Genomic DNA, 57312 nt, shown 5'->3' on the forward strand with positions numbered 1-57312 from the left:
TCGTCCGAGGACGTTAAGAATCCATGTCACTTTGAGTGCCCACACAGATTGTCTGATAAATTGTTAAAGAGCAGTGCCGCTTCGTTTTCGCTGCGGCGCGGGGTGTGCATATTACGCTTTCCCGCTTCAGAGTCAAGCATTTATTTTCGCTATTCTCTGCTGACCCGGCGGCGTGTGTGCCGTTGTTCCGTGTCAGTGGAGGCGCATTATAGGGAGTTATTCTGAAGTGACAAGCACAAAATACAAAAAACTTTTCGTTCGCTCACTTTTCAAACTTAACGCTTATTTAAGTCGCGAATCGCCCGTTAAATGTGCGATTTCCCGCGCAAAACTGGCTACCTGCGACCAGTCGGTATAAACCACTTCTTTACGCGTATCGGTTTCTCCCCCCGTCATCTTCATAATTAGACGGATCATAAAGCGGTCATACCAGCGGTAGCGAGGGTAGCGCAGCGCGCCGGCAAAAACGGCGCACAGGTCTGGCTGCCACGGCGAGCTGAGTAAAAACTTGCGCGTGTAGCTGTTGGTCTGTGGCGTGCGCTTCTCCGCTTTACGCGCAACCAGATTGACCGAGTAAAACGCGCCTGGCATTTTGTTGAGTACTGCCGCGTGCTTTTTCACAAAGCGATCCAGCGCCGGATGGAAATGCCCGTAACGAATAGATGCACCAATCACCACGCGGTCGTAATCCTGCCAGGCAATCTGTTCCGCACGGTTCAGGTTCACCACATCCGAGTAAATACCCAACTCTTTTAATTCCGATGCAAGGTATGCGGCAATCTCACGCGTTTGTCCGTCTCGCGTAGAAAAAAGAATCAGTGTTTTCATCAACGGCTCCTTACTCGCGCCAGAATGTAGGGGTGAACAGCACCAGCAGCGTAAAGACCTCAAGACGACCAAACAGCATATTGGCGATGAGGATCCATTTCGCGACCGGGTTCATACTGGCAAAGTTATCCGCCACCACGCCCAGGCCAGGCCCGAGGTTATTCAATGTTGCGACGACGGACGCAAAGGCGGAGAAATCATCCACACCCGTCGCGATAATCGCCAGCATACTGACGATAAAGACCAGTGCATACGCCGAGAAGAATCCCCACACCGCTTCGAGGATACGTTCCGGCAGCGCGCGGTTCCCCAGCTTGATGCTGTAGACCGCATTGGGGTGGACGAGACGCTTCAGCTCACGGTTGCCCTGCTTGAACAGCAGCAGAATACGGATCACCTTCAGACCACCGCCCGTCGACCCCGCACAGCCGCCGATAAACGCGGAACAGAGCAGAAGCACCGGCAGGAACAGCGGCCAACGGGCGATGCTGTCCGTGGTAAACCCGGCGGTCGTCGCCATCGACACCACCTGGAAGAAGGCCTGGTTTAGCGTGGTCAACGCGGAGTTATAGACATCATGGAACCACAGCACCAGCGTACAGATGATCACCAGCGTCAGCTGGACCCCAATGAACATGCGGAACTCAGGGTCACGCCAGTACACCTTCAGGCTGCGCCCGCTCAGTAAAGAGAAGTGCAGGCCGTAGTTACAGCCGGAGATCAGCAGGAAAATGGCAATGATAGTGTTAATCGTTGGGCTGTCGAAATAGCCCACGCTGGCATCGTGGGTGGAGAACCCGCCGATGGCAATCGTCGCAAAACTGTGTCCGATAGCATCAAACGCAGGCATCCCGGCAAACCATAGCGCCAGCGCACAGGCTACCGTCAGCAAGACATAAATCAGCCACAGGGTTTTCGCCGTCTCGGCAATACGCGGCCGCATCTTGTTATCTTTCAGCGGTCCTGGCATTTCGGCGCGATAGAGCTGCATCCCCCCGACGCCCAGAATCGGCAGGATGGCCACCGCCAGGACGATGATCCCCATACCGCCAAACCACTGCAGCATCTGGCGATAAAAGAGAATCGCGTGCGGCAGCGAATCCAGCCCCACCAGCGTCGTGGCCCCGGTCGTCGTTAAGCCAGAGAAGGATTCAAAAAAGGCATCCGTGATGCTCAGGTTAGGCTGTTCAGAGAAGATAAAGGGCAGCGAACCGACGCTCCCCAACACCGTCCAGAACAGGACCACAATCAGAAAGCCTTCGCGAGATTTCAGCTCACCTTTCTGACGACGGTTCGGCCACCACAGCAGGGAGCCGATCGCCAGCGCGACAAAGAAGGTCTGGGTAAATGCCCGCCCCGCCCCGTCCCGGTAGATAAGCGCCACCAGTCCAGGGATAATCATCGTCCCGGAAAAGAGTATGACCAGCAGTCCAACGATTCGGGTTATGGCACGAAAATGCATCTCTGCCGCTTCCTTTGGTATTCAAAAGTGAGGTGGGGATTATTCTTCAATCGGCAGCAATTGCAACGAACCACGACTAAAATCAGCCAGTTTTGCTGAAAAAGCAGCCAGTTCCGTCTGAGGAAGCGCCACGCGTAATTGCACCATCGCCTGATATTCACTGTGTGCGATGACACCGTTAAACTGCCTCAGCAGCGCTTCAATACCCGAGAGCTGGGCGTAATCGCATAACAAAGTATATTCGGTGAGAGGCGTTTTGCGGGTGGTCTTCAGGATATTCAGTGCCTGCTGAACGCCGCCGCCATACGCTTTTACCAGCCCACCCGTACCTAACAGGATGCCGCCGTAGTAGCGCACCACCACGGCGGTAATTTCACCCACGCCGCTACCCATCAGCTGCGAGAGCATGGGTTTACCGGCCGTGCCCGCCGGTTCACCGTCATCGGAAAACCCCAGCTGCTGCGAATCGTCCGGCGGCCCTGCTACCCACGCCACGCAGTGGTGACGGGCGTCAGGATGCTCAGCCCGGACGGACTCGACAAACGCTTTTGCCGCCTCTACGCCGTCGGTATGCGCCAGCAGGGTAATAAAGCGGCTTTTCTTGATTTCCTCAACAAAGGTGACCGGTTCAGCCGGTATCAGCCAGCTTTCCATCAGGCCAGCTTCAGGTCTCGCGTCATATTCTCGATACCGTTTTCGTGAATCACCACGTTATCTTCGATACGAATGCCGCCAAACGGCTTCAGCGCGTCAATTTTTGCCCAGTTGAAGTGCTTGCTGAACTGGCCTTCACGCCACGGCGCCAGCAGGGATTCGATAAAGTAGATCCCCGGTTCAATCGTCAACACCATGCGCGGCTCCAGAATACGGGTACAGCGCAGGTAAGGATATTTAGACGGTGCCGCCAGGTGCGTACCGGTATCATCCTGCATAAAGCCCGCAACGTCGTGCACCTGCAGGCCCAGCGGGTGGCCGATACCGTGCGGCATAAATGGCCCAGTCAGATCGTTCTCGACCATCGCCTCTTCGCTCATGTCTTTCACAATCTGATGCTTACGCAGCAGTTTAGCAATGCGCTGATGGAACTGGATGTGGTAGTCCACATAGCTGGTTCCCGCCTTCATGGTGCCAATCAGCGCCAGCTGTTCATCGTTCACATCTTTGATCAGCTGTGCAAAATCGGTATCCGCATTTGCCGCCCAGGTACGGGTCAGATCGGCCGCGTAGCCGTTGTACTCTGCCCCTGCGTCCAGCAGGAAGCTGCGCATTTCTGAAGGAACCTGGTGATCCAGTTTGGTGTAGTGCAGGACGGACGCGTGCTCGTTGAGCGCGACAATGTTGCTGTACGGCACGTCGGTATCGCGATGACCGGTGGCGGTCAGGTACGCCTGGTTGATGTCGAACTCGCTCATGCCGGACTGGAAGGCTTCATGCGCCGCACGGTGACCGTTTACCGCGGTCTTTTGCGCTTCGCGCATGCAGTAAAGTTCGTAGTCGGTTTTATACGCGCGGTAATAGTGGAGGTAATCCAGCACCCCTTTCGGGTTGAGCTTGTCTGCCGCAATATCCAGGCTTAATGCACGCTCCGGAACAGGGCCAATATAAGCGATGTTGCCACGCGCGGCAGGCAGCTGGCCGCCAATGCCGTCCGCTTTTGGCAGCGCAATGACCTCAATTTCTTCCGTCCAGAAAGAGGTCGGCAGCGGCTCAACGTTGTGCCAGTAATCGACCGGCAGGTAGAACCACAGTTTCGGCTTGTTCACACCATCCACCAGCAGCCAGCAGTTGGGAACCTGCGTCACCGGCACCCAGGCCTTAAACTGTGGGTTCACCTTAAACGGATAAGCGTGGTCATCCAGAAAGGTATTCATCAGCTCGCCGGAGTGGATCAGCAGCGCATCCAGCTTAAAGCGGGCCAGTACATCGCGGGTACGTTCCTGTAGGGTAACGATATGATTTTTATAAAGCGAAGCCAGTGAGTCCATCATTATTCCTTTCGTTTTTTGACCTCAAGTCATCGCATCTTAGCACACCTCACTCCGCCTGCGTGATTTCCACCGACCGTGATCAATGCAGCAATTTCTTAATGAGTAATTTGCATTTTATTAACATAAATCCCACACTCCGACTCATCTGGTATGACCAGATCCACTTGCTGGATTCAGGAGACTGACATGCTCTACAAAGGCGACACCCTGTACCTCAACTGGCTGGAAGATGGCATTGCCGAACTCGTGTTCGATGCCCCCGGCTCAGTCAATAAGCTCGATACCGCGACGGTGGCCAGTCTTGGCCAGGCGCTGGATGTTCTGGAAAAACAAACTGAATTAAAAGGGCTGCTGCTGCGCTCGAACAAAGCGGCCTTTATCGTCGGTGCCGATATCACCGAATTCCTTTCGCTCTTCCTGGTGCCTGAAGAACAACTGAGCCAGTGGCTGCACTTTGCCAATAGCGTCTTTAATCGTCTGGAAGATCTGCCTGTCCCGACCATTTCCGCCGTTAACGGCTACGCGCTGGGCGGCGGCTGTGAGTGCGTGCTGGCGACCGACTACCGCCTGGCGACGCCGGATCTGCGCATCGGCCTGCCGGAAACCAAGCTGGGCATTATGCCGGGCTTTGGCGGCTCCGTCCGTATGCCGCGCATGCTGGGCGCCGACAGCGCGCTGGAGATCATTGCCGCGGGTAAAGACGTCGGCGCAGAACAGGCGCAGAAAATTGGCCTGGTCGACGGCGTTGTAAAACCGGAGAAGCTTATTGAAGGCGCACTCGCCATTCTGCGTCAGGCCATTAACGGCGAGCTCGACTGGAAGGCCAAACGCCAGCCGAAGCTGGAACCGTTAAAACTCAGCAAGATTGAAGCCACCATGAGCTTCACCATCGCCAAAGGCATGGTGATGCAGACGGCGGGTAAACACTACCCGGCGCCGATCGCGGCGGTGAAAACCATTGAAGCGGCTGCCCGTTTCGGGCGCGATGAAGCGCTGAAGCTCGAAAATCAGAGCTTTGTCCCGCTGGCGCACACCAATGAAGCGCGCGCGCTGGTCGGTATCTTCCTGAACGATCAGTTCGTAAAAGGGAAAGCCAAACAGCTGACCAAAAACGTTGAGACGCCAAAACATGCGGCGGTACTCGGCGCGGGCATTATGGGTGGCGGCATCGCCTACCAGTCTGCCTGGAAAGGCGTGCCGGTAGTGATGAAAGACATCAACGAGAAATCCCTGACGCTGGGCATGACCGAAGCGGCCAAGCTGCTGAATAAACAGCTTGAGCGCGGCAAAATTGACGGACTGAAGCTCGCAGGCGTGATCTCCACCATTCAGCCCGTGCTGGAATACAGCGGTTTCGATCGTGTCGACGTGGTGGTCGAAGCCGTTGTCGAGAATCCGAAAGTGAAAAAAGCGGTTCTGGCGGAAACGGAAGACAAGGTTCGCCCGGGTACCGTTCTGGCCTCTAACACCTCCACCATTCCAATCAGCGAACTGGCGAGCGTGCTGAAGCGTCCGGAAAACTTCTGCGGTATGCACTTCTTCAACCCGGTACACCGTATGCCGCTGGTCGAAGTGATCCGCGGGGAAAAAACCTCAGACGACACCATCGCCAAAGTGGTGGCATGGGCCAGCAAGATGGGCAAAACGCCGATCGTCGTTAACGACTGCCCGGGCTTCTTCGTCAACCGCGTGCTGTTCCCTTACTTCGCCGGTTTTAGCCAGCTGCTGCGCGACGGCGCGGACTTCCGCAAAATCGACAAAGTGATGGAAAAACAGTTCGGCTGGCCGATGGGCCCGGCGTATCTGCTGGACGTTGTGGGCATTGATACCGCCCACCACGCCCAGGCGGTGATGGCGGCAGGTTTCCCGCAGCGCATGCAGAAAGACTATCGCGACGCCATTGACGCGCTGTTCGACGCTAACCGCTTCGGTCAGAAAAACGGCCTGGGCTTCTGGCGCTATAAAGAAGACAGCAAAGGCAAACCGAAGAAAGAAGAAGATCCGGCGGTGGATGGCCTGCTGGCCGACGTCAGTCAGCCAAAACGCGACTTCACCGACGATGAAATCATCGCCCGGATGATGATCCCGATGATTAACGAAGTGGTGCGTTGCCTCGAAGAAGGCATTATCGCCAGCCCGGCAGAAGCCGACATGGCGCTGGTGTATGGCCTCGGCTTCCCTCCGTTCCACGGCGGCGCGTTCCGCTGGCTGGACACGCTCGGCAGCGCCCGCTATCTCGATATGGCCCAGCAGTATCAGCACCTCGGCCCGCTGTATGAGGTGCCGGAAGGGCTGCGTAACAAAGCGCGCCATAACGAACCCTACTATCCCGCAGTTGAGCCAGCCCGTCCGGTTGGCGAGCTGAAAACGGCTTAAGGAGTCACAATGGAAAAGGTTGTCATTGTTGATGCGATTCGCACCCCGATGGGCCGTTCAAAAGGCGGCGCGTTCCGTAACGTGCGTGCGGAAGACCTCTCCGCGCACCTGATGCGTAGCCTGCTGGCTCGTAACCCGGCGCTGGATCCGGCTGCGCTGGACGATATCAACTGGGGCTGCGTGCAGCAGACCCTGGAGCAGGGCTTCAACATCGCCCGCAACGCGTCGCTGCTGGCGGAGATCCCGCATTCGGTTCCGGCCGTCACCGTTAACCGCCTGTGCGGTTCGTCAATGCAGGCGCTGCATGACGCGGCCCGCATGATCATGACCGGCGATGCGCAGGCCTGCCTGGTGGGCGGCGTCGAGCACATGGGTCACGTCCCGATGAGCCACGGGGTCGATTTCCACCCGGGGATGAGCCGCAACGTGGCGAAAGCGGCGGGGATGATGGGCCTGACCGCCGAGATGCTCTCCCGCCTGCACGGCATCAGCCGCGAAATGCAGGATGCCTTTGCCGCGCGCTCTCACGCTCGCGCCTGGGCCGCCACGCAGTCCGGTGCCTTTAAGAACGAGATCATCCCGACCGGCGGCCACGATGCAGACGGCGTTCTGAAGCAGTTCAGCTACGATGAAGTCATTCGCCCGGAAACCACCGTCGAAGCGCTTTCCACCCTGCGTCCGGCGTTTGACCCCGTCACCGGTACGGTCACGGCAGGGACCTCGTCGGCGTTGTCCGACGGCGCCGCCGCGATGCTGGTGATGAGCGAAAGTCGCGCCCGCGAGCTGGGGTTAACGCCTCGCGCCCGCGTGCGTTCGATGGCGGTCGTGGGCTGCGATCCGTCGATCATGGGCTACGGCCCGGTTCCGGCTTCAAAGCTGGCGCTAAAAAAAGCGGGCTTAACCGCCAGCGACATCGATCTGTTTGAGATGAACGAAGCGTTCGCCGCGCAGATCCTGCCGTGCATTAAAGATCTGGGGCTGATGGAGCAGATCGACGAGAAGATTAACCTCAACGGCGGCGCGATCGCCCTCGGACACCCGCTGGGCTGTTCCGGGGCGCGTATCAGCACGACGCTGATCAACCTGATGGAACGCAAAGATGCCCAGTTTGGTCTGGCAACGATGTGTATTGGTCTGGGTCAGGGTATCGCGACGGTGTTTGAGAGAGTGTAAGGCTATAACGTAGGCCCGATAAGCATCGCGCCATCGGGCTTTTGCCGGGAGGCGCTGCGCTTTCCCGGCCTACGAGAGGTACCTCGCCGCCAGTCGTGTCACTGGCGAAGAGAAACAGTTTAGTTGCCGTTCTTCCCGCCTGTCAGGGGCGGGTTTTTTATTTAAATGAAGGCAAACGCATCGCCAAACAGGCGGTCTTCACGCGCATCACGTTCGTTACAGAACAGATCGCGGGCGATTTTCGCCATCTCGAAACGCCCTGCAATATAGATGTCATGTCCTGCCAGCGTACCGTGATCCTGCAGCACTGCCGTCAGTACCGTACCGCTACGCCCGCGCCAGCCCTCTTCCGGCTGCTCAACCACCGGCTCAATGCGCAGGTTAGGATGGGTGACGCTCAGCGCTTCGAGTTCGGACAGGTCATACAGGTGCTTCTCTTCGCGGCCGCCCCAGTAGATGGTGATATCACGTTCCGGGTTACGCGCCAGTGCGGTCAACAGAATAGAGCGCACGTAGGAGAAGCCTGTACCACCGGCAATCAGGATCAGCGGACGGTCTTCATCATCGCGCAGCCACGCATCACCGTGCGGAATATCCACCACGATCTCGCGCTCTTTCAGAATGCGGTCCATGACGGCCATCGCATACAGGTTAAGCTCTGACGCACCAATATGAAGCTCAATAAATTCCTGCTCCGCTGGCGTTGAGGCCATAGAGAAAGGACGCTTATCACGCTCATCCATCACGACCATCAGATACTGACCCGCGCGGAAAGAGAATGGCGCTTCTGGCACTAAACGGACGCGATATACGGTGTCGGTGATGGCATCTACCGAGGTCACTTTACAGCTTAAGGTTGTCATTCGCTCTCTCTGTCGGGAAGTCTATAGGGCTTAACGGTCAGCTCAGGGTTTACCGTTATTCATTATGGCCAGTTCGTCCCAGATCGCATCAATGCGCGCGGTCACAGCAGGATCTTTTTTGATCGGGCGACCCCATTCACGATCGGTTTCGCCAGGCCATTTATTTGTGGCATCCAGTCCCATTTTTGAGCCAAGGCCGGAAACCGGCGAGGCAAAATCCAGGTAATCTATCGGCGTGTTTTCGACTAACACCGTATCGCGCGCCGGGTCCATTCGCGTGGTAATAGCCCAGATTACGTCATTCCAGTCGCGGGCGTTAACGTCATCATCGCAGACAATAACAAATTTGGTATACATAAACTGGCGCAGGAAAGACCACACGCCCATCATCACGCGTTTCGCGTGACCAGGATACTGCTTCTTCATCGTGACCACAGCCAGGCGATACGAGCATCCTTCAGGCGGCAGATAAAAATCAACAATTTCCGGGAACTGCTTTTGCAGGATCGGCACAAACACTTCATTCAGCGCCACGCCCAGTACTGCCGGTTCATCCGGTGGACGCCCGGTATACGTGGAGTGATAAATCGCATCTTCACGCTGCGTAATGTGCGTCACGGTAAACACCGGGAAGTTATCCACTTCGTTGTAATAGCCGGTGTGGTCGCCGTAAGGGCCTTCTGGCGCCAGTTCACCCTGCTCAATGTAACCTTCCAGCACAATTTCTGCACTGGCCGGAACTTCGAGATCGTTTGAGATACACTTCACGACTTCCGTTTTCGTTCCGCGCAGCAGGCCTGCAAAGGCATATTCCGAGAGCGTATCCGGTACGGGCGTGACGGCCCCGAGAATGGTGGCCGGATCGGCGCCGAGCGCGACAGACACCGGGAAACGTTCACCCGGACGCGCAGCACACCACTCCTGGAAATCGAGCGCGCCGCCGCGATGCGACAGCCAGCGCATGATGAGCTTATTCTTGCCAATCAACTGCTGGCGGTAAATACCAAGATTCTGGCGCTCTTTGTGCGGACCGCGCGTGACGGTCAGTCCCCAGGTGATCAGCGGCGCGGCATCTTCCGGCCAGCACTGCATGATAGGGATTTTAGTCAAATCAACCGCATCGCCTTCCAGCACCTTCTGCTGGCAGGGCGCGCCGCGCAGGCGTTTGGTGGGCATGTTTAGCACCTGCTTAAACTGCGGCAGCTTGTCGAACAGATCGCGGAAGCCTTTCGGCGGCTCCGGCTCTTTCAGGAAGGCCAGCAGCTTACCGACCTCACGCAGGGCCGTGACGTCTTCCTGCCCCATCCCCAGTGCGACGCGACGCGGTGTACCAAACAGGTTGCACAGCACCGGCATGGCGTACCCTTTCGGATTTTCAAACAGTAATGCGGGGCCACCGGCACGCAGGGTGCGGTCAGCAATTTCTGTCATCTCCAGATAAGGATCAACAGGAAGTGTTATACGTTTGAGTTCACCCTGCTTTTCCAGCAGCGTCAGGAAGTCGCGGAGATCGTGGTATTTCATGCAGTTAATCATGGCCTCTCTGTAAGCGCTTCATTATACGGCGTAAGACTGCTTGATGCTGTAATTTTGTTAAATTAGCGTGAAGTTATGCGTTCTGTCCCATTTTCGCCCATTATAATCAACTTAGCGATCCCGCCAGGGTTTTGATATGCTTGCGCCCCGAACTAAGGGAAAGAGTGATTATGCAGGCCTGGTATTTACTGTATTGCAAACGCGGGCAACTTCAGCGCGCGCAGGAACATCTTGAACGTCAGTCAGTCAATTGCCTGACGCCCGTGATCACGCTTGAAAAAATGCAGCGCGGGAAGCGCACAACCGTTAGCGAGCCGTTGTTCCCGAACTACCTGTTCGTGGAGTTCGATCCGGAGGTGATCCACACCACCACCATCAGCGCCACGCGCGGCGTCAGCCATTTTGTTCGCTTCGGCGCTCACCCCGCGACGGTTCCCTCATCGGTCATCCACCAGCTGTCGATTTATCAGCAGCCCGAAGACCTTACCGACCCGGAAACGCCCTACACGGGCGATAGCGTCGTGATTACCGAAGGGGCTTTCGAAGGCCTGCAGGCGATTTTTGCCGAGCCGGACGGGGAAGCGCGCTCCATGCTGTTGCTTAATCTGCTGAACAAGCAGGTGCTGCAAAGCGTTAAAAACACCGACTTCCGCAAACTTTAAACGTTTATCCCGAACAGCTTACGCACGTTGTCATCCGTCTGTGCGGAAAGCCAGTGCGGATCCTCTCCGCGCCACGTCGCGACGCGCTCAACTATGTGCCCCAGATAAGCGGGCTCATTACGTCGCGATGCCGGTTTGGGTTGCATATCGCGCGGGAGCAGATAGGGCGCATCCGTTTCAAGGAGCAACCGGTCAGCCGGGATCGCGGGTAGCAGCTCCCGAAGCTCAAGCCCGCGGCGCTCGTCGCAAACCCAGCCGGTAATGCCCAGATAAAGCCCGCGTTCCAGGCACTCCAGCGCCTCCTGCCGTGAGCCGGTGAAGCAGTGCAGCACCGCGCCGGGCAGTTTCTCGACCCACGGATCCAGAAGCGCCAGGAAACGCTCATGCGCGTCGCGGCAGTGCATAAATACGGGCATTTCAAGCTCTGCCGCCAGCGCAAGCTGGGCAGTGAATGCCTTTTCCTGCTCTTCAGGCGTGGAAAAGTTACGGTTGAAATCGAGGCCGCATTCGCCAATCGCCACCACTTCTGGTCTCTTCGCCAGCCTGCGCAGGGTTTCCCCGCTTTCCGGGGTCCACTGGCTGCTGTCGTGAGGATGCACGCCAGCGGTAGACCAACAGCGTTCGTAGCGTTGCGCCAGCTGCTGCGCCTGCTCGCTCTCATGCAGGTTGGTGCCCGTCAGCAGCAGCCCTTTCACCCCAGCGGCAAACGCGCGCGCAACCACCTCATCACGATCTTTCGCAAACTGCGAGCTGGTCAGGTTGAGTCCGATATCAAACATGCGAATCCCCATATAACAACCGCCCTGACGGGCGGCTGGTTTTACTCTTCAGTGGTCTTGTCGGACGTATCGTCTTCGTCATCCGACCGACGCCCTTTACCCACGTAGAAACGTGAGAAGAAGACACCGACCTCAAACAGGCAGTACATCGGTATGGCCAGCAGCGTCTGGGAGAATACATCCGGCGGGGTCAACAGCATGCCGACAACGAAGGCGCCGACCAGGATATACGGACGCTTCTTACGCAGGTCATCCGGTGTGGTTACCCCTACCCAGCAGAGCAGCACAATGGCCACCGGCACTTCGAATGCCACGCCAAACGCCATAAACAGCGCCATCACAAAGCTAAGATAGCTGGCGATATCCGTCGACACCTGGACGCCTTCCGGCGCGGTATGCGTCAGGAAGCCGAAGGCCAGCGGGAAGACAACGAAATAGGCAAACGCCATGCCGATATAGAACAGCAGCGAACTGGATACCAGCAGCGGAATGACCAGCTTGCGTTCGTGCTTATACAGTGCCGGCGCCACAAAGGCCCACACCTGGTACAGAATCACGGGCGCAGAGGCAATCAACGACACCCAAAAGGTCAACTTGATAGGGGTAAAGAACGGGGAAGCAACGTCTGTTGCAATCATCGTTGCGCCCAGCGGCATCTGCTTGATCAGCGGCGCAGAAACCACCTGGTAGATATCGTTGGCGAAATAGACCAGGCATAGAAAAATAACGAGAACCGCAATAATGCAGTTTAACAGACGCTTACGCAGCTCTATGAGGTGCGTAATCAGCGGTTGAGTATCATCTACAGCCATGTTTACGCTTTATCACTCGACGAGGGGGATGATTCGGAAACGGGCGCGGCGGGTTTTGCCTCGGCAGCGTTAACCACGGGCTTTTCCGGCTGCACCTGCTTTTTCACTTCGGTTTCCTGCGGCGTCTGTTCAGGCGCAGCAGCCTGATGTTCAGCGCTGGCAGGCGTGACGCCCTCACGCTGTTCTTCGCTGCCCTTCACCACCGGGTTATGGATGGTGTTCGCTTCGTCGCTCGCTTTTTCAGGATCGTTGATGCTATAGGAGCGCTTCATGGATTCCGCCGCTTCGCGCAGCTCATCCATTGACGCTTTCAGTTCCGGCGTCAGGTTATCCATGCTCGCCTTCTCAACCTTTTTCAGGCTTTCCTGAAATTCCTGCAGCTTAAGCTCCTGGGCCAGTTCATTCTGAACGGTCGATGCCAGCGATCTCAGCGCACGAACCCAGCACGCAACGGTTTTCACCGCCACCGGCAGACGCTGAGGCCCCAGCACGATCAGGCCAATCACAAAGACCAGCAGGAGCTCACTAAAACCAATGTCGAACACGACTTACACCTGCTCTTTATCGTGGCGTTTAGCGTCTTCCTTTTTGGCTTCTTCTTGCTTGTCGGTGATGGATTTAGCAGTAAAGTCAGCGTCCTGGCTGGTTTTATCCTGCTTGCTCTCATCATCGCTCATCGCTTTTTTGAAGCCTTTGATAGACGCGCCCAGATCGGAACCAATAGAACCGAGCTTTTTGGTGCCAAACAGCAGCACGACGATGACGGCAATGATCAACAATTGCCAGATACTGATACCACCCATACATGTTCCTCAGGGATAGATGATTAATAAGTCAGGTCGCATTATACGTATGCGACCTGTCGATAGCGACGCAAACTCAGCGCGTTTTTCGCCATCCGGCAAGCCAGACAACCACCCCGGCGGCCATCAGCCAGGCGGGCATCATCTGCCACTCCGGGCGGTTGATCAGCAGCAGCGTACCGCTCAGCAGCAGCGTTGCGCCAATCCCAAAGAGATAGCGTGACTGGCCCTGGCGAACACGGCTGGACTGAAGTTCGCGAGCGATTTTATCCATGCTGTGCTGAAGGTTCTTGCTCTGACGCAAACTGTCATAAACCAGTTCAGGAATTTCAGGCATTTTTTCTATCCAGAACGGGCCTTTCTCTTTCAGCGAGCGAACCAGCGCCGGAATGCCAACCTGATCCTTAATCCAGGACTCCAGGAAGGGTTTCGCGGTCTTCCACAAGTCTAACTGAGGATAGAGCTGTCGGCCTACACCCTCAACGTAAAGTAGTGTTTTCTGAAGTAAAACTAGCTGTGGCTGAACTTCCATATTAAAGCGGCGAGCCGTGTTGAACAGGTTCAACAGCACATGCCCGAAGGAGATTTCCGCCAGCGGTTTTTCAAAAATCGGTTCGCAAACGGTCCGGATCGCAAACTCGAACTCTTCGACGTTGGTGTCAGGCGGCACCCAGCCGGAATCGACGTGCAGCTCGGCTACCTTGCGGTAGTCGCGGTTGAAGAACGCGATGAAGTTCTCGGCCAGATACCGTTTATCTTCTTTATTCAGCGACCCCACAATCCCGCAGTCGATACCGATATACTTCGGATCCTCAGGGTGCTCGTAGCTCACGAAGATATTGCCCGGGTGCATGTCCGCATGGAAAAAGCTGTCGCGGAACACCTGGGTGAAGAAGACCTGAACGCCACGCTCGGCCAACAGCTTCATGTTCGTTCCCTGCTTCTCCAGGGCTACCACATCCGAAACCGGAATACCGTAGATACGCTCCATCACCATCATGTTCTGGCTGCAGTAGTCAGAATAGACTTCAGGGACATAAAGCATCGAGCTGTTTTCAAAGTTGCGACGCAGCTGAATGGCGTTTGCCGATTCGCGCAGCAGGTTAAGCTCATCAATCAGCGTTTTTTCATATTCCCGCACCACTTCCATCGGGCGCAGTCGGCGGCCATCAGGTAATAAACGCGGAACCCAACGGGCCAGACGGTAAATCAGCTTCATGTCGGCTTTGATGATCGGCAGAATATCCGGGCGGATCACCTTAATCACCACCTCTTTGCCGTTTTCTTTCAGACGCGCAGTGTGTACCTGAGCAATAGAAGCCGACGCCAGCGGTTCTATTTCGAAATCGTCAAACCAGGTTTCAACGGGAAGATTACCCATCGCCTCTTCGATCTGTTTCTTCGCCCTCACCCCGTCAAACGGGGCAACACGGTCCTGCAGCATCGCCAGTTCATCGGCAATGTGCGGCGGAAAGAGATCGCGGCGGGTCGACAGCATCTGCCCGAACTTAATCCATACCGGGCCAAGCTCCTGCAGCGCCAGGCGCAGGCGTTCGCCCAGCGGCTGACCTTTATGGCGGTTAGGCATCCAGAACAGCATCCGCCGCCAGATACGAAGCGGCAGCGTGATACGCATTTTAGGGATCAGCTCGTCGAGCCCGTAGCTCAAAAAGGTACGAATAATGAAGTAGAGGCGCCGAATTTCACCAGGCGTCATTTGCCCTCCAGTTTTTCCAGCCGTTTGGTTAACGCATCAACCGCACGTTCAACAGCCGCGGTTTCTTCCGCAAACCATGCCACTTCCAGCGGTCCGGGGGCCATTCGCCACTCTTCAGTCAGTACTTCCGCCGCATAGCGTTGCTGACGTAGCAGGCTTTTACGCGCAAAGGACGCGCCACCATGAAGAACCTTCCCGATGCCTTCCGCGGCAATGTCACCGATAAACGGCGCGAGCAGCTCTGCCGGATCAAACTCCGCCAGATCGGTAAGCGCAACGAAGTTCTGCACGACCTGAATGTCGCCTTCCACTTCCAGCTCACCGCTGCGGATAAGTGCCGTTAATTGCTGGCGATCGCGCAGTTTTGGCAGCACACTCATGTGCGTGATGACCGAGCAGTCGGCGTCACCTTCCCACGCCCCCAGAACGTCAAGCTGGCGTTCGCTGAAGACCAGCACAAGCGGCGTCGAGAACTCTTTTAAAACAATGCGTAATACCTTCCCGTTTAGCCGCTGACGCGCAGCTTTCAACGCTGGTGCGCGATAGAGAAAGGCATTCAGTACGTTTTCGATACCTGCGGAGACTAAGGGTTTAAAGGGCACGGGACACCTCCACTCAGAACTTGTAACCGCGATGCAGCGCGACGACACCCGCCGTCAGGTTGAAATATTCAACGTTCTCGAATTCAGCATCCTGCATCATGGCTTTTAAGGTGTCTTGATCCGGGTGCATACGGATAGATTCCGCCAAATAGCGATAGCTTTCCGCGTCGTTAGCCACCAGCTCACCGATGCGCGGCAGCACGTGGAAGGAATAGGCGTCGTAAGCTTTGCTCAGCGGCTCGATAATCGGTTTGGAGAATTCGAGCACCAGCAGGCGTCCACCCGGCTTCAGCACGCGATACATGGAGCGCAGCGCTTTTTCTTTATCGGTCACGTTACGCAGACCGAAGGAGATCGTGATGCAGTCAAAGGTATTATCCGGGAACGGCAGCGCTTCGGCGTTGGCCTGCACATATTCCACATTCCCCACCACGCCGATGTTACGCAGCTTTTCGCGGCCCATTTTGAGCATGGAGTCATTAATGTCTGCCAGAACAACGCGCCCGGTTTCGCCCACCAGACGAGAGAATTTCGCGGTTAAATCGCCCGTACCACCGGCTAAATCCAGCACCGTTTGTCCACGACGCACGCCGCTACAGTCGATAGTGAAGCGCTTCCACAAGCGATGAATGCCGAACGACATCAGGTCATTCATCACATCGTACTTCGCCGCCACGGAATGAAATACGTGGGCCACCATGTCAGCTTTCTGCGCTTTGGCGACAGTCTGAAAGCCAAAGTGCGTTGTGTCTTGTGAATCGTCAACCATCTCAGAGCCTGCTTATCAGTAAAATGTTCGTGAAGTGTAACAGATTGGGCGCAATTGCCCTACGTTTCAACCACCGCGAAAGAAACGCGCCGGGGGTTCGTTCGGTGATAAATCGGCCGCTAACGCATTGTCTTCACTGTTTGTCTTTTGTTCTTCTGCCCCTTCACGCAGGCGAAACTCGTCATCCTGGGCGGTAGCCTGTTCAACCAATTCCGGATTAATCTCGCGTTTCACCTCAACCCCCAGGCTGCGGAATGATTCGGCCTGCGCCAGAAGATTGCCACGTCCTGAGGCGAGTTTTTTCATCGCCTGGCGGTAGTTATCCTGCGCGCGGTCCAGGCTCTGCCCGACTGAGGACATGTCGTCCACGAAGAGGCGCATTTTGTCGTACAGCTTGCTGGCGCGGTCGGCAATCTGCTGCGCGTTGCGGCTCTGGTGCTCGTAGCGCCACAGGTTCGCAATGGTGCGTAAGGCCACCAGCAGCGTGGTGGGGCTGACCAGCATAATATTATTTTTAAGCGCTTCGGTGATGAGTTCAGGCTGCCTGTCGAGTGCCAGCAGAAACGCGGGCTCTACCGGAATAAACATCAGGACATAGTCCAGCGAGCGCAGCCCCGGTAGCTGCTGATAGTCTTTCCTTCCGAGCAGGCGAATATGATTGCGTACGGAGGCAATGTGCTCCTGCAGCGCCGATTCTCGGGTGTAGTCATCCTCCGCATTGAAGTAACGCTCATACGCCACCAGCGTCATTTTGGCGTCAATCACCACATCTTTGCCCTGCGGCAGCCGCACAATCACATCCGGCTGCATTCGCGAGCGGGCATCGTTTTCGATACTCACCTGGGTTTCGTATTCATACCCTTCCCGCAAGCCAGAGGCTTCCAGGACGCGGGTCAGCACCACTTCTCCCCAGTTGCCCTGGGTTTTGTTATCCCCTTTAAGCGCGCGGGTGAGGTTGACCGCCTCCTGCGCCATCTGGGCATTCAGCTGCTGGAGATTGCGGATTTCATGCGCCAGGGTGTGCCGCTCTCGGGCTTCCTGACCAAAGCTGTCCTGTACCTGGCGGCGGAAGCCGTCCAGCTGTTCACGCAGGGGCGTCAGCAGGCTGTTCAGGCTCTGGCGGTTCTGCTCGTCAACGCGGCGGTTGCTGTGCTCAAAAATACGGTTCGCGAGGTTTTCAAACTGTTCGCTGAGGCGCTGCTCGCTGTTGATCATCTGGCGGATTTTATCTTCCGCATGCAGTTGAGTGGATTCCAGCCGGGTGGTCACTTCGCGGAGATCGGCCTCCAGCGAGGTGTTGATATCTCTCAGGTTGCGCAGCTCGTTGTTGAGTAACTCGCACTCCTCTCGCCAGTGATCACTCAGCGCAAGCTGCTGCTTTGCCGCGCTTAATTCGGCGACGATCTCTTCGCGTTCAGCCAGCTGATCGGCCTTCTGCTGTGCATGCTGATAGCTGGAAATGAGCCAGCCTATCGCCACGCCCGCCAGCGCAATCACCGCATAAATCAGGACTGAGATATCCACAATGCCCCCTGCATCAACGTATTACCCGCACAAAATAAGATTGTGCTGTATAAACGTCCAGTTTGAAAGGGTTTTCCTGCGAGGCGCTACGCAAAAAATAAAGGCCGAACGTGTCGGCCTTTGATTTCGAAAGGAGAGGATTAGATCAGGCGACGCGCGGCTTCAACCACGATTTTCACCGCATGACTTTCGGTCTGCTTCATGGTTTCAGCGTTCGGGATTTCCTGCTGAGTACGGTTGACGATAACGCCCGCCACCATACCGGCACGCAGGCCCTGGCTTGCGCACATGGTCAGCAGCGTGGCGGATTCCATTTCGTAGTTCATCACGCCCATGGACTGCCACTCTTCCATAGAGCCTTTGAAGCGGCTTACCACGCGGCCAGAGAAGGTGTCGTAACGCTCCTGACCGGGATAGAAGGTATCGGACGAAGCGGTTACACCCACGTGAGTGGTCGCGCCAACGGATTTCGCGGCTTCAACCAGCGCGGTGGTACATTCAAAGTCTGCTACTGCCGGGAATTCCATCGGCGCAAAGTGCAGGCTTGCGCCATCCAGACGCACGGACGCGGTCGTGACCAGCACGTCGCCCACGTTGATGTGCGGCTGAATAGCGCCGGTCGTACCGATACGCAGGAAAGTACGAATGCCCAGCTGTGCCAGCTCTTCAACAGCAATAGACGTAGACGGGCCACCGATACCGGTAGAACACACGATCACGGCTTTACCATCCAGCTCTGCGCGCCAGGTGGTGAATTCACGATGGGCTGCCAGCTTAACCGGCTTATCCATCAGCGCGGCGATCTTTTCCACACGCTCCGGATCGCCAGGGACGATAGCGAGCGTAGCCCCTTGTAAATCGTTTTTAGTGAGGCCGAGATGAAAAACATCAGACTTAGACATAGGTGACTCCTCTGTGGGTCGGTTAGTCAGAAGAAGTAAAACGGTACTTTACAGAAGCGGAAAGCATAATTTCGTGACACATCTCACCATGAATGAAAATGATTGCATTGAATTTCCATAAAAAGGTGATTTACATCACATTAACAAGTTATATCGTCAGGTGCTGCACAAAAGATAGACCGTTTAAGGCACTGTGAGTTGTTAACCTGGTGACTATATTTACCTTTGCGCTAACTCATTGGTACGGAGAATGCCATGACTGAAAAAACCGGTTTTGCACCTGCTGCGGCCCCGCATGCCTCAACCATCGTCTCAACGTCTGAAGAGGCCATCACGGCGGGTGAGACCTCTATTCCCTCGCAGGGAGAGAATATGCCTGCTTACCACGCCCGACCAAAATCGGCAGACGGTCCGCTGCCCATCGTAATCGTGGTCCAGGAAATTTTCGGCGTTCACGAACACATTCGCGACCTCTGCCGCCGGCTGGCGCTGGAAGGCTATCTGGCCGTTGCGCCAGAGCTCTACTTTCGCCAGGGCGATCCGAACGATTACAGCGATATTCCCACCTTGCTCAGCAACCTGGTCAGCAAAGTCCCGGATGCGCAGGTGCTGGCCGATCTCGACCACGTCGCCAGCTGGGCGGCGCGCAACGGGGGCGATCCCCATCGTCTGCTGGTCACCGGTTTCTGCTGGGGCGGACGCATCAGCTGGCTGTATGCCGCGCATAACCCGCAGCTTAAAGCCGCTGTGGCCTGGTACGGTAAACTGGTAGGTGAAAAAACACTCAATTCACCGAAACATCCCGTGGATATCGCCACGGAGCTGAATGCCCCCGTATTAGGGCTGTATGGCGGTCAGGACACCGGTATTTCGCTGGATTCGGTAGAGACCATGCGCCATGCGCTCCGTGCGGCCAATGCGAAGGCGGAGATCGTGGTGTATCCGGATGCCGGGCACGCGTTTAACGCGGATTATCGTCCGAGCTATCACGCGGAATCAGCCAAAGACGGCTGGCAGAGAATGCTGGCGTGGTTCAGCCAGTACGGCGGTAAAAAAGCGTAAAAAAAAGCCCGGTGGCGTCTACGCCTTACCGGGCCTACGCATCATCAAGCCTGACGCAAGTTTTGCGCCGCCTTCACCATGTTCGCCAGCGCGGCACGCGTCTCCGGCCAGCCGCGAGTTTTCAGGCCGCAGTCCGGGTTCACCCACAGACGCTCAGCAGGAATGCGCTGGGCCGCTTTTTTCAGCAGCGACTCAATCCACTCCACGCTCGGCACGTTCGGAGAGTGGATGTCGTACACCCCCGGACCGATTTCGTTCGGGTAATCGAACTCTTCAAACGACTCCAGCAGCTCCATGTCTGAACGCGACGTCTCGATGGTGATCACGTCAGCGTCCAGCGCGGCTATCGAATCCATGATGTCGTTAAATTCGCAGTAACACATGTGGGTGTGGATCTGCGTGTCGTCCTTCGCCACCGCGGCGTTGATGCGGAATGCCTCCACGCCCCACTTCAGGTAGGCATCCCAGTCGCTGCGGCGCAGCGGCAGACCTTCGCGCAGGGCCGGTTCGTCAATCTGGATGATGCCAATGCCTGCGGCTTCCAGATCCGCCACTTCATCACGGAGCGCCAGCGCGATTTGCTTCGCGATGGTCTCGCGGGTTACGTCCTCACGCGGGAAGGACCAGCAAAGAATGGTCACCGGACCGGTGAGCATGCCTTTTACCGGCTTGTCGGTCAGGGACTGGGCGTACTTCGCCCACTCAACCGTGATCGGCTCCGGGCGGCTGACGTCACCGATGACCACCGGCGGCTTGACGCAGCGGGAGCCATAGCTTTGCACCCAGCCGTTCTGGGTAAAGACGAACCCGTCCAGGTGTTCACCGAAGTATTCCACCATGTCGTTACGCTCGGCCTCGCCGTGCACCAGCACGTCCAGCCCCAGCCGCTCCTGCTCGATAATCGCCTGCTTGATGTGTTCGGCAATCCCGGTGCGGTAGTGATTCGCATCCAGATTCCCCTTTTTGAAGTCCAGACGCAGGCCGCGGATTTCGGTGGTCTGCGGGAAGGAACCGATAGTGGTGGTTGGCCACGCGGGCAGGTTGAAGCGGGCGCGCTGGGCTTCGGCACGCACTTCATACGGGCTCTGACGCTGGCTGTCCCGGGCGGTGATGGCCGCCAGGCGTTTTTCCACTGCCGGGTTATGCACGCGCGCCGAGTGACGACGTGCCTGGATCGGTGCACTCCATGCGTTAATCGCCTCCGTGTCGCCGCTGTTCAGCGCATCGCGCAGCAGCGCCAGCTCTTCACATTTTTGCAGGGCGAAGGCAAACCAGCTTTTCACCTCAGCATCAAGACGGGTTTCCACGCTCAAATCGATCGGGCTGTGCAGCAGGGAGCAGGACGAGGCCACCCACAGCTCACGTTTGCCGACGATGTCCTTGATCTGCGCGTATTTCTCGGTCAGATCGGCGCGCCAGACGTTACGACCGTTAATCAGGCCAGCGGAGAGCAGCCAGTCTGCTGGCAGGCGCTTGTGCAGTTCTGCGACGTCATCTTTGCCGTGCACCAGGTCAACGTGCAGACCCTGCACCGGCAGCGCGGTAATGGTATCGAGGTTCGGCGCGATGCCTTCAAAATAGGTGGTCAGCAGCAGCTTCACCTGGCCGGTGAGAGCGTCATACGCCGGTTTAAAGGCATCCAGCCACGCCTGCGGCAGCTCAAGCACCAGCGCCGGCTCGTCGATTTGCACCCACTGAATGCCGCGCTTGCCCAGCTCAATCAGCACCTGTTTGTAGACCGGCAGAATGTCCTTCAGCAGGCTCAGACGATCGAACTGCTCACCTTTGACTTTCCCCAACCACAGATAGGTCAGTGGCCCCAACAGTACGGGTTTCACCTGGTGGCCCAGCGCCAGCGCTTCGTCCACTTCATCCAGAAGCTGCGTCCAGGTCAGCCTGAACTGCTGACCTTTTACGAACTCCGGCACCATATAGTGATAGTTAGTGTTAAACCACTTGGTCATTTCCGCCGCTGCCGCTGGCTCACCCGTTGGCGCACGGCCACGGCCGATACGGAACAGGGTATCGATATCTACCGATCCATCGTTGTTCTGATGACGAGCCGGCACGTTGCCAAGCAGCAGGCTGGTCGTCAGAACATGGTCGTACCAGGCGAAATCGCCCACCGGCAGCAGGTCAATCCCCGCCTGCTTCTGCTGCGCCCAGTGCCGGGCGCGCAGCTCGCGCCCCACTGCCAGCAGTTCTTCACGGGTGGCGTTACCCGCCCAGTAGCTTTCTTGCGCTTTTTTCAGCTCGCGACGCAGGCCAACGCGAGGGAAACCGAGAGTGTGATTGCGGATTGTCATGGTATACCCCTTGTGAAATTCGTTATTTAGACGTCCAGATGTTTACACTTCTATAATTGGCAGGTACTGTATATTCCTCAAGCGCAAAATGTTCATGGCGAAGTGAAGGACTTTCATGATCGAGATAAAACACCTGAAAACGCTGCAAGCGTTGCGGAACTGCGGATCGCTCGCAGCAGCGGCGGCCACGCTGCACCAGACCCAGTCCGCCCTTTCTCACCAGTTCAGCGATCTGGAACAACGCCTCGGCTTCCGTCTTTTTGTGCGTAAGAGCCAGCCGCTGCGCTTTACGCCGCAGGGCGAAATTTTGCTTCAGCTGGCGAATCAGGTTCTGCCGCAGATCGCCAGCGCGCTGCAGGCGTGTAACGAACCGCAGCAGACCACGCTGCGTATCGCCATTGAGTGCCACAGCTGTATTCAGTGGCTGACCCCCGCGCTTGAGAACTTCCGCCAGAAGTGGCCGCAGGTGGAGATGGACTTTAAATCCGGCGTGACGTTCGACCCGCAGCCCTCGCTGCAGCAGGGCGAGCTGGATCTGGTGATGACGTCCGATATTCTGCCGCGCAGCGGCCTGCACTATTCGCCGATGTTTGATTATGAGGTGCGCCTGGTGCTGGCACCGGACCATCCGCTGGCGACCAAAACGCGCATCACGCCGGAAGACCTGGCGACGGAAACGCTGCTGATTTACCCGGTGCAGCGCAGTCGTCTGGATATCTGGCGTCACTTCCTGCAGCCCGCTGGCATTAGCCCGCAGCTGAAAAGCGTGGATAACACCTTGCTGTTGATTCAGATGGTGGCGGCCAGCATGGGTATCGCGGCGCTGCCGCACTGGGTGGTGGAGAGTTTTGAACGCCAGGGCCTGGTGGTCACCAAAACCCTGGGTGAAGGACTGTGGAGCCGGCTGTACGCCGCCGTGCGCGATGGCGAGCAGCGTCAGCCGATTACGGAGGCGTTTATTCGCTCAGCGCGGAACCACGCGTGCGACCATCTTCCGTTTGTGCGGAGCGCGGAGCGACCCAGCGTCGATGGACCCACAGCGAAGCCAGGATCACCGCTCCCCCAATAAGGAAGCTCGGCCAGTGCGGCTGTTGCTGCCAGATGGCAAGGTTGACCAGCAGCCCTGCAGGAACATGTACGTTGTTCATGATCCCGAGCGTACCGGCGTCGACCTGCGTCGCGCCGTAGTTCCACATGAAGTACCCCAACCCGGAAGCCACGACGCCCAGCCAGACCAGAACACCCCACTGTACGGTGGTGGTCGGCAGCTTTTGCGGGTTACCCAGCATAAACCACGCCGCCACCGCGACGATCGCGGCCCCCATGTAGAACCACGCAAACGCGTTATGCTGCGGCATCGGACGGGTTTCCATCAGGCGTTTGTAGCCCACCATGCCGATGGCGAAGCTGATGTTGGCGAGCTGGACGAACATCAGCCCGGTCCAGAAGTGATCGCTCACTTTGTCATAGCGAATAATTGCCGCGCCAATCACCGCCAGCGCCGCGCTCAGCAGATATCCCCAACGCAGGCGGCGCTTGCTGAGCAAATCGTAGATCAGCGTGATATAGAGCGGCGTTAGCACGGTGAACAGCAGGAATTCCGAGACGGACAGGTAGACATAAGCCCGGAAGCTGAACAGGTACATGATGCCGAGCTGCATCGCCCCCACCAGCATATACAGCACAATCGTTTTCAGCGACTGCCCGCGCGTGCGCAGAAACGGCAGGAACACCAGCGCCGCCAGCCCCACGCGCATCAGCACCGAGAAGTAGCTGTCGACCGAACCGGCAAGGTATTCGCCAATCAGGCTAAAGGAGAAGGCCCACAGGATAGTGGTGATAATGAGTAGCGCCACAATGCTTGTCTCTCAGAAAGAAGGAGAGGCATTGTAGCGAACTCTTTAGTTGACAACTGAGCAATAAACAACCGAATAAAGATTATTCAAGGAACAGCTTGCGCAGATACTTCGGTACCGCGTTGTCTGCGTTGGTGCCGATCACTTCCAGCTCCGGGTGCAAATCTTTCAGACGCTGGTGTGCGTTTTCCATAATGCAGCCCTTGCCTGCCATCGAAAGCATCTCGGCGTCGTTCATGCCGTCGCCGAAGGCGATACAGTCCTTCAGCTCAAAGCCCAGTCGTTTCGCGACGGCTTCGAGCGCGTGGCCTTTAGAGACGCCCCCGGCCATTACTTCCAGACAGGTCACGGTGGAGAAGCTCACGTTGACACGATCGCCCCAGCGGGCGTTGATCGCCTGTTCCAGCGGCAGCAGCTCTTCGTGGCTGTCGCAGGTGAAGAACACCTTGCTGATCCCCTCTGGATCCAGCAAACCCGGCTCATAAAGGGAGTAGTTGAATACCGCTTCCCTGAAGAAACGCATTTCATCCGGGCGGTGGCGATTCATGAACCATTCGTCGTCGCGGTAAACGTTAGTGACGATAGCCGGGTTGTTATGCACCACGCCGAACAGATCGGCGGCAATATCGCGATCCAGGTTGTGCGTAAAGATCAGGTTGCCGTCGGTATCATGCACGCGCGCACCGTTGGAGGTGATCATGTACGACTTGATCTCAAGGTTATCGCGGATCTGCCCCACGTCCACGTGGTGGCGGCCGGTGGCAAACACAAAGTTCACGCCACGGGCGGTCAGAAGCTTTAAGGTCTCTTTCGCGTAAGGCGACAGGGTGTGGTCGGGGGAAAGCAGTGTGCCATCTAAATCAGATGCAACAACCTGGTACATAGGGATTTCAACCTCTGGTGGAAAACAATAATCAATTATGCCTGTTGAAAAATTCAACAATGGCGTTAAGCGCGACTGAGCGCATAGCGTCCTTTTCAAAAAGGATCTCATGGAACGCGCCGTTGATGACCATCGGTTTACCCCCTTCGCAGGGGTGCCCCGCCGCAGCGCGCAGTTCACAATAGCGGTCATGCATGCGGTTATCCACCACACGCTCTTCTTCCGCCTGAATCAGAAGCGTCGGCGTGTCATCATCGCCTACGCCCGCCAGCACCTGCTCACCAGCCAGAATACCCTCCCGCACCCAGTGCCAGGTCGGGCCGCCGACGCGCAAGCGCGGTTCATCGGCATAAAAGCGCAGGTTGCGGCGATAGCGCTGCCGACTGTGGGTCAAGACGTTGATGGCGAACGGCAATGCGCGCCAGCGTCCGGTTCCGATGGCATAACCTTCACGAATGCGCTGATGGCCCTCAGCCCAGTCGAGTAGATGGCGCACCATCCAGTCAGGGAAGCGAATAACGATACCGTACATCGGCGCGGTAAGCGCAATGGCGTCGCACTGGTGCTCATACCGCTGCAAAAACAGCGTCGAAATGGCACCGCCCATGGAGTGCGCAAGGATATACCGCTTGCGCCAGGGGCCGGGCTGCAATTCCTGCTGCCAGAATGCGGCAAAATCGTCGACGTAATCGCTGAAGCGATCCACGTGCCCACGGTGCGTGTCGGGCAGCATACGCCCGGACAGCCCCTGCCCACGGTGGTCGATGATCAGCACATCAAAACCCATATGGACCAGATCGTAGGCCAGTTCGGCATATTTAACGTAGCTTTCGATACGCCCAGGGCAGACCACGATCACCCGGTCATTTTTTTCATTGCGGAAACGAACGAAGCGCACCGGGATGCCCCCGACGCCGGTAAACTCGTCTTCCTCGCGCTGCCGCCAGAAATCGGTCAGCGGCCCCATTGAGAAAGCAGCAAATGCGTTTTCTCGTGTTTCCCAGTCCTTTTTCTGCTGAAACATTGGGTTTCCACTCACGTAATCCAGGGAATATCGTTTTTTTTCGTCACTGGTCACAAAATGACTCAACAATAGCGTATTGTGGCATAAAAATAGACGGTTCGGGAGTTTCAAATGACCTTCGAGTGGTGGTTCGCCTATCTGCTGACATCCATAATCCTCAGCCTTTCACCCGGCTCTGGCGCCATTAACACCATGACCACCTCCATCAACCACGGCTATCGCGGTGCGGCGGCGTCGATTGCCGGTTTGCAGACCGGGCTGGGCATTCATATTGTGCTGGTCGGGATTGGTCTGGGGACCCTGTTCTCCCGCTCCGTGCTGGCCTTTGAAGTGCTGAAATGGGCCGGGGCGGCGTATCTGATTTGGCTCGGTATCCAACAGTGGCGCGCGGCAGGCTCCATCAACCTGAATACGCTCGCTCAGACGCAAAACCGCGGTCATCTGTTTAAGCGTGCGGTTTTCGTCAACCTGACCAACCCGAAGAGCATCGTTTTCCTCGCCGCGCTGTTCCCGCAGTTTATCGTGCCGCATCAGCCGCAGGTGATGCAGTACGTAGTGCTGGGCGCGACCACCATTATCGTCGATATTATCGTCATGATTGGTTACGCGACGCTGGCGCAGCGGATTGCGGCGTGGATTAAAGGGCCTAAGCAGATGAAGGCCCTGAATAAAGTCTTTGGTTCGCTGTTTATGCTGGTTGGCGCGCTGCTTGCGTCAGCGCGTCATGCTTAGCGAGAAATGATGAGATGAATGCCGAAGCCGGCGAACAGCGCGCCGGCGAAGCCGTCGATCCACTTCGCAATACGCTGGTAGCCGCGGCGCATCGCCGGTAAGGCGAACAGACTGGCCACGATGGTAAACCAGGCAAAGGTTTCAACGACGATCAGCAGGAAGATGCCCCAGCGTGCGCCCGCACCGACGCTATCACCCACAAACAGCGAGAACACGGAGCCGAAATAGATAATCGCTTTCGGGTTCGCCAGGTTGGTCAGCAGCCCTTTTACAAAGCTGCGGCCGCCCGTTGCCAGCTCGACCTTTGGCTCTTCCGGTTTTTTCTCTTCTTTTTTCAGCGCCCCGCGCAGCATCTGGTAGCCCATCCAGCACAGGTACAGCCCGCCGCCGACCATAATGATGTTATGCAGCCAGGCCATCTTCGCCAGGATCAGGTTCAGACCGAGCAGCGCAACCGCCGCCCAGACCATAACGCCCATGGTGATACCGAGCACACCCATCATCGCCTCCTTGCGGGAGCGGCTGACGGCCGTTTGCGACACGAAGAAAAAGTCAGGTCCCGGGCTCATCAGCGCAACGATGTGCACTAACGCCACGGTGAGAAATAGCATTAACATAATTAGCTCGCGGGGAAATAATTCAGTGAGTCATCATCCTGGCACTTTTTCGCCCGGCTGACTACTCCTCATCATCACCATCAACGTGGGAACGGATGAGCGCCATAAACTCTTTACCGAAGCGCTCCAGCTTGCGCGTGCCGACGCCGTTGACGCTGAGCATTTCGCTGGCGCTAAGCGGCATCTGCTCGGCCATCTCGATCAGCGTCGCGTCGTTGAATACCACGTACGGCGGGATGTTTTCTTCGTCGGCAATGGCCTTACGCAGCTTGCGCAGTTTGGCGAACAGCTTGCGGTCGTAGTTGCCGCCGTAGGATTTCTGCATCACGCGCGGCTTGAGGGCGACCACGCGCGGCACGGCGAGCTTGAGTTCAACATCACCGCGCAGCACCGGACGCGCCGCTTCGGTCAGCTGTAGCGCGGAGTGCTGAGCAATGTTCTGCGTGGCAAAGCCGAGGTGAATCAGTTGGCGAATAATGCTGACCCAGTGCTCGTGGCTCTGGTCCTTGCCAATACCGTAGACAGGCAGCTTGTCGTGGCCCATGTCGCGGATACGCTGGTTGTTGGCACCGCGCAGCACTTCCACCACGTAGCCCATCCCGAAGCGCTGGTTCACGCGGTAAATGGTCGAGAGCGCCTTACGCGCGTCCATCAGGCCATCGTACTGTTTTGGGGGATCCAGGCAGATATCGCAGTTACCGCACGGCTCCTGCCGCCCTTCACCAAAGTAGTTGAGCAGCACCAGACGACGGCAGGTTTGCGCTTCGGCAAACGCGCCCATCGCGTTGAGCTTGTGGCGCTCGATATCCTGCAGTTGGCCCTGCGGCTTCTCTTCCAGACAGCGACGCAGCCACGCCATATCGGCCGGATCGTAAAACAGCATCGCTTCTGCAGGCAGACCGTCACGCCCGGCGCGACCGGTTTCCTGATAGTAGGATTCGATATTGCGCGGAATGTCGAAGTGCACCACAAAGCGCACGTTGGGCTTGTTGATCCCCATCCCGAACGCCACCGTCGCGACGACGATTTGCAGGTCGTCGCGCTGGAATTTTTCCTGCACGTCGGCGCGGATGTGGTTCTCTAACCCGGCATGGTATGCCGCCGCGCTAAAGCCGCGATTTTGCAGACGCGCAGCGGTGTCTTCCACCTTTGCGCGGCTATTGCAGTAGATGATGCCGGACTTGCCGCGCTGCTCCTGGACGTAGCGCAGGAGCTGATCCAGCGGCTTGAATTTTTCCATCAGCATGTAGCGGATGTTCGGACGGTCGAAGCTGCTGACCTGAATATACGGGTCGTTCAGCCCCAGCAGGCGAACGATATCCAGGCGCGTGGTGTCATCCGCCGTGGCGGTAAGCGCCATAAACGGCAGCTCGGGGAAGCGCTGACGCAGCTGGCCGAGGGCGGCGTATTCCGGGCGGAAATCGTGTCCCCACTGGGAGATACAGTGCGCTTCATCCACCGCCAGCAGAACCGGATTCCAGTGCGCGAGATGGTCGAGGAAGTTATCCAGCATCAGGCGTTCCGGCGCGATATACAGCAGGCGGATCTGCCCGGTGCGGCACCCGGCCATCACCTCTTGCTGCTGCTCCCGGGTTTGCGTCGAGTTCAGACAGGCCGCCGCGACGCCGTTGGCGAGCAGCTGGTCAACCTGGTCTTTCATTAGCGAAATGAGCGGGGATACCACGACCGTCAGGCCGTTAAGCACCAGCGCGGGCACCTGATAACAGAGGGACTTACCGCCGCCGGTCGGCATCACCACCAGACAGTCACGGCCTTGCAGCACCGTTTCAATGATGGTTTCCTGGCCAGGGCGGAACTGCTGGTAGCCAAAGGTTTCATGCAAAACCTGTTTAGCCAGCGACTCCTGATTCAATACTTCCGCCTGCGCCACATTAACCCCATATGCGAAAAATAAAACAGGCGCTATTTTCAGCGCCTGAGAGAGAAACTTCAACGTTTAACGCAAAAACATTCGAGCAACCTAGAGAATATCGTTCAGCATCACGCCCACGCCGACGCGGGTCTGGTTGAAGTTGTAATCGATAAGCGACTCGCCGTAACCGCTGTAGACCTGCGTATAGATGCGAACGTGCTTCGTCATAGGATAGCTTAAGCCCACTTCCGCGCCGCCGTAACCGGTATTCCAGTTATACTGCCCCTTCGCGCTCAGTACGGCATCGCCCAGCTGATAGCCGACTTTGAGCTGGTAGTAGCCCATGTATTTGGTGATGTCCGGGTTGTCATCAGTGCTGCCGACCACATACCACGGCTTCACCTCCACCATCCAGTTACCGTTCTGCGCCATCAGGCGCGTATAGGCGCGGTTCCAGCTACGGGAAGTCGGATCGGAACGGCCGTTAGAATCATGGTTAAAGCCCACTTCGACGTCACGCAGCGTCCAGCCGGCGAATTCATAATCCGTTGCGAACCCGAGGAACAGCTGCGGCTCGTAGTTGGTTTCGCGGAACGGCGAGGATTCCCCGCTGTTAGAGAGCTGCCACCAGGACTTCTGCGTGTAAGACGCACCGAGCACCGAGTTCGGCCCCAGAATGCCGCGCCAGAACGGGAACGCGAGGCTGAGCTGGAACTTCACCTCATCTTTACGCGCATTATCAGACCAGTTATAGGAGCTTATCGCCTCTTTGTTGAGGTCGCTGGTCTGGGTGTAAATCACGTAGTTGGTGTCGTACGGATAGAGCGTGAACGGATTGTCATGCTCCTGAAGAAGGTTCGCGATAATGCTACCGTGCACGGCAGGCTTATCATGCACCTCTTTAATTGTCGCTTCCTGCGCATAGGCTGTGAGGGGCAGCGAAATCGCCGCCAGTAACCAGGCCAGATACGTCCGCATCGGTGGTGTTCTCCTGCAAAAGAGTAAAATTACCTGAATAGTTATGTGGCGAACATTCTACAGACTTCTGAGACAACTGCTGCATCCTCGTTTCTGAAAGTAGCATTCCTTGTTGCTGAGGCATAAAATCAACATTTCGTTAACAATAAGGATGTGATGCCTCATGTCAGCCATGCTTACCGCCGAAGAAGTGTTAAAACTCGTGGGCGAGATATTTGTTTACCATATGCCGTTTAACCGCGCGCTGGGACTGGAGCTGGAGCGTTACGAGAAAGACTTTGCCCAGCTGAGTTTCAATAACCAGCCGATGATGGTCGGGAACTGGGCGCAAAGTATTTTACACGGCGGCGTGATTGCCTCCGCGCTGGACGTGGCGGCAGGACTGGTCTGCGTGGGCAGTACGCTGACGCGCCATGACACCATCAACGAAGACGAACTTCGCCAGCGTCTGGCGCGCATGGGAACCATTGATTTGCGTGTCGACTATCTTCGCCCGGGGCGCGGAAACCGCTTCACCTGTACCAGCAGCCTGCTGCGCGCCGGGAATAAAGTTGCCGTGGCGCGCGTGGAATTACACAACGAAGAACAGGTTTATATCGCCAGCGCAACCGCCACTTATATGGTGGGTTGAGGCGGCAAAATCGGGTAAAATTGATTCACTTTTTTGTAACGGATTTTCCCGATGGATGCTAAACAGACGCGGCAGGGCGTTTTACTCGCCCTTGCCGCTTATTTTATTTGGGGTATCGCCCCGGCGTACTTCAAGCTAATCGCCTACGTTCCGGCTGATGAGATCCTCACTCACCGCGTCATATGGTCGTTCTTCTTTATGATTGCGCTGATGAGCCTCAGCCGTCAGTGGTCGGGCGTCAAAACGCTGCTGCAAACCCCGAAGAAGATCTTCCTGCTGGCGCTCTCTGCCGTGCTGATTGGCGGTAACTGGCTGCTGTTTATCTGGGCAGTGAATAACCATCACATGCTTGAAGCGAGCCTGGGGTACTTCATTAACCCGCTGGTGAACATCGTGCTGGGGATGATTTTCCTCGGTGAGCGCTTCCGCCGGATGCAGTGGGTGGCGGTGATTCTGGCCTTCTGCGGCGTGCTGGTGCAGCTGTGGACGTTCGGCTCGCTGCCAATTATCGCCCTTGGTCTGGCGTTCAGCTTTGCCTTCTACGGCCTGGTGCGTAAGAAGATTGCGGTGGAAGCGCAGACGGGGATGCTGTTTGAAACCCTGTGGCTGCTGCCGGTGGCGGCGATTTATCTCTTCGGCATCGCCGACAGCCCAACCAGCCACATGGGCAGCAATCCGTGGTCGCTGAACCTGATGCTGATGGCGGCGGGCGTGGTAACTACCATTCCACTGCTGTGCTTCACCGGTGCAGCGACGCGCCTGCGTCTCTCCACGCTGGGCTTCTTCCAGTACATTGGCCCGACGCTGATGTTCCTGCTGGCAGTGGTGTTTTACGGCGAAGTGCCGGGTGCGGATAAGATGGTGACGTTCGCCTTTATCTGGGTGGCATTGGCGATCTTTGTTGCGGATGCGATTTATACCCAGCGCAGGGGGCGCAAAGGGCTGTAGGCCTTTTTGCCGGATGGCGGCTGCGCCTTATCCGGCCTACAAGATCTGCAGGCCCGGTAAGCGTAGCGCCACCGGGCGGATTCTCAAAGCCAGTTACGACGCTTAAAGTACAGATACGGCGCCAGGCCCGCGAGGATCATAAAGATAATCGCCCCCGGGTAGCCAAAGCTCCACTTCAGCTCCGGCATAAACTCGAAGTTCATCCCGTAGCTGGACGCCACCAGCGTCGGCGGCAGGAACACCACGGACACCACCGAGAAGATCTTGATGATGCGGTTCTGCTCGATGTTGATAAAGCCCATCGCCGCCTGCATCAGGAAGTTGACCTTCTGGAACAGGGATTCGTTGTGCGGCAGCAGGGATTCGATATCGCGCAGGATCTCACGCGCCTGCTCCAGCTGACCGCCCGGCAGACGCGCCTTGCGCACCAGGAAGTTCAGCGCGCGCTGGGTATCCATCAGACACAAGCGCACCTTCCAGCCGATATCTTCCAGCTCCGCCAGCGTTGAGAGCGCTTCGTCGTACTCATCGCCCTGATGGCCTTCCATGATCACGCGGCTCAGCTTTTCCAGATCGCTGTAGATGTTTTCAATTTCATCCGCCAGCTGTTCAATTTTGGTCTCGAACAGATCGAGCAGCAGCTCATAGGCGTTGCCGTCCACCATCGCCTGGCTGCGGGCGCGCATGCGGTAGAGGCGGAATGCCGGTAGCTCACGCTCGCGCAGGGTAAACAGGCGGCCGTCGCGAATGGTAAATGCCACAGTGGAGTTGCCCGCGTGGTCTTCGGCATCTTCGAAGAAGAAGAAGGAGTGAATGTGCAGGCCGTCTTCGTCTTCAAAAAAACGGGCGGATGCTTCGATGTCTTCCAGTTCCGGGCGCGTTGCCAGGCTTTGCCCCAGCTCAGATTGTACGCGAAGGCGCTCATCGTCGTCCGGCTCGACCAGATCCACCCATACGGCATCAATGAGGGGCTGTGACTCTTCGGCTTCAAGCCGAGTCAGTCGGTTATTTTCGAGTTGAAATGCGCTCAACATGACCGGGACTCCCAATGCAAAAAATATCGGACAGTTCGGTGGGCACACAGAAACAAATTGGGTTTCAGACCATTAAACAGCCTGACTCAGCGCGACGGGAGTAATGTAGTCGCTGACAACCACTAAGGCCATCAGCAAGAGGAGATAGCCTTAGGAGTTGTTCCTGGATGACAGGGAATTGAGCCAGTATCTACTGGGTGTGTCCAAGGCGAATGTCCTCTTAGCGTAATCGTGCGCGCATGTTACGCCAGCTATAACTGTGGCGTCAACACGCAACGAAACGCTGAAGGGCATTAATTGACCTTCAACGTATAAGGCTAGCAGATTATTACAAAATAATGATATTTTTCTGAACGTTAGACTGTTTCCAGCTTCGCGTAGGCGGCCACCAGCCATTTGATCCCCTGCCCCTGGAACGCCACCTGCAGGCGGCTGTGCTCGCCGCTGCCTTCCAGATTCACAATGGTGCCTTCGCCAAACTTCGAATGGCGCACGCGCTGGCCCAGCTTGTAGCCGGTGTCGGTTTCCGCTATCGGCGAGCCCATGCGCTGATGGCTGACCGGACGGCTGATGCTCGCCCGCAGACGTACCTCTTCGACACACTCTTCCGGCAGTTCACCGATAAAGCGCGACGGACGGTGGTAGACCTCTTTACCATAGAGACGTCGGGTTTCAGCGTAGGTCAGCGTCAGCTTCTGCATCGCTCGCGTCACGCCCACGTAGGCCAGACGGCGTTCCTCTTCCAGACGTCCGCCTTCATCCAGCGACATCTGGCTCGGGAACATCCCCTCTTCCATGCCAACGATGAATACCTGCGGGAACTCCAGACCTTTGGCGGAGTGCAGGGTCATAAGCTGAACCGCATCCTGCCAGGTGTCCGCCTGCCCTTCCCCCGCTTCCAGCGCGGCGTGGGAGAGGAACGCCTGCAGCGGCATCAGGTCTTCGTCTTCTTCGTTGTAGCTGAACTGGCGCGTTGCCGTGACCAGTTCCTCTAAGTTCTCAATACGGGTCTGGCCCTTCTCGCCTTTTTCCTGCTCGTACATGGTGCGCAGGCCGGAGTCTTTAATCACCCGGTCGGTCTGCACGTGCATCGGCATGTCGGCGGTTTCCTGCGCCAGGGCGTCAATCAGCTCAAGGAAGCGCTGCAGGGCGCTGGCCGCGCGTCCGGCAAGGGCCTTTTCCTGCAGCAGCTCGCGGCACGCCTGCCACAGCGTCAGCTGACGGTCGCGCGAGGCCTGACGCACCACGTCCAGCGTACGGTCGCCAATCCCGCGGGTCGGCGTGTTGACCACGCGTTCAAACGCCGCGTCGTCGTTACGGTTGGCAATCAGACGCAGATACGAGAGCGCATCTTTGATTTCCTGACGTTCGAAGAAGCGCATACCGCCGTAAATGCGGTACGGCATCCCCACCTGCAGCAGCGCCTCTTCCAGCACGCGCGACTGGGCGTTGCTGCGATAGAGAATGGCGCACTGCTCCAGCGCGCCGCCGTTGTCCTGCCAGGTTTTGATGCGGTTGACCACGAAGCGCGCTTCGTCGAGCTCGTTGAAGGCGCAGTAAATCGAAATCGGTTCGCCGTCGACGCCGTCGGTCCACAGCTTTTTACCCAGACGCCCGTTGTTATTCTCAATCAGGGCGTTGGCCGCGCTCAGAATGTTGCTGGTTGAGCGGTAGTTCTGCTCCAGACGGATGGTTTGCGCGCCGGGGAAATCGTTGAGGAAGCGCTGGATGTTCTCCACCTGCGCCCCGCGCCAGCCGTAGATCGACTGGTCATCATCGCCCACGATCATCACCTTGCCGGTATCACCGGCCAGCAGGCGGATCCATGCATACTGGATGTTGTTGGTATCCTGGAATTCGTCCACCAGAATGTTGGTGAAGCGTTCACGGTAGTGCTGCAGGATGTGCGGCTTGTTGAGCCACAGCTCGTGAGCGCGCAGCAGCAGCTCGGCAAAATCCACCAGACCGGCGCGATCGCACGCTTCCTGATAGGCCTTGTAGACGTTCTGCCAGGTCTGCTCGACCGGGTTGCCGAAGCTCTGAATATGGTGCGGGCGCAGCCCCTCGTCTTTCTGACCGTTGATGTACCACATCGCCTGACGCGGCGGCCACTGCTTCTCGTCGAGGTTCATCGCCTTGATCAGGCGCTTCAGCAGACGGAGCTGGTCTTCGCTGTCGAGGATCTGGAAATCCTGCGGCAGGTTGGCGTCCATGTGGTGCGCACGCAGCAGGCGGTGCGCCAGACCGTGGAAGGTGCCAACCCACATGCCGCCCTGGCTGGTGCCCATCAGCTGCGCGATGCGGTGGCGCATCTCCGCCGCCGCCTTGTTGGTGAACGTGACCGCCATGATGGAGTACGGCGAGCAGTTTTCCACGCTCTGCAGCCAGGCGATATGGTGAACCAGCACGCGCGTCTTACCACTGCCCGCTCCAGCCAGCACCAGCAGGTTGGTGCGCGAGGCGGCAACCGCGTCACGCTGTTTGTCATTAAGGCTGTCGAGCAGGTAAGAAACGTCCATTGGCACCGTCACATAGTATTCAGGAACAGAGCAAAACGCCCGGTGGCGCTTCGCTTACCGGGCCTACAACAGCAAAACCCTGGTAATTTATACAATATTACTGGTGATTATATCAGCGTCGTGAGGGATGCCAACCGCGAAATTTCCACGTGCGGCAGAAGACGGCTATCGGAGGCGATCATCAGGTCAGCATTTTCCGGCTTGATCCAGCAGGCCTGCATGCCGCAGCGGATGGCGCCCGCCACGTCTGTGGTCAGGTCATCCCCCACGTGCAGGATCTTACCCAGCGGCAGGTTAAGCTTATCCGCCGCCAGATGGTACATGTCGCTGAACGGCTTCGCGCGCCCGTGAGGACCCGCACGCAGCACGAATTCAAAGTAATCGCTGAGGCCGAACAGCTCCGGCTGGGCATTGCCGTTGGTGATGGCCACCAGCGGCCACTTTTCGGCAAGCGTCGCCAGCGTGTCGTGGGTTTCCTGCGGCACGTCGATACGGCTGCGCCATTTGGCGAAGTTTTCCATGGCCGCTTCTGCCCCAATGGCGGCATCCTGCGCGCTCAAACCCACGTTGAGCATCGCCTGCTCAACCGCGCGACGACGCCATTCGGTCACGTCGTGGTAAATGTCCGGCTCGGTCTCCCGCAGGGACTGACGCAGCTTCTGGAAGTCCTTGTTCTGCATCGTCTTCAGCGCGGGATGATAGTTCTGCACAAACGCCAGCGACTCCTGCTCGGTACGCAGGATCACCTCGCGGTTGTCATAAAGAGTGTCATCAAGGTCAAACGTCAGGGCTGAGATCTGACCGAGTGGGCGGTAAAAACGCATTATTTCCCCCGTTTGGCGCGTGGATGCGCCGCGTCATACACCGAGGCAAGGTGTTGGAAGTCTAAGTGGGTATAAATTTGTGTGGTCGACAGGTTCGCGTGGCCAAGCAGTTCCTGCACGCCGCGCAGATCGCCGCTTGACTCAAGCATGTGTGTTGCAAAGGAGTGGCGCAGCTTGTGCGGATGCACGTGGCTGTTTAGCCCCTGCTTAATGCCCCACTCCGCAAAGCGCTTCTGCACGTTACGCGCCGAGATCCGCTTGCCGAGTTTCGACAGGAACAGCGCATCTTCGTCGGTGCCAAACAGCCCGCGCAGGTCAAGCCAGTGCTCAATCCAGGAGACAGCATTGCGGCCAATCGGCAGGCGGCGCTCTTTGCTGCCCTTCCCCATTACCCACACTTCGCCCGATTCCAGATCGAGATGCTTCAGGTCGAGGTTGACGAGTTCAGACAGACGCAGCCCGGCACCGTACATCACCTCCAGCATCGCGCGATCGCGGACGGCCAGCGGATCGTTCAGATCGATATCCAGCAGGCGGTTTACGTCGTCAACGTCAATATTTTTAGGCAGATGGCGCGGCGCTTTCGGCGTGGCGATCCCTTTTGCCGGGTTGGCTTTTATGCCGCCCTGGCTGACCAGCCAGTCGAAGAAGCTGCGCAGCGCAGAGAGCCTGAGCGCCAGGCTTGCCGGGCTGAGGTTTTTTTTGCGGCTACGCACGACGAACGCGCGTACCGTCGCAGCATCACATTGTTGCCAGCTTTTCAGGCCGATCTCGTCGGCGATCTGCATGATGGCATCAAACTGACGCTGATAGTTAAGCAGCGTAATGGGGCTAAGCTGGCGTTCCACGCCGAGATAGCGCAGAAAGCGCGAGACGTCAGTGGCGAGCAGTCCGTCCGTCATACGCGCTCAATCCAGCGCTCCAGCAGCTCAGGCAGCATCAGGGCGATCTCCTGCAGCAGGTGCGTGGCTTGCCCCTGCTCATAGTGATGCGCGTCGCGGCTGGTAAATAAGATGACGCCCAGATCGCCATCGCGCCCCATCAGCGACATCGCCACCGAGCCAATCGCTTTGGCCTCCGGTAACACCACCAGCAGCTCAGGTCCGTTAAGCGGCCCCAGATAGTGGTGCTCATGGCCCAGACGCTGAATGCGCAGCGGTTCAAACGCCTGACGGCTCAGTGCCAGATGGGTAAATCCCGACGGTGCGCCGATGCGCCAGCGGTCAGGGAAAAGACGAATCGTTGCACCCGCCAGCCCCAGCTCGCGGGCCCAGCGGTGGAAGCGGCTGAGGAACTCGTCAAGACTGTGCGCCGACGCCAGACGCGCCTGCAGATGCAGCAGACGATAGAACAGGCTTTCATTGGTGCTGGCCTGCTCCATCAGCAGCGTCATGTTCTCTTCAAGCTGGCTGATGTGGTTGCGCGCGCGCGCCATGTGCCATTCCACCAGCGACACGGTTCCGCGAACCGGATGCGGCACGCGCATCTCTTCGACGACGCGTGCATTGCGAATAAAAAACTCAGGATTGCGCAGCAGATAATCAACAACAGCTCTGTCGTCCAGTTCCGTCACTGTTTCCTGCAGTTCTTCCCCTGGTTGTTTCATAGATGGATAAACCCGTCATAGACATGTGCCGCCGGGCCCGTCATATACAGTGGATGACCCGGTCCTTTCCAGGCGATATCAAGCCGACCGCCCGGTAATTCCACGCGAACCTCTTCAGCCAGTAACCCCTGGGAGATGCCCACGGCCACTGCCGCACAGGCTCCGCTTCCGCAGGCCTGCGTCTCGCCCGCACCGCGCTCGTAAACCCGCAGACGAATGTGCTCGCGCTTCACCACCTGCATAAAACCGATGTTCGCGCGCTCCGGGAAACGTTCGTGGCTTTCCAGCACCGGGCCGAGCGTTTCGACCGCCGCGGTTTCCACATCATCAACCTGGATCACGCAGTGTGGGTTACCCATAGAGACGACGCCGCACAATACTGTCTGCTCGGCCGCCCGCATAATATAGGTCTTTTCCGCTTTGTTTGCGCGAAACGGCACGACGGAAGGCTCGAAGTTAGGCTCGCCCATGTTCACGCGCACCAGCTCATCATCGGTGACGCTGAGCACCATGCGACCATTGGCTGTACTGACGCGAATATCACGCTTGTTAGTCAGCCCTTTCAGGCGGACAAAGCGGGCAAAACAGCGCGCGCCGTTGCCGCACTGGTTCACTTCGCTGCCGTCCGCGTTAAAAATACGGTAGTGGAAATCGAGGTCGGGATCGTACGGCGGCTCAACCACCAGCAGCTGATCGAACCCCACGCCCAGATGCCGATCCGCCAGACGACGGATCAGTTCCGGTGAGAAAAACACATTCTGCGTTACCGCGTCGACGACCATAAAATCGTTGCCAAGGCCATGCATTTTAGAGAACTGCATCATTTGCTCCATTGCGCGGGTACAGAACGTTGTCGTCAGAGATTAACCTGAGTCGGGCCGCCGTTGTCGCCACGGTCGTTAGTATCTGGCGTGGAAGACTCAATGCCGCTGTTAACCGGTTTCGTCGGCGGTGGTGCGGTTTTATCCGCAGGCGGAAAGTACAGTGGTCCCTTCAGTCCGCAGCCAGTCAGGCTAAACAGCGTGATGAGAACGGCAAGCGTTCGGAAAGCGTTTTTCATTATAAAGTTGCCCGTAAGTTCAAATCTGTTTCTATCATCGCAGGAGAAGACACAAAAGCAAGAGTTTGCCGCTTTCCTGCAACGGGAATTATTTAGGGTTATACTGCCGGCATCACGAAAAACAGGAACAAAACCATGAACGACAGTGAATTCCATCGCCTTGCCGACAACCTGTGGATGACCATCGAAGAGCGTCTTGACGACTGGGACGGCGACAGCGATATCGATTGTGAAATCAACGGCGGTATTCTGACCCTGAGCTTCGAAAATGGCAGCAAAATTATTATTAACCGTCAGGAGCCGCTTCACCAGGTGTGGCTGGCGGCCAAACAGGGCGGCTATCACTTCGATCTGAAGGGTGATGAGTGGGTGTGCGACCGTAGCGGTGTACCGTTCTGGGATCTGCTGGAACAGGCCGCGACCGCGCAGGCGGGTGAGGAAGTGCGTTTCAGGTAGTTTTGTTGCCCGGTGGCGGCTGCGCCTTACCGGGCCTACAACGGCTCGAACCGTAGGCCGGGTAAGCATTAGCCACCCGGCGAAAAGGCTCAGGAGAAATACTGCTGCAACAGCGGCGCGGTGTCCTGATTGGCAGGCGCGGCAGGCGTGACGGCCTGAGTGCGGAACGGGATCACCTGCGCACGGCCATCGACGTTCACAATCTGGTAGAACTGCGGCAGGTTAAAGTTGATAAAGCTTGAGCCGTAGGTAAAGCGGTCATGCGAAGAGGAGTAGAAGCGGCTGACGTCGCGCACCAGCTCCTCTTTACTGCCTTCACAATGGTGATACACCTCGGCGCGGTTGGTCTCATCCAGAATGTAGATGTTGAACCCGGCATCGTCGCCCGACTCTTCAAAGAAGAACTGAATAATCCCTTCACTGGCAAAGCCGTCCACCACCTGCGGGAGCTTAACGTGGTTGGTTTCCACCTGCACCGACAGGCCATGCAGCTTGTTATGCGAAATCGCGCCGTAGAATTCAATGGCGTTTTCCAGCTTCTGTACCGACACGTTGAGACGTTCAAAGAACAGGCCCCAGGTCTGGCCGGAGACGCGCAGCGCTTTAAAGCGCCCGGTTTCCTGACGGGTACTGGAGAGACGCAGCTCGATACACTCGGAGACCAGCTGCTGCACGCGGGTACGAATCAACCCGCGCAGGTGCTGGCTGTAGCAGAACACTTCCACGCTGTCCGGCGGCGCGGCATCCTGGTGCATCTTGCCAAGAATGGTTTTCAGCGCTTCGATCATCGCCTGCTCGCCGTTGAAGTGCAGGGTACGCACTTCGTTCCACGAGTTGCGGTACAGCAGGTCCACGCTGCCCACCAGGCAGTTTTGCTGCTCGCCAAAGCTAAAGACATCCAGCTTGCGGAAGTCAAAATGGACCACCTGATTACGGAAGGCCGCCGTCGGGTCGTATTCCAGGTTGACGATGATCGCCAGATGGCGAATCTCACACGGGCTGTAGAGTGCTTTTGGCGTCGGCGCAGGCAGACGCAGCGGGAAGTGGTGCGACACATCCGCGACCATCTCCTGCAGCTTAGCGAGATCGACCACCTCATTGCCTTTGATAAACAGGCGCGTGCGCGAGGTCAGCAGGCCGTTAAACCAGGCCCAGGCCACCAGCTTGTTCAGATAGCGGTTATATTCCAGCGGCTGATGGCTGATGATGGAATCCATGCTTGGCGCACGGTTGTACAGATACCACCCGGTGCGGTTCGCGCGGCCCGGCGGCACGTAGATAAAGGTCAGGTTCGGTTCTGACAGGTCAGGCGAAATCTGCGGGTTAACCAGCGTGACTTTACCCGGCAGCGCTTCAAACGCGGCGTACAGCTTACGGGTCAATACCCCGATGTCCTGCGGGCTGGCGGAAACGCTGAGATTGTTGCGGCGCGCAAAGCGGATCAGATTACGGTAGCTTTGCATCATCGCATCGAGCAGTTCGTTGTGCGCTTCTCGCACCTGATCGATTTTCCAGTTGGCCCGGTTGTCGAGCATGGACAGACGCGCGTCGTCCCATCCCCACTCTTTCACTAACTGGCTGACCACTTCACGACGCCAGCCCACGCAGGCGCGTTCGCGGCTCAACTTCTCACAGACTTTGAGATAGAAACATCGACGTACCAGGTCAAGACGCGTGGTGTCATCAATGGCTTTCAGGTATTCGGTTACGCGCTCGAGCATCATGCAGTAAGCGTCCAGCCCGAAGGAGACGATCTCCCCGTCGTGCAGGCGCTGCTTGATGTCTTTTGCCAGCAGGCGCGGCGTCGGGTATTCCCAAGAGTAGGCTTCAAGCAGCAGCGTTTTCAGCACCGCTTTGTACGGTGAGTCGATACTCTTATAGAGCTGCCAGAGGCTTGCGCCGAAATACTCTTCCGCAGACAGTGAGCTGAGACCGCCGAGGTCCAGCCATTCGTTTGGCGTCAGTACGCCCTGCGCATAAAGCGACATGACGTAATCGTCGTAATGCTCTTCTTCTTCGCACGGGACCATATTCCACAGAATACGTTTCCCGGCCAGGCGAACGGCAGTACGGTAGAATTCATCCAGCAATAAGATGTGCTGGGTCGAGCCGCAGTCCTCACCACCCAGACTGCCGCTTTCGTTATGGCGGAAACGGTTTTCATCAATCAGGAAGAAGCTCACTTCCACGCCGAGCGAGGCCGCCCAGCTCTCCAGCAGGCTGCATTTACGCTGCAGCAGCTGACGCTCTTCGTTATCGAGCCAGGACTGATGACAGACCCAGATGTCCAGGTCAGAAGAACAGCTTTGCCCTACCGATGAGGTGCTCCCCATAGAGTAAACGCCGGTAATCGGCAGTTCACCTTTCGGGGACTCCTGTGGCGGCATGCCCCGGTAGAGTTCCAGCTCGTTCAAATAATGCTGTTGGGTTTCATCAGGCGTGAAAAGGCAAATGCCCTGGGGAACGTTACCATCAAGGTAGCCAGGCATCAGCGGGTGGTGATAGTGCAATAATGTTGGCAGCAGACTGTATACCTGCTGGAAAGCAGGGCCCATAGCAGCAAGCGCGCGATCCACACGCAGTTGATTTATGGCATCCAGTCTCTGTTTCAGAGTCTCAATATAGAGGTACAAGACGTATCGCCTGATGTTTCCGGGTGTCGCAGCTATTCAAAACACGAGTAACAGCGGACCCGCAGTATTTCAAAAAGATAACCGTTACCCTTTTTCGCCCTTATCATTTTTGGTGGTACCGACGAAAAAATGGTCTAAAACGTGATCAATTTAACACCTTGCCGATTGACCGTAAAGAAAGATGCGCTACATACAAGTGTAGCACCGTTCTGTACGTGTAAATTCCTGAATACGGCTCTGGCTGACGAATACGCCGCCTTGTCCCTCTCACTCTTCATCAACCGTAAAACTGCCATCCCAGAGTCAACAATGTTAGGATGGTTAGCGATTGATAATGACGGTAACAAGCATGTTAGACAATGTTTTGAGAATTGCCACACGCCAAAGCCCTCTCGCGCTCTGGCAGGCACATTATGTGAAGCAGCGCCTGGAAGCCTGCCACAGTGGATTGCGCGTCGAGCTGGTGCCGATGGTCACGCGCGGTGACGTGATCCTCGATACGCCGCTGGCGAAAGTGGGCGGCAAGGGCCTGTTTGTCAAAGAACTGGAACTGGCATTGCTTGAGAACCGCGCCGATATCGCCGTACATTCGATGAAAGATGTGCCCGTCGAGTTCCCGGAAGGGCTGGGGCTAGTGACCATCTGCGAGCGCGAAGACCCGCGCGATGCGTTTGTCTCTAACCGCTATGACTCGCTCGACGCGCTGCCAGCGGGTAGCGTGGTTGGCACGTCCAGTTTACGCCGTCAGTGTCAGCTGGCGGAGCGTCGTCCTGACCTGATCATCCGCTCGCTGCGCGGTAACGTCGGCACGCGTCTGGGCAAGCTGGATAACGGCGATTACGATGCCATTATCCTCGCCGTTGCCGGCCTGAAGCGTCTGGGGCTGGAAGAACGTATTCGCGTAGCGCTGCCGCCAGAGCTCTCACTGCCCGCTGTTGGCCAGGGTGCCGTCGGCATCGAGTGCCGTCTGGACGATGCGCGTACTCGCGAGCTGCTTGCCCCACTGAATCATGACGAAACCGCTACGCGCGTAAAAGCGGAGCGGGCGATGAATACCCGCCTCGAAGGCGGGTGCCAGGTGCCAATTGGCAGCTATGCTGAATTGACGAATGGCGAACTGTGGCTGCGCGCGCTGGTAGGCGCCCCGGACGGTTCGCAGATGGTGCGCGGCGAACGTCGCGGTAACGCGCAAGATGCCGAGCAGCTTGGCGTGTCGCTGGCGGAAGAGTTACTGGATAACGGCGCCCGCGAGATCCTGGCTGACGTATATAATGGAGAGCCCCCTGCATGAGTATTCTCGTCACCCGCCCTTCTCCCGCAGGAGAGCAGTTAGTGAGCCGTCTGCGCACACTGGGGCAGGTGGCCTGGAGTTTTCCGCTCATTGAATTCTCCCCCGGTCGCGAGCTCTCTGCGCTCGCCGACCAGATGAATACCCTTCAGGACGGTGACCTGCTGTTTGCGCTGTCGCAGCATGCCGTGGAATTTGCCCACGCACAGCTGCAGCAGCAGGACATGGCCTGGCCAACCGCCCCCGGCTATTTCGCGATTGGCCGCACAACGGCACTGGCGCTGCATACCGTAAGCGGCGCGGACGTTCGTTACCCGTTAGATCGGGAAATCACTGAAGTCTTGCTACAATTACCTGAATTACAAACTGTTGCCGGAAAGCGTGCGCTCATTTTGCGCGGCAATGGGGGGCGCGAGCTGCTGGGCGAAACGCTGCGTGAACGTGGTGCGAACGTGACGTTCGTTGAGTGCTATCAGCGCTGTGCAAAACACTACGATGGCGCGGAAGAGGCGATGCGCTGGCACGCGCGAGGCATCAATACGCTGGTGGTCACCAGCGGTGAAATGTTACAACAGCTTTGGGCGCTGATACCGCTTTGGTATCGCGAAAACTGGTTACTCCGCTGTCGGCTTCTGGTCGTCAGTGAGCGTCTGGCGAACCAGGCCCGGGAACTGGGCTGGCAGGATATTCGGATCGCTGATAACGCCGACAACGATGCGCTGCTGCGCGCATTACAATAACTCTCAAATGGGAAGCCATAATGACGGAACACGACAAATCCTCCGCCGTGGTTGAAGAGACCAGGGAGACTGTGGAGACGACGCCACAGCCAGAGACGACTGAGAAAACCGCTGAGAAGAAAAACGGCAGCAACAAAACAAGCCTCACGCTGAGCGCGATTGCCATCGCCATTGCGCTGGCAGCGGGGGCTGGCCTCTACGGGCTGGTGAAGCAACAGAGCGCTAACCAGACGTCCACCAGCGATGCGCTGGTGAATCAGCTCACTGCCCTGCAAAAAGAGCAGGAGACGCAGAAAACCGAGTTGGAAGCCGTGATTAAGCAGCAGGCCGCCGCGCTTGCCGAAGCGAACAGCAAACAGGAAGGGCTGACCAAACAGCTGGGTGAAGTGCAGCAGAAAGTCGCCACGATTTCCGGCACCGATGCCAAAACCTGGCTGCTCTCGCAGGCTGACTTCCTGGTGAAGCTCGCCGGACGTAAGCTCTGGAGCGATCAGGACGTCACCACTGCCGCCGCGCTGCTGAAAAGCGCCGATGCAAGCCTGGCGGACATGAACGACCCGAGCCTCATTACCGCCCGTCGCGCGATTACCGCAGACATCGCCAGCCTCTCCGCCGTTTCGCAGGTGGATTACGACGGCATTATCCTTAAAGTGAATCAGCTGTCGAATCAGATTGATAACCTGCAGCTGGCGGATAACAACGACGACGACTCCCCGATGGATTCCGACGGTACGGAGCTTTCCAGCTCGCTGAGCGAATGGCGCATAAACCTGCAGAAAAGCTGGCAGAACTTTATGGACAGCTTTATCACTATCCGCCGTCGCGACGAAACTGCCGTACCGCTGCTCGCGCCGAACCAGGACATCTATCTGCGCGAGAACATTCGTTCCCGCCTGCTGGTGGCGGCCCAGGCCGTGCCGCGTCATCAGGAAGAGACCTATAAACAGGCGCTGGATAACGTCTCAACGTGGGTACGCGCTTACTACAACACCGATGATGCGACGACCACCGCCTTCCTCGAAGACATTGATAAGCTGAGTCAGCAGAACATCACCATGAACGTGCCGGACAAGCTGACCAGCCAGCCGATTCTGGAGAAACTGATGCAGACGCGCGTGCGTAACCTGCTGGCGCAGCCGGGCGTGCCGGCTGAGCAAACGGGCGGAGCGGCACCTGCTCCGGCTCCTGCGCCTGAAAGCGCACCGCAGGGAGAGTAACGATGCTAAAAGTCCTCTTACTCTTTATCCTGCTGATCGCCGGGATCGTCCTGGGGCCTATGCTTGCGGGTCATCAGGGTTATGTCCTGATCCAGACCGATAACTACAACATTGAAACCAGCGTAACGGGTCTGACGATCATTCTGATCCTTGGCGTGGTGGTGCTGTTTGCGATCGAGTGGATCCTGCGCCGTATTTTCCGTACCGGTGCCCATACCCGCGGCTGGTTCGTTGGCCGTAAGCGCCGTCGCGCCCGTAAACAGACCGAGCAGGCGCTGCTTAAGCTCGCAGAGGGTGACTATCAGCAGGTTGAAAAGCTGATGTCGAAAAACGCCGACCATGCCGAACAGCCGGTGGTGAACTATCTGCTGGCGGCCGAAGCGGCGCAGCAGCGTGGTGACGAAGCCCGCGCTAATCAGCACCTGGAGCGAGCGGCTGAGCTGGCTCACGGCGACCCGATTCCGGTGGAAATCACGCGCGTTCGTCTGCAGCTGGCACGCAATGAGAATCACGCGGCTCGCCACGGCATCGACCGTCTGCTGGAAGTCGCGCCGCGTCATCCGGAAGTGCTGCGCCTTGCCGAGCAGGCCTATATTCGTACCGGCGCCTGGGGCTCACTGCTGGACATCATTCCGTCGATGGCGAAGGCCGAGGTGGGCGACGATGAACATCGTGATGAGCTTCAGCGTCTGGCGTGGATTGGCCTGATGGATCAGGCGCGCGCAGACCTGGGCAGCGACGGTCTGAAAACGTGGTGGAAGAATCAGAGCCGTAAAACGCGTCAGCAGGTTCCTCTGCAGGTGGCGATGGCGGAACATCTCATCGAATGTGACGATCACGACACGGCTCAGGAGATCCTCCTCGACGGTCTGAAGCGTCAGTACGACGATCGTCTGGTGATGGTGATCCCGCGCCTGAAAACCAACAATCCTGAGCAAATCGAAAAAGTGCTGCGTCAGCAGATTAAAACCGTCGGCGATCGACCGCTGCTGTGGAGCACGCTCGGCCAGTCGTTGATGAAGCACGGCGAATGGCAGGAGGCGAGCCTCGCCTTCCGTGCAGCGCTGAAGCAGCGTCCGGACGCCTTCGACTACGCCTGGCTTGCCGATACGCTGGACAAGCAGCATAAGCCGGAAGAGGCCGCCGCCATGCGCCGTGACGGGCTGTTGCTGACCCTGCAAAACAACGGTACCCAGCAATAATCAAAAAGGAGGCCAAACGGCCTCCTTTTTTTATCGCCTTTCTGCTGCTACATTCTTTACACCTGCATCCGCAAACGAGCCCGCCAATGTAACGATCTCTTTTCATTAACTTTTTCTCACACACGCGCACATTCTGCAGCGTGGATTAAATCGTTTTTGAAAGGAAATCGTCATGAACTCGCTTCTGTATGCGCTGATTGAAGCGCTGCGCTGCCACCGCTGGCTGCGCCTCCTTGCTTGTGCTTTTATCTTTTCTTCGCTGGGGAATGGCTTAACCCAGGTCGTGGTCTTCGGCTTGCTGTTAGCATGGTCAGCCCCGCCCGCACTGCTCACCCTCGCTTTTCTTTTCGCTACGGTGCCGGGGTTTATCGGAAGTACGATCGGCGAAAAGCTGTGCTCCCGATGTTCTCCGATCGCCCTGCTGATACTGACCGAGGCACTGGGATTGCTCGCCCTGCTCTTTCCCCTCCTTGGTGTGGGTTATCACAGCGTTACCGCGTTACTCGCCGTGCAATCCACCGAAGCGCTGCTCAGCGGGATGAGCTGGCCCGCGCTGACGTTGCTCTTCAAGCGCGGTCTCAGCGAAGCGGAGCTGCCTGCTGCGACCTGTCTGGAAAATGTGATTTTTGCTTCTCAGGTTTTGCTGGGGACCGGCCTGGGCGTGGTGCTGTTTCAGAAGATATCCGTATTTACCCTGCTGGCCATTGATGCCGCCAGCTTTCTCGGGTCACTGCTCATGCTATGGCTGGCTGGACGCCGGTTTTCAGCGCCATCACTCCCGTCCCTCGAGGAAGAGGAAGCCCCTGCGGCATTACGCTGGCGGACGTTGACCGTTCGGCAGAAACGCAGTCTGCTCATCCTGCCAGCGCTGGCGGCCGTCGGCTCGCCGGCCATGGCACTGCTTCCGGCACTGGCACAGCAACTCCATCCTCAGGATGCGGCGGGCCTTGCTTTGCCGCTGCTTTTCGCCAGGAGCCTGGGACAGCTTTGCGGCCCCATGTTGCTAAAAAAAGAGAGCCTGACGCGCTTTGCCGCTCGCACGCCACGCATCATCGTTTGTCTCGGCATCTTTCTGGCCGCTTATGGAATGCTGCCGTTGTTGTCCGGGTGGATGGCATGTGCGCTGGGGATGATCTTTATCGCGCATCTGGCTTCGAATGTTCTGTTCGCGGCCGGGACGTTTGGCGTTCTCAGTAGTTTTCATATTACGCAAACCGCTTCGGCCAGTGGTAAAGCCTGGCGCTGGCAAACGCTCAGCGCCTCTCTCTTCACCGGCATCGCAGCGGCAGTGGCTGCCGGGTTTGGCTCAGTAGCCGCACTCTATGCTGTCTCGTCAGCGGCCCTGGTGATGGTTGCCCTGATCGTGCGCCGGTATCGGGAATAAGGCATAAAAAAACGCCTGCTATAAAAGCAGGCGTTAAAACAGGTCTGTAAGACAACATATTTGGTGCTTCACTCAACGTTATGTCCATGGTGTCTGATGAGGCCGAAGCGACATCTGTCAGTGGACGATAAGCACCGTAAATGGCTCTGCGTCATTCCGGAGTTTATGAGGCACGAAGGCGAACATAAGAGATGGAATGAGCATCTACACGCATATTATTGCACGTAACGTGCCAACATGACACGCAGAACTTTTACATGACGCAACATTTTAAGATAAAAGGAAATTATGCTGTTAAGCGTCGTCTTAATCGCTACAACATATCGGTCAACGCAGAAATATGTCGCCAGGAGGAGACAGCAAAACCTATGGATAGTAAATATGTTTATTTTCAATGCATTATATGTCGCTGAATCGCGACAATGAAACAGGGCGCTGTCGGGGAATCACTACAGGGGTGAAAAGTGGCAGAAAACAAAAAACCCCGCCGAAGCGGGGTTCAAAATTGGTCGGCGAGAGAGGATTCGAACCTCCGACCCACTGGTCCCAAACCAGTTGCGCTACCAAGCTGCGCTACTCGCCGATGTACTGCTTTTTGAATTTTTAGTTCAATTCATTTAAAAAGTCGTGGTGCGAGGGGGGGGACTCGAACCCCCACATCCTAAGGACACTAACACCTGAAGCTAGCGCGTCTACCAATTCCGCCACCTTCGCAATTCACAACTCTTTCAATAATGGGGTGGCTAATGGGATTCGAACCCACGACAACTGGAATCACAATCCAGGGCTCTACCAACTGAGCTATAGCCACCACTGTATTCTTTCACGCGGTACTGACTACTTCTCAGACCACCGCAGCTCTAGCGCCGGGACTAAAATGGCGCGCCCGACAGGATTCGAACCTGAGACCTCTGCCTCCGGAGGGCAGCGCTCTATCCAGCTGAGCTACGGGCGCTTAGCGCCGTTGCGGGGCTGGATATTACGTACCTCCGTCCCCGCTGTCTAGTGCTTTTTTGAAAAAAATGCGCGTTTGGTTATCGTTTGCACATTTTGCCGCTTATTCCTCCACTTTCTGCGTGGTGGCACGGCGACCGAGACCAAAAAGCTTATAGGCAGCCGTTACAGCGGCCAGGAAGATCATCCCGACAAACAGCGACATGCGGGTATCTTCATTAAAGTACATTCCGATTAATACGCAAATCAGGAACGCCATCGTTAAATAGTTCGCATACGGGAACAGAATTGAACGGAACGGATGGCTTTCAATCGCCTTTTTATGCGCATGACGGAAACGCAGCTGGCTGATGAGGATAACAAACCACGGCACCATGCCCGGCAGGACGCTGGCGCTGTAGACGTAAACAAACACCCGCTGCGGATTGGGAATGATGTAATTCAGGCAAGAACCAATCAGCAGGATCGCAATCGAAACCGCCACGCCCGCCACCGGCACGCCAGCACGTGACACTTTGCTCATCGCCGCAGGCAGCTGGTTATTCTTCGAGAGCGCATAGAGCATACGCCCACAGCTGTACATCCCGCTGTTACACCCTGACAGCGCGGCCGTCAGGACCACAAAGTTGATGATGCCCGCCGCCGCCGTGATGCCAATTTTGGCAAAGGTTAAAACAAACGGGCTGCCCGTCGTGCCAATTTCGTTCCACGGGAAGATGGTTACGATAACGAAGATCGCGCCCACATAGAAAATCAGGATGCGCCACAGCACTTTGCCCACCGCGCTACGCAGCGTGACCTGAGGATTTTTCGCTTCACCGGCAGTAATACCGATCAGCTCCACGCCCTGATACGAAGCCACAACGATACACAGCGCCGTCAGGAAACCCTTCCAGCCGCCGGCAAAGAAGCCGCCGTTTTCGGTCAGGTTACCGAAACCGATAGCGTGTCCACCGTTGCCAAAGCCGAAGAAAATCACGCCCAGGCCGACAACAATCATCACGATGATGGTGGTGACTTTAATCATCGCGAACCAGAACTCGATCTCACCATAAAGACGCACGGCGGCCAGGTTTGCCAGCGCCACCAGCCCCACGGCAATAAGCGCGGGTATCCACTGGGCCATGTCCGGGAACCAGAACTGGACGTAGACCCCTATCGCGGTGATCTCGGAGATGCCCACCGCCATCCACATGAACCAGTATGACCAGGCTGTCAGGTAGCCGAAAAAGGGGCTCATATACCGGTGCGCGTAAACGGCGAAGGAGCCGGTTACCGGCTCCAGGAAGAGCATTTCGCCCATGGAACGCATGATGAAGAAAACAAACAGCCCGGCAATAATGTACGCCAGTAATACGGAAGGGCCTGCCCACTTGAGCGTGCTTGCGGAGCCCATAAACAGGCCCACGCCGATAGTGCCGCCCAGCGCTATCAGTTCAATATGACGAGCTTCCAGCCCACGCTGTAGCTCCTGTTTTTTCTCTGCCATAGATCCTCGATTGTGTTTGCTGTTTCCCGACTTAAGACCGGGTATTGTTTTTTAGGGGGACTAAAATACGGAGCGAATGGTTTCTTAAAATGTGCCAAATGGCAAACGATGCATAAAAAAAATGAATGCATTGCACAGATTATCAGCAGTTTTGCAGGCGAGTTGCAGCGCGAATAGCATATCGCGCTACATTTTGATTACATTTTCCCGGTGTAATGCCAGGCGAGGTAGCGAAGCAGACGGATCTGGCGTTTAATGCGTGTCGGTTGCGATAGCAGGCGATACAGCCACTCCAGCCCCAGATGTTGCCAGACCGCTGGCGCACGCTTGACGTGGCCGGTAAAGACGTCATATGTGCCGCCAACGCCCATGTAGAGGGCATCCGGGCAGACCAGACGACAGTCACGCATCAGGATCTCCTGACGCGGGGACCCCATCGCCACGGTGACAATCGTCGCCCCGCTGTCACGAACGCGCTCAAACAGCGCCTGCCGATCTTCCGGTTTGAAGTAACCATCCTGGCTGCCGACAATATTAACATTCCATTGACGACGCAGTTTCTCTTCCGTCTGGGCCAGTATCTCCGGCTTCCCGCCAATCAGGAACACGGGCGTTCCCTGCGCGCCTGCACGGGCCATAAGCTGCTCCCAGAGATCGGCACCCGCCACGCGGGAAACATTAGCGTCAGGATACTTTTTACGGATAGAGCGAACCACGCTGATCCCGTCCGCGTATTTAAATTCGGCCGCGTCTATCAGGCTTTTGACTTCCGCGTTATCCTCAACCGCCAGCATCTTTTCCGCGTTGATGGCCACCAGCGTACCGGATTTCATCTGGCCGTCGGCGAACAGAAAATCCAGCGCGTGCTGCATGTCGCGCCAGCCAATCAGCTGCAGACCACGTAGCGCATAGCGCGGTGCAGAAATTCTATCAGTCATTACTATCCTTACTCAGACTTGAGACAGCGTTGTGCTGCCCTGCCGCTCGCGCTTGTGCACAAGCCCGGCGCTGTCAAACAGCCAGTACAACAGTTTGGCCAGTAACAGGCAGATGCCGAAAACGACCATGAAGAACACCACGCGCGAAACGAACGAGTCCAGACCTTCGCGCGCCAGAACGATCATATTGAAAATGGCACCAAAGCAGAAACTGTGCAAAATGGCCGCTTTATAGCGGTTGGTCTCTTCATTGCCACGCAGGTAAAGCCAGTCGAACCACTTGATAATCAGCCCCACGGCAACCGCTCCGGGGAGAATGAACCACGCCCCGCCCATCACCACCAGGGAACCGAGCAGCGTAGGAGAAATTGCCAGACCGGAATGGTTGTTCAGCACTTCCCAGGTGAAGTAATTCGCCGTATTCAGCACCACGCCAGGACGGTCCGGCCATAGCCAGGAAGGAATAAAGACGTAGAAGTCGCGAACAATCGGCGCCAGCCCCTGGAAATCAATCCTGTCATAATTTTGCAGCAGCAGTGCCAGGTTTTCCCATGGCGAGAAGGTATCGCGCGTGAGGTAAAGGAACGTGTAAAACGCCTCATCACCCGCCACGTTCATCCCGTAGCGCTTCAGCGCCAGCCAGAACATCCCCACAATACCAAACACGCCTGCTGCAACCAGCATCCAGAGCGAGATCCAGCCGCGGATAATGCCGATAAACAGGAAGATCGCAAAGGCGATGATGATGTTCGCGCGCGTACCGCCCACAATCATGTAGGTCAGGATGCCAAACGCGACGGTACTGACCAGGAAGAACAGCCACGCTTTGCTGTCCTGGCGCAGGAAGAAGATCACCAGCATCGCCGGGATGAAGAAGTAGAAGAAACGCTTAAGCGCCACGCCCGAGACTTCTGCCGAAAAAATCTGGCTGTAGGAGTGGAGTTTAAAAAGCAGGAAGCCGTTATGCATGAAGAAGATGCCAACGCTGACCAGGGCGATAGTCATCAGCATCACCCATGTCAGGTGGGTTTCCACCCGATTCATGGTAAAGAGCGCCCTGCGTGGGGCTGCAGCCTGCGCTGAACGCAGACGCGTTTTATACGTGACGTAGTAGACCGCATAGAAGCAGGTCGCCGCCAGAAGCGCCTGGAGCAGAATGTCCGGCGGCGCGACGCTCACGTCAAAACGGAAGACCAGTATGCTGGTCAACGGGAAGCCGAAAAAGAACGTCAGCAGAAACAGTAACGAGAAGAAGACGTTAAAGTTGAAGCGCACGCGCCGGAATTCAAACCAGGTGAGCGTGGCGATAAACAGGCTGCTCAGAAGCCAGACAACCAGTAAGCCGCTGAATTGCAACTGACTCATGCTTTGTCTCCTGCAGCGATACGCAGCGCGCGGTGCCACGGCGTGAGATAATTCGGGCTGAAAAAATCGATGCTGTTTTTATCCACCAGCGTGAGCTGACGTTGAGCTTCACGTACCACCTCGACATTCAGCGTGTCTGAGGTAAACAGCACCGGAATATGCTGCTCGGCCATGTCCTGCCAGAACGGGTTGTCGCGGTTGAGCACGCACGGTACACCTGCCTGAATCAGCAGGCACAGCGTGCCAATCCCCTGCTGCCGGGCAAAGATGAAATAACCGAGATCGCATTTTCTCAGCAGCGCAAGATATTCATCAAATTCCAGCTTATCGCTGAGGATGTGCAGATTTTCAGCGCTAAACAGCGCCAGCCCCTGCTGACGAACCTCGTCGATATAGGCGCTGTTGTTGGCGGGATAGCCCATCGGCACCACCACGTTCACCGTGTCGCCAAACTGCTGATGCACCGCCCTGAGCGCCGCGACATGTTCGTTACTGCGATCGCCGGAATTCCCCACCAGAATCGTCAGCTTGCCTTCACGCACCGCGTCATTCGCCATGGCGTTCAGCGCCGGATCCATGCGGGTGGGGAAATAGAGCAACTCGCCGAGCACGTTCGGGTGCTGTTTAGCAAAATAGTTGAGATCGCCGCGGGTAGCAAAAACGCAGCCTACGCGCCCCTGAGCCATGCGGCGCAGGGGATAAAAAAGACGGAATTTCCAGCCGCGGGAGACTTCATAAAGATCGGCTCCCCAGATATGCCAGCTGCACTGGGAGGGTTTAATCCCTCCGCTGAGAAGCGCCAGCCACAGGCCGGTATTGAACTGCCCGTGGAAAAAGAAACGTTGCTTACGATCCGCTTTGGCTTTGGCAACCACCGCCTTCGCCAGTGAGGCCTTATCCGGCCAGAAGCGAATCGTCAGTGCCGGAAACGCCTCGCTCAGGCCCTTATCCTGACCTGCAACCATAAACTCACGCGCATCAGGATCGCCCGATGCCAGCTCGTCGTTGAAGAACCGCAAAACGGTCTGGTTATGGTGGGGGATATCCGATCCCAGGATGTGAATCAGTGCAGTCATGCGCGTTTACGCCACAATAAAAATACACCGCAACAGGCGGCGAAATAAACGATATAGGTTGCCATGTAGGCCTGGGCCGCCCCCAGCGCACCGTGCGTCGGTATCAGCCAGTGTGAAAATGCCGTCAGTAAAACAAACTGGCTAATTTCCGCCAGGATATAGAGCCGCAGGGACGCTTTCGCGATCACCAGATAGCCGAAAACGTAAGCCCCCACTTTCAGTACATCACCCACCAGCTGCCAGGCAAAGAGATCGCGCATGGCGGTGAACTTCGCCGAGAACAGCAGCCAGATGGCGACATCGCGCAATAACCAGACGGTAAAGCTGGCAGCCGCGACGGCCGGCAATACAAAGCGCAGCGATCGGAAAATCTCGCGCGTTATGTCCTGTCTGGACGTCAGACGCGACAGGGTTGGCAGCAGGTAAACGCTAAAGGAAGCCGTAATAAACTGAAGATAGGCATCGGAAATACTGCTTACGCCCTGCCAGATCCCGACCTCATCCCAGCTATAGTGCGCCGCCAGCAGGTTTCGCATCATCACGTAGGCCACCGGCAGCGTGACGGAGGTGATGAGCGCCATCAGGGTAAATTTACCCAGTTGGCTGGCAAGCATCGAGTCCCATTGCGGTTTCAGGTAGCTCAGCGGAATGACGCCCCGACGCATCAGCATAAATGCCGCAGGCACAACCACCAGCGCCGGAACCAGCGCCAGCCCCAGCAGTGCGCCTTCATAGCCACCCAGGCGATAGCAGAAATAATAGGCAATCACGCCGATGACGCTGCCCAGGATCAACGCAAGCGCGTTCCCGGCAGCATCACGAAACCCTTTCATCAGCGCCAGCAGCAGGTTAGCCCAGGCAATCCCCATCTGAACCAATGCGACCAGACGCACCAGCCCCTGATAGTGGGTGTGACCGAATAATCCCTGGCTGATGGGCGCTGCCGCCAGCAGAAAGATAATCGCCATCAGGGTCGAAAAACCCGTGACCATCGCCGACGAGGTGCCCACGACCCTCCGAAGCTGGGCCGCATCATCATGATACTGCGCAACGTATTTGGTGACGCCGTTGAAGATACCGGCACCGGCCAGCACGCCAAGGACGGTGACAAGCTGACGGAAATTACCCGCCAGCCCCACTCCTGACGGGCCAAATGAGACGGCCAGGAGCTTGACGACCAACAGCCCGGCCCCAATTTTTACAAGCGTGGACGCGGCGGTCCACACCGATGCTTTTGCCAGAGACATATCAGCCGAAATAACTCAGGAGGGTATTAATCACCGTACGCTGGTTAACTGGCGCGAGGTTGTAGAACAGTGGCAGACGAAGCAACCGCTCACTTTCTTTGGTGGTGTAACGGTCTTCACCCGCGAACGTTCCAAACGCTTCGCCCGCCGGGCTGGAGTGCAGCGGGATATAGTGGAACACCGCCATAATTTCGGCTTCTTTCAGCCAGGCGATGAGCTCGCTGCGGTCGTCGTTATCGCGCAGCTTGATGTAGAACATGTGCGCGTTGTGGACGCAATCCGCCGGAATCGTTGGCAGCGCAATACGCCCGGCTTTTGCCAGAGGTTCCAGCGCATCGTAATAGGTTTGCCACAGGGAGAGACGCTGCAGGTTGATGCGATCCGCGGCTTCCAGCTGCGCCCAGAGGTACGCGGCCTGCAGATCCGCCATCAGATAGCTGGAGCCAATATCGCGCCAGGTATATTTGTCTACCTGGCCGCGGAAGAACTGGCTGCGGTTGGTGCCTTTTTCGCGGATCACTTCCGCACGCTCCACGAGTGCCCGGTCGTTAATCAGCGTCGCGCCACCCTCTCCGCCTGCCGTGTAGTTTTTGGTTTCGTGGAAGCTAAAGCAGCCGATGTGGCCGATGGTGCCCAGCGCGCGTCCCTTGTAGGTCGACATCACGCCCTGCGCGGCATCTTCCACCACAAACAGGTTATGTTTTTTGGCGATGGCCATGATGGTGTCCATTTCACAGGCCACGCCCGCGTAGTGAACCGGCACGATCGCGCGCGTTTTGTCGGTGATCGCCGCTTCAATCAGCGTCTCATCAATGTTCATGGTATCCGGACGGATATCCACAAAGATGATTTTCGCCCCGCGCAGAACAAACGCATTCGCCGTGGAAACGAAGGTGTAGCTCGGCATGATCACTTCATCGCCGGGCTGGATATCCAGCAGCAGTGCGGCCATTTCCAGCGATGCCGTACAGGACGGGGTCAGCAGTACTTTGGCGCTGCGAAAACGCTGTTCCATCCACTGCTGACAGCGACGGGTGAAACCGCCGTCACCGCAGAGTTTGCCGCTGCCCATGGCAGACTGCATATAGTCGAGTTCCGTTCCGACGACGGGTGGTGCGTTAAATGGAATCATCTTGTCACCTGTATAACCAGTAGGCGGTGGCGTCGATGTTGGCACCACTCGCAATATAACGTTTAAGCGCGGCGGTGTTGCCCACCTGGGTCGCCACCCGCAGCGTCTCAACCTGCTGCTGCTGCGCCCAGTGCAGCGCCGCCTGCATAAGTTTCTCACCCATGCCGCGCCCGGCTAATAAGCCAATACGCGCCTCGCGCACGTTGAGCTTGCGAAGCGAGACGAACCCCTGGAGTTGACCGTCCCCTGCGCGGAAAACCAGGCAGACGTGGTCAAAGGTGCCTTTAACCGCATTCTCTATCCACTGGGCATAGAAACGTCCACTATCGTCAGGTGCGTACCAGGGCGTACGAAAGCGGCTCTGCGCAAACGCCTGAGCCGCCATCTGACGCAGCACGGGAATATCCTGTTCGGTTGCGATTTCAGCGCCGGGTGCATCATGCCGGGTGAGGGTTATGGAAAGGTCTGCCTCACCTTCCACCAGCTGAAAGCCGCGTTGCTGGAGCGCATCAAGCAGGTCGGTACGGTCCGCCGGGATCTTCGCCTGAATCCGTTGCCAGGTGATGAAATCCGATTCAGCCAGTACCGGCGCATCATCGCGCAGACGCACAATGGCCGACGGCAGGCCGAAAAAGGCACTCTCCCACTGCAGGGGCTCAAGTACCCCGTTCAGGCTGTTCAACGCCAGACACCTTTGGTATCAACCACATACTTCTGACGCACCGCATCACCGGACGTCGCTTTAAACGCTTTATGATCCACCAGCAGCACCAGCACGTCCGCCGTCGCCAGCGCCTCATCCAGCGCAGCCAGCGTGCAGTGCCCCGCCAGTTTTGCCGGCAACTCATCGATATTCGGCTCAACCACCAGCGTTTCACCCTTGTGCCATTCGGCAATCATCTGAGCAATTTCCATTGCCGGGCTTTCGCGCAGGTCGTCAATGTTGGGTTTGAATGCCAGACCAAAGCAGGCAATTTTCAGCTCGCTGGCGCGCTTTCCGCTCTCTGCCAGACAATCCGCTACCGTGGTTTTGACCTGATTGAGCACCCAGTGAGGTTTGCTGTCGTTCACTTCACGCGCGGTGCGAATCAGGCGCGCCTGCGCCGGATTCTGAGCCACAATAAACCACGGATCGACGGCGATGCAGTGTCCACCCACGCCCGGGCCTGGCTGGAGAATGTTTACACGCGGATGGCGATTCGCCAGGCTAATCAACTCCCAGACGTTAATCCCCTGATCGGCGCAAATCAGCGACAGTTCGTTCGCAAAGGCGATATTAACGTCACGGAAGCTGTTTTCCGTCAGCTTGCACATCTCGGCGGTGCGGGAGTTTGTCACCACACACTCGCCTTCCAGGAAAATCTTGTACAGCGCGCTGGCGCGCTCGGAACAGACGGGCGTCATACCGCCAATGACGCGGTCGTTTTTAATCAGTTCGACCA

General features: G+C 57.1%; 53 protein-coding genes and 4 tRNA genes (1 of these 57 only partly in view). 14 read left to right on the forward strand and 43 right to left on the reverse strand.

Annotation, left to right across the window (positions count from 1 at the left end):
- Positions 1 to 282 precede the first annotated feature (282 nt).
- Genes hemG through pepQ form a run of 4 tightly spaced genes read right to left on the reverse strand, consistent with a single transcriptional unit; the run spans position 283 to position 4275 of the window.
- Positions 283 to 828, reverse strand: a complete 546-nt coding sequence (gene hemG, locus C6A40_RS20695) for a menaquinone-dependent protoporphyrinogen IX dehydrogenase (protein WP_045336933.1) — start codon at positions 826 to 828, stop codon at positions 283 to 285.
- Positions 829 to 838: 10 nt separating this feature from the next.
- A complete protein-coding gene (gene trkH / locus C6A40_RS20700) occupies positions 839 to 2290 on the reverse strand; it encodes a Trk system potassium transporter TrkH (RefSeq protein ID WP_008501511.1) in 1452 nt (483 codons plus the stop codon).
- Between the two features lie 39 nt (positions 2291 to 2329).
- Complete coding sequence (locus C6A40_RS20705; RefSeq protein ID WP_045336935.1) at positions 2330 to 2944, reverse strand: IMPACT family protein; 615 nt, start codon at positions 2942 to 2944, stop codon at positions 2330 to 2332.
- Positions 2944 to 4275, reverse strand: a complete 1332-nt coding sequence (pepQ, locus tag C6A40_RS20710) for a Xaa-Pro dipeptidase (protein WP_008501513.1) — start codon at positions 4273 to 4275, stop codon at positions 2944 to 2946. The genes C6A40_RS20705 and pepQ overlap by 1 nt, the downstream gene beginning before the upstream one ends.
- 189 nt (positions 4276 to 4464) lie before the next feature.
- Here pepQ and fadB point away from each other — a divergent pair, with 189 nt between their 5' ends.
- Both fadB and fadA read left to right on the forward strand, forming a co-directional pair.
- Positions 4465 to 6654, forward strand: coding sequence for a fatty acid oxidation complex subunit alpha FadB (gene fadB / locus C6A40_RS20720; RefSeq protein ID WP_045336937.1), 2190 nt, complete (start codon positions 4465 to 4467; stop codon positions 6652 to 6654).
- Between the two features lie 9 nt (positions 6655 to 6663).
- Entirely contained in the window at positions 6664 to 7827 is a 1164-nt protein-coding gene (gene fadA / locus C6A40_RS20725; protein WP_045336938.1) for an acetyl-CoA C-acyltransferase FadA, read from the forward strand.
- A 161-nt stretch (positions 7828 to 7988) separates the two neighbouring features.
- Here the strand turns inward: fadA and fre are convergent, their stop codons facing one another.
- Complete coding sequence (fre, locus tag C6A40_RS20730) at positions 7989 to 8690, reverse strand: NAD(P)H-flavin reductase (RefSeq protein ID WP_023293558.1); 702 nt, start codon at positions 8688 to 8690, stop codon at positions 7989 to 7991.
- A 42-nt stretch (positions 8691 to 8732) separates the two neighbouring features.
- Positions 8733 to 10226 (reverse strand): 4-hydroxy-3-polyprenylbenzoate decarboxylase, encoded by a 1494-nt coding sequence (gene ubiD, locus C6A40_RS20735; RefSeq protein WP_008501517.1) that lies wholly within the window; start codon positions 10224 to 10226, stop codon positions 8733 to 8735.
- 170 nt (positions 10227 to 10396) lie between these two features.
- Here ubiD and rfaH point away from each other — a divergent pair, with 170 nt between their 5' ends.
- Complete coding sequence (rfaH, locus tag C6A40_RS20740; RefSeq protein ID WP_008501518.1) at positions 10397 to 10888, forward strand: transcription/translation regulatory transformer protein RfaH; 492 nt, start codon at positions 10397 to 10399, stop codon at positions 10886 to 10888.
- On the opposite strand, the gene tatD is transcribed toward rfaH, so the two are convergent.
- The 9 genes from tatD to udp all read right to left on the reverse strand — a co-directional run bounded on the left by tatD (position 10885) and on the right by udp (position 18796).
- Positions 10885 to 11667 (reverse strand): 3'-5' ssDNA/RNA exonuclease TatD, encoded by a 783-nt coding sequence (gene tatD / locus C6A40_RS20745; protein ID WP_045336940.1) that lies wholly within the window; start codon positions 11665 to 11667, stop codon positions 10885 to 10887. The two genes, rfaH and tatD, sit on opposite strands and share 4 nt — an antisense overlap.
- 41 nt (positions 11668 to 11708) lie before the next feature.
- Positions 11709 to 12479, reverse strand: a complete 771-nt coding sequence (gene tatC, locus C6A40_RS20750; protein ID WP_008501520.1) for a Sec-independent protein translocase subunit TatC — start codon at positions 12477 to 12479, stop codon at positions 11709 to 11711.
- A 2-nt stretch (positions 12480 to 12481) separates the two neighbouring features.
- A complete protein-coding gene (gene tatB / locus C6A40_RS20755; protein WP_114191387.1) occupies positions 12482 to 13024 on the reverse strand; it encodes a Sec-independent protein translocase protein TatB in 543 nt (180 codons plus the stop codon).
- Between the two features lie 3 nt (positions 13025 to 13027).
- A complete protein-coding gene (gene tatA / locus C6A40_RS20760; protein WP_008501522.1) occupies positions 13028 to 13282 on the reverse strand; it encodes a Sec-independent protein translocase subunit TatA in 255 nt (84 codons plus the stop codon).
- Positions 13283 to 13358: 76 nt separating this feature from the next.
- The gene (ubiB, locus tag C6A40_RS20765; RefSeq protein WP_114191388.1) at positions 13359 to 14999 is read right to left on the reverse strand and encodes a ubiquinone biosynthesis regulatory protein kinase UbiB; all 1641 of its coding nucleotides are present in this window, start codon (positions 14997 to 14999) and stop codon (positions 13359 to 13361) included.
- Positions 14996 to 15601: a ubiquinone biosynthesis protein UbiJ gene (ubiJ, locus tag C6A40_RS20770; protein WP_008501524.1), complete on the reverse strand. Its 606-nt coding sequence runs from the start codon at positions 15599 to 15601 to the stop codon at positions 14996 to 14998. The genes ubiB and ubiJ overlap by 4 nt, the downstream gene beginning before the upstream one ends.
- A 13-nt stretch (positions 15602 to 15614) precedes the next feature.
- Positions 15615 to 16370, reverse strand: coding sequence for a bifunctional demethylmenaquinone methyltransferase/2-methoxy-6-polyprenyl-1,4-benzoquinol methylase UbiE (gene ubiE, locus C6A40_RS20775; RefSeq protein WP_008501525.1), 756 nt, complete (start codon positions 16368 to 16370; stop codon positions 15615 to 15617).
- Between the two features lie 66 nt (positions 16371 to 16436).
- Positions 16437 to 17894, reverse strand: a complete 1458-nt coding sequence (gene rmuC / locus C6A40_RS20780) for a DNA recombination protein RmuC (protein WP_032675628.1) — start codon at positions 17892 to 17894, stop codon at positions 16437 to 16439.
- A 140-nt stretch (positions 17895 to 18034) separates the two neighbouring features.
- Positions 18035 to 18796: a uridine phosphorylase gene (udp, locus tag C6A40_RS20785; protein WP_003860792.1), complete on the reverse strand. Its 762-nt coding sequence runs from the start codon at positions 18794 to 18796 to the stop codon at positions 18035 to 18037.
- Positions 18797 to 19051: 255 nt separating this feature from the next.
- Here udp and C6A40_RS20790 point away from each other — a divergent pair, with 255 nt between their 5' ends.
- Positions 19052 to 19858: a dienelactone hydrolase family protein gene (locus C6A40_RS20790; protein WP_021242857.1), complete on the forward strand. Its 807-nt coding sequence runs from the start codon at positions 19052 to 19054 to the stop codon at positions 19856 to 19858.
- Between the two features lie 44 nt (positions 19859 to 19902).
- Here the strand turns inward: C6A40_RS20790 and metE are convergent, their stop codons facing one another.
- Entirely contained in the window at positions 19903 to 22164 is a 2262-nt protein-coding gene (gene metE, locus C6A40_RS20795; protein ID WP_045336942.1) for a 5-methyltetrahydropteroyltriglutamate--homocysteine S-methyltransferase, read from the reverse strand.
- A 115-nt stretch (positions 22165 to 22279) separates the two neighbouring features.
- Here metE and metR point away from each other — a divergent pair, with 115 nt between their 5' ends.
- A complete protein-coding gene (gene metR, locus C6A40_RS20800; protein WP_008501529.1) occupies positions 22280 to 23233 on the forward strand; it encodes an HTH-type transcriptional regulator MetR in 954 nt (317 codons plus the stop codon).
- On the opposite strand, the gene C6A40_RS20805 is transcribed toward metR, so the two are convergent.
- The 3 genes from C6A40_RS20805 to pldB all read right to left on the reverse strand — a co-directional run bounded on the left by C6A40_RS20805 (position 23121) and on the right by pldB (position 25927).
- Entirely contained in the window at positions 23121 to 24020 is a 900-nt protein-coding gene (locus C6A40_RS20805) for a carboxylate/amino acid/amine transporter (RefSeq protein ID WP_008501530.1), read from the reverse strand. The two genes, metR and C6A40_RS20805, sit on opposite strands and share 113 nt — an antisense overlap.
- Positions 24021 to 24102: 82 nt before the next feature.
- On the reverse strand, positions 24103 to 24903 hold the full coding sequence (yigL, locus tag C6A40_RS20810) for a sugar/pyridoxal phosphate phosphatase YigL (RefSeq protein WP_045336944.1): 801 nt from the start codon (positions 24901 to 24903) through the stop codon (positions 24103 to 24105).
- A gap of 31 nt (positions 24904 to 24934) precedes the next feature.
- The gene (gene pldB / locus C6A40_RS20815) at positions 24935 to 25927 is read right to left on the reverse strand and encodes a lysophospholipase L2 (RefSeq protein ID WP_045336946.1); all 993 of its coding nucleotides are present in this window, start codon (positions 25925 to 25927) and stop codon (positions 24935 to 24937) included.
- A 111-nt stretch (positions 25928 to 26038) separates the two neighbouring features.
- Between pldB and rhtB the strand changes: the two genes are divergently transcribed.
- Positions 26039 to 26659, forward strand: coding sequence for a homoserine/homoserine lactone efflux protein (gene rhtB / locus C6A40_RS20820; RefSeq protein WP_008501533.1), 621 nt, complete (start codon positions 26039 to 26041; stop codon positions 26657 to 26659).
- Here rhtB and rhtC read toward each other — a convergent pair.
- From rhtC to pldA, 3 genes are all read right to left on the reverse strand, one after another.
- Positions 26656 to 27276 (reverse strand): threonine export protein RhtC, encoded by a 621-nt coding sequence (gene rhtC / locus C6A40_RS20825; protein WP_010426287.1) that lies wholly within the window; start codon positions 27274 to 27276, stop codon positions 26656 to 26658. The genes rhtB and rhtC overlap by 4 nt on opposite strands.
- Positions 27277 to 27337: 61 nt before the next feature.
- Positions 27338 to 29167 (reverse strand): ATP-dependent DNA helicase RecQ, encoded by a 1830-nt coding sequence (recQ, locus tag C6A40_RS20830; RefSeq protein WP_021242852.1) that lies wholly within the window; start codon positions 29165 to 29167, stop codon positions 27338 to 27340.
- A 90-nt stretch (positions 29168 to 29257) separates the two neighbouring features.
- A complete protein-coding gene (gene pldA, locus C6A40_RS20835) occupies positions 29258 to 30127 on the reverse strand; it encodes a phospholipase A (RefSeq protein ID WP_008501537.1) in 870 nt (289 codons plus the stop codon).
- Positions 30128 to 30290: 163 nt separating this feature from the next.
- On the opposite strand from pldA, the gene yigI reads away from it, so the two are divergent.
- Entirely contained in the window at positions 30291 to 30758 is a 468-nt protein-coding gene (yigI, locus tag C6A40_RS20840) for an acyl-CoA thioesterase YigI (protein ID WP_008501538.1), read from the forward strand.
- A 51-nt stretch (positions 30759 to 30809) separates the two neighbouring features.
- Positions 30810 to 31706: an EamA family transporter RarD gene (rarD, locus tag C6A40_RS20845; RefSeq protein WP_008501539.1), complete on the forward strand. Its 897-nt coding sequence runs from the start codon at positions 30810 to 30812 to the stop codon at positions 31704 to 31706.
- Between the two features lie 83 nt (positions 31707 to 31789).
- Here rarD and corA read toward each other — a convergent pair whose 3' ends face one another.
- From corA to lptM, 8 genes are all read right to left on the reverse strand, one after another.
- Positions 31790 to 32740, reverse strand: a complete 951-nt coding sequence (gene corA, locus C6A40_RS20850; RefSeq protein WP_008501540.1) for a magnesium/cobalt transporter CorA — start codon at positions 32738 to 32740, stop codon at positions 31790 to 31792.
- Between the two features lie 150 nt (positions 32741 to 32890).
- A complete protein-coding gene (gene ysgD / locus C6A40_RS25330; RefSeq protein ID WP_212743980.1) occupies positions 32891 to 32947 on the reverse strand; it encodes a YsgD/CorL family protein in 57 nt (18 codons plus the stop codon).
- Positions 32948 to 33096: 149 nt separating this feature from the next.
- Positions 33097 to 35259, reverse strand: coding sequence for a DNA helicase II (gene uvrD, locus C6A40_RS20860; protein ID WP_114191389.1), 2163 nt, complete (start codon positions 35257 to 35259; stop codon positions 33097 to 33099).
- Between the two features lie 107 nt (positions 35260 to 35366).
- Entirely contained in the window at positions 35367 to 36083 is a 717-nt protein-coding gene (gene yigB / locus C6A40_RS20865) for a 5-amino-6-(5-phospho-D-ribitylamino)uracil phosphatase YigB (protein ID WP_023293565.1), read from the reverse strand.
- Entirely contained in the window at positions 36083 to 36985 is a 903-nt protein-coding gene (xerC, locus tag C6A40_RS20870) for a tyrosine recombinase XerC (protein WP_045336948.1), read from the reverse strand. The genes yigB and xerC overlap by 1 nt, the downstream gene beginning before the upstream one ends.
- Entirely contained in the window at positions 36982 to 37689 is a 708-nt protein-coding gene (locus C6A40_RS20875) for a DUF484 domain-containing protein (RefSeq protein WP_008501544.1), read from the reverse strand. The genes xerC and C6A40_RS20875 overlap by 4 nt, the downstream gene beginning before the upstream one ends.
- Positions 37686 to 38510: a diaminopimelate epimerase gene (dapF, locus tag C6A40_RS20880; RefSeq protein WP_008501545.1), complete on the reverse strand. Its 825-nt coding sequence runs from the start codon at positions 38508 to 38510 to the stop codon at positions 37686 to 37688. The genes C6A40_RS20875 and dapF overlap by 4 nt, the downstream gene beginning before the upstream one ends.
- 35 nt (positions 38511 to 38545) lie before the next feature.
- Positions 38546 to 38749 (reverse strand): LPS translocon maturation chaperone LptM, encoded by a 204-nt coding sequence (gene lptM / locus C6A40_RS20885; RefSeq protein WP_021242847.1) that lies wholly within the window; start codon positions 38747 to 38749, stop codon positions 38546 to 38548.
- A gap of 135 nt (positions 38750 to 38884) precedes the next feature.
- On the opposite strand from lptM, the gene cyaY reads away from it, so the two are divergent.
- A complete protein-coding gene (cyaY, locus tag C6A40_RS20890; RefSeq protein ID WP_008501546.1) occupies positions 38885 to 39205 on the forward strand; it encodes an iron donor protein CyaY in 321 nt (106 codons plus the stop codon).
- Between the two features lie 89 nt (positions 39206 to 39294).
- Here cyaY and cyaA read toward each other — a convergent pair whose 3' ends face one another.
- Positions 39295 to 41838 (reverse strand): class I adenylate cyclase, encoded by a 2544-nt coding sequence (cyaA, locus tag C6A40_RS20895; RefSeq protein WP_008501547.1) that lies wholly within the window; start codon positions 41836 to 41838, stop codon positions 39295 to 39297.
- Between the two features lie 349 nt (positions 41839 to 42187).
- Between cyaA and hemC the strand changes: the two genes are divergently transcribed.
- The 5 genes from hemC (at position 42188) to C6A40_RS20920 (ending at position 47669) form a co-directional block, all read left to right on the forward strand.
- Complete coding sequence (gene hemC / locus C6A40_RS20900) at positions 42188 to 43129, forward strand: hydroxymethylbilane synthase (protein WP_021242846.1); 942 nt, start codon at positions 42188 to 42190, stop codon at positions 43127 to 43129.
- Positions 43126 to 43866 carry a uroporphyrinogen-III synthase gene (gene hemD / locus C6A40_RS20905; RefSeq protein ID WP_023345088.1) on the forward strand — a complete coding sequence of 247 codons (741 nt, stop codon included), beginning with the start codon at positions 43126 to 43128 and terminating at the stop codon, positions 43864 to 43866. Before hemC ends, hemD begins: the two co-directional genes overlap by 4 nt.
- Positions 43867 to 43886: 20 nt before the next feature.
- A complete protein-coding gene (gene hemX, locus C6A40_RS20910) occupies positions 43887 to 45083 on the forward strand; it encodes a uroporphyrinogen-III C-methyltransferase (RefSeq protein ID WP_045336949.1) in 1197 nt (398 codons plus the stop codon).
- Between the two features lie 2 nt (positions 45084 to 45085).
- Positions 45086 to 46285, forward strand: a complete 1200-nt coding sequence (gene hemY, locus C6A40_RS20915; protein ID WP_008501551.1) for a protoheme IX biogenesis protein HemY — start codon at positions 45086 to 45088, stop codon at positions 46283 to 46285.
- 172 nt (positions 46286 to 46457) lie between these two features.
- Positions 46458 to 47669 carry an MFS transporter gene (locus C6A40_RS20920; RefSeq protein ID WP_045336950.1) on the forward strand — a complete coding sequence of 404 codons (1212 nt, stop codon included), beginning with the start codon at positions 46458 to 46460 and terminating at the stop codon, positions 47667 to 47669.
- A 506-nt stretch (positions 47670 to 48175) separates the two neighbouring features.
- On the opposite strand, the gene C6A40_RS20925 is transcribed toward C6A40_RS20920, so the two are convergent.
- The 12 genes from C6A40_RS20925 to wecC all read right to left on the reverse strand — a co-directional run.
- Positions 48176 to 48252: transfer RNA gene (locus C6A40_RS20925), tRNA-Pro, on the reverse strand.
- A 45-nt stretch (positions 48253 to 48297) separates the two neighbouring features.
- A tRNA-Leu gene (locus C6A40_RS20930) sits at positions 48298 to 48383 on the reverse strand.
- Between the two features lie 21 nt (positions 48384 to 48404).
- A tRNA-His gene (locus C6A40_RS20935) sits at positions 48405 to 48480 on the reverse strand.
- 67 nt (positions 48481 to 48547) lie between these two features.
- Positions 48548 to 48624: transfer RNA gene (locus C6A40_RS20940), tRNA-Arg, on the reverse strand.
- 102 nt (positions 48625 to 48726) lie between these two features.
- Positions 48727 to 50112, reverse strand: a complete 1386-nt coding sequence (thrP, locus tag C6A40_RS20945) for a bifunctional threonine/serine APC transporter ThrP (RefSeq protein WP_021242842.1) — start codon at positions 50110 to 50112, stop codon at positions 48727 to 48729.
- A 197-nt stretch (positions 50113 to 50309) separates the two neighbouring features.
- Positions 50310 to 51050, reverse strand: coding sequence for a lipopolysaccharide N-acetylmannosaminouronosyltransferase (gene wecG / locus C6A40_RS20950; protein WP_045336952.1), 741 nt, complete (start codon positions 51048 to 51050; stop codon positions 50310 to 50312).
- 12 nt (positions 51051 to 51062) lie between these two features.
- Positions 51063 to 52415 (reverse strand): ECA oligosaccharide polymerase, encoded by a 1353-nt coding sequence (gene wzyE, locus C6A40_RS20955; protein ID WP_045336954.1) that lies wholly within the window; start codon positions 52413 to 52415, stop codon positions 51063 to 51065.
- The gene (locus tag C6A40_RS20960; RefSeq protein WP_045336956.1) at positions 52412 to 53491 is read right to left on the reverse strand and encodes a TDP-N-acetylfucosamine:lipid II N-acetylfucosaminyltransferase; all 1080 of its coding nucleotides are present in this window, start codon (positions 53489 to 53491) and stop codon (positions 52412 to 52414) included. The genes wzyE and C6A40_RS20960 overlap by 4 nt, the downstream gene beginning before the upstream one ends.
- On the reverse strand, positions 53488 to 54738 hold the full coding sequence (gene wzxE / locus C6A40_RS20965; RefSeq protein WP_008501558.1) for a lipid III flippase WzxE: 1251 nt from the start codon (positions 54736 to 54738) through the stop codon (positions 53488 to 53490). Before wzxE ends, C6A40_RS20960 begins: the two co-directional genes overlap by 4 nt.
- A 1-nt stretch (position 54739) precedes the next feature.
- Positions 54740 to 55870 (reverse strand): dTDP-4-amino-4,6-dideoxygalactose transaminase, encoded by a 1131-nt coding sequence (rffA, locus tag C6A40_RS20970; RefSeq protein WP_039025160.1) that lies wholly within the window; start codon positions 55868 to 55870, stop codon positions 54740 to 54742.
- A 4-nt stretch (positions 55871 to 55874) separates the two neighbouring features.
- Entirely contained in the window at positions 55875 to 56552 is a 678-nt protein-coding gene (gene rffC, locus C6A40_RS20975; protein WP_045336958.1) for a dTDP-4-amino-4,6-dideoxy-D-galactose acyltransferase, read from the reverse strand.
- Positions 56549 to 57312, reverse strand: partial view of a UDP-N-acetyl-D-mannosamine dehydrogenase gene (gene wecC, locus C6A40_RS20980; protein WP_023326291.1) — the 3' portion only. It continues 499 nt past the right edge of the window; the window shows 764 of its 1263 coding nt (coding positions 500–1263); the start codon falls outside the window, past its right edge — the gene reads right to left on this strand; the stop codon is at positions 56549 to 56551. The genes rffC and wecC overlap by 4 nt, the downstream gene beginning before the upstream one ends.

Origin of the sequence: Enterobacter sp. GER_MD16_1505_Eko_090 (genome assembly GCF_003331015.1) — a bacterium.
Classification (GTDB): Bacteria; Pseudomonadota; Gammaproteobacteria; order Enterobacterales; family Enterobacteriaceae; genus Enterobacter; species Enterobacter roggenkampii.

Excerpts from the sequence above, each read along its gene's own strand:
- wzxE (WP_008501558.1), bottom strand. The coding sequence starts at position 54,738 with ATGTCTCTGGCAAAAGCATCGGTGTGGACCGCCGCGTCCACGCTTGTA.
- C6A40_RS20960 (WP_045336956.1), bottom strand. The coding sequence starts at position 53,491 with ATGACTGCACTGATTCACATCCTGGGATCGGATATCCCCCACCATAAC.
- rarD (WP_008501539.1), top strand. The coding sequence starts at position 30,810 with ATGGATGCTAAACAGACGCGGCAGGGCGTTTTACTCGCCCTTGCCGCT.
- yigB (WP_023293565.1), bottom strand. The coding sequence starts at position 36,083 with ATGCGTTTTTACCGCCCACTCGGTCAGATCTCAGCCCTGACGTTTGAC.
- fadA (WP_045336938.1), top strand. The coding sequence starts at position 6,664 with ATGGAAAAGGTTGTCATTGTTGATGCGATTCGCACCCCGATGGGCCGT.
- C6A40_RS20920 (WP_045336950.1), top strand. The coding sequence starts at position 46,458 with ATGAACTCGCTTCTGTATGCGCTGATTGAAGCGCTGCGCTGCCACCGC.
- hemX (WP_045336949.1), top strand. The coding sequence starts at position 43,887 with ATGACGGAACACGACAAATCCTCCGCCGTGGTTGAAGAGACCAGGGAG.
- cyaY (WP_008501546.1), top strand. The coding sequence starts at position 38,885 with ATGAACGACAGTGAATTCCATCGCCTTGCCGACAACCTGTGGATGACC.
- thrP (WP_021242842.1), bottom strand. The coding sequence starts at position 50,112 with ATGGCAGAGAAAAAACAGGAGCTACAGCGTGGGCTGGAAGCTCGTCAT.
- tatD (WP_045336940.1), bottom strand. The coding sequence starts at position 11,667 with ATGTTTGATATCGGACTCAACCTGACCAGCTCGCAGTTTGCGAAAGAT.
- ubiE (WP_008501525.1), bottom strand. The coding sequence starts at position 16,370 with ATGGTTGACGATTCACAAGACACAACGCACTTTGGCTTTCAGACTGTC.
- xerC (WP_045336948.1), bottom strand. The coding sequence starts at position 36,985 with ATGACGGACGGACTGCTCGCCACTGACGTCTCGCGCTTTCTGCGCTAT.
- C6A40_RS20790 (WP_021242857.1), top strand. The coding sequence starts at position 19,052 with ATGACTGAAAAAACCGGTTTTGCACCTGCTGCGGCCCCGCATGCCTCA.
- fre (WP_023293558.1), bottom strand. The coding sequence starts at position 8,690 with ATGACAACCTTAAGCTGTAAAGTGACCTCGGTAGATGCCATCACCGAC.
- pldA (WP_008501537.1), bottom strand. The coding sequence starts at position 30,127 with ATGCGGACGTATCTGGCCTGGTTACTGGCGGCGATTTCGCTGCCCCTC.
- yigL (WP_045336944.1), bottom strand. The coding sequence starts at position 24,903 with ATGTACCAGGTTGTTGCATCTGATTTAGATGGCACACTGCTTTCCCCC.
- trkH (WP_008501511.1), bottom strand. The coding sequence starts at position 2,290 with ATGCATTTTCGTGCCATAACCCGAATCGTTGGACTGCTGGTCATACTC.
- uvrD (WP_114191389.1), bottom strand. The coding sequence starts at position 35,259 with ATGGACGTTTCTTACCTGCTCGACAGCCTTAATGACAAACAGCGTGAC.
- hemY (WP_008501551.1), top strand. The coding sequence starts at position 45,086 with ATGCTAAAAGTCCTCTTACTCTTTATCCTGCTGATCGCCGGGATCGTC.
- pepQ (WP_008501513.1), bottom strand. The coding sequence starts at position 4,275 with ATGGACTCACTGGCTTCGCTTTATAAAAATCATATCGTTACCCTACAG.
- yigI (WP_008501538.1), top strand. The coding sequence starts at position 30,291 with ATGTCAGCCATGCTTACCGCCGAAGAAGTGTTAAAACTCGTGGGCGAG.
- C6A40_RS20875 (WP_008501544.1), bottom strand. The coding sequence starts at position 37,689 with ATGAAACAACCAGGGGAAGAACTGCAGGAAACAGTGACGGAACTGGAC.
- metE (WP_045336942.1), bottom strand. The coding sequence starts at position 22,164 with ATGACAATCCGCAATCACACTCTCGGTTTCCCTCGCGTTGGCCTGCGT.
- udp (WP_003860792.1), bottom strand. The coding sequence starts at position 18,796 with ATGTCTAAGTCTGATGTTTTTCATCTCGGCCTCACTAAAAACGATTTA.
- pldB (WP_045336946.1), bottom strand. The coding sequence starts at position 25,927 with ATGTTTCAGCAGAAAAAGGACTGGGAAACACGAGAAAACGCATTTGCT.
- tatA (WP_008501522.1), bottom strand. The coding sequence starts at position 13,282 with ATGGGTGGTATCAGTATCTGGCAATTGTTGATCATTGCCGTCATCGTC.
- rhtB (WP_008501533.1), top strand. The coding sequence starts at position 26,039 with ATGACCTTCGAGTGGTGGTTCGCCTATCTGCTGACATCCATAATCCTC.
- ubiD (WP_008501517.1), bottom strand. The coding sequence starts at position 10,226 with ATGATTAACTGCATGAAATACCACGATCTCCGCGACTTCCTGACGCTG.
- lptM (WP_021242847.1), bottom strand. The coding sequence starts at position 38,749 with ATGAAAAACGCTTTCCGAACGCTTGCCGTTCTCATCACGCTGTTTAGC.
- hemD (WP_023345088.1), top strand. The coding sequence starts at position 43,126 with ATGAGTATTCTCGTCACCCGCCCTTCTCCCGCAGGAGAGCAGTTAGTG.
- dapF (WP_008501545.1), bottom strand. The coding sequence starts at position 38,510 with ATGCAGTTCTCTAAAATGCATGGCCTTGGCAACGATTTTATGGTCGTC.
- ubiB (WP_114191388.1), bottom strand. The coding sequence starts at position 14,999 with ATGACGCCTGGTGAAATTCGGCGCCTCTACTTCATTATTCGTACCTTT.
- hemC (WP_021242846.1), top strand. The coding sequence starts at position 42,188 with ATGTTAGACAATGTTTTGAGAATTGCCACACGCCAAAGCCCTCTCGCG.
- wecG (WP_045336952.1), bottom strand. The coding sequence starts at position 51,050 with ATGACTGATAGAATTTCTGCACCGCGCTATGCGCTACGTGGTCTGCAG.
- wzyE (WP_045336954.1), bottom strand. The coding sequence starts at position 52,415 with ATGAGTCAGTTGCAATTCAGCGGCTTACTGGTTGTCTGGCTTCTGAGC.
- metR (WP_008501529.1), top strand. The coding sequence starts at position 22,280 with ATGATCGAGATAAAACACCTGAAAACGCTGCAAGCGTTGCGGAACTGC.
- tatC (WP_008501520.1), bottom strand. The coding sequence starts at position 12,479 with ATGGCTGTAGATGATACTCAACCGCTGATTACGCACCTCATAGAGCTG.
- rfaH (WP_008501518.1), top strand. The coding sequence starts at position 10,397 with ATGCAGGCCTGGTATTTACTGTATTGCAAACGCGGGCAACTTCAGCGC.
- hemG (WP_045336933.1), bottom strand. The coding sequence starts at position 828 with ATGAAAACACTGATTCTTTTTTCTACGCGAGACGGACAAACGCGTGAG.
- C6A40_RS20705 (WP_045336935.1), bottom strand. The coding sequence starts at position 2,944 with ATGGAAAGCTGGCTGATACCGGCTGAACCGGTCACCTTTGTTGAGGAA.
- fadB (WP_045336937.1), top strand. The coding sequence starts at position 4,465 with ATGCTCTACAAAGGCGACACCCTGTACCTCAACTGGCTGGAAGATGGC.
- corA (WP_008501540.1), bottom strand. The coding sequence starts at position 32,740 with ATGTTGAGCGCATTTCAACTCGAAAATAACCGACTGACTCGGCTTGAA.
- rffA (WP_039025160.1), bottom strand. The coding sequence starts at position 55,870 with ATGATTCCATTTAACGCACCACCCGTCGTCGGAACGGAACTCGACTAT.
- rhtC (WP_010426287.1), bottom strand. The coding sequence starts at position 27,276 with ATGTTAATGCTATTTCTCACCGTGGCGTTAGTGCACATCGTTGCGCTG.